Below are 57671 nucleotides of genomic sequence, written 5' to 3'. Positions count from 1 at the left end.
TGGCCGACAGATGCCGCCGGCTCGTGTAGACGACGTGGATCGGCAGCTCGCGCGGCGGCACTTCGTCGACGAGCAGCGGCACGAGCCGTCCTTCCGCGAGATCGCTGCCGATCACCTCGGTGCCCAACATCGCGATGCCCGCGCCGTGCAGCACGACCACGCGCTGCGCCTCGAGCTGGTTGACGATCAGGTTGCCCGACAGGCGCACGCGCGAGCTCGCGTCGCCGGTCGCGACTTCGAGCGCCGACACGCCCGCGTACTGCAGATAGTTGTGGCGCGCGAGATCGGGGACGCTCTTCGGCGTGCCATGCTTGCGCAGATAGGCGGGCGACGCGCACAGCACCAGATGCGCGGTCGCGATCTGCCGCGCGATCAGCGACGACGACTTGAGCCCGCCCGGCGACGCGCGGATCGCCACGTCGAAACCCTCGTCGATCAGCTCGACGACGCGGTCGGACAGTGTCATGTCGACGGTGACCTGCGGATACTGCTCGGCGTAGTCCGCGACCGCAGCCATCACGTGATTCAGGCCGAACGCCGACAGCGACGACACCCGCAGCCGCCCGTGCGGCACGACGCTCGCCGCGCCGACCGCCTGGCCGGCCTCGTCGAGCTCGGTGAGCGCCTGGCTCAGCCGCTCGTAGTACTCGCGACCCGCCTCGGTCGGCGCGACGCGGCGCGTGGTGCGGTTCAGGAGCCGCGCGCCGAGCTGTTGCTCCAGATGCATCACGTGCTTGCTCGCCATCGCCGCGGACATCTCCATCTTCTCTGCCGCGCCGACGAAGCTACCGGCTTCGACCACGTGGCGAAATACTTTCATGCTGACGAGGGTGTCCATCTGAGTCGCTCGCTTCAGGAATCAATCGACGCCATTTTGCCGGGTTTATCAAAGGAACGGCAGCAAACGCTCGTATTCGACTGCGCCGAAAACGACAAAGCCCGCGTTCCGGGCGGAACGCGGGCTTTTGCGGTGAGACCGGGAAATCGAGCTCAGAACTTCGCGCGCAACCCCGCGCCGTAGGTGTTGCCGCTCGACTGGCCGGTGATGTGGTCATACATGTACGCGGCGTAGACGTCGGTGCGCTTGGACAGCGGATAGTCGTAGCCGACCGCCGCCGTCTGGCGCGTCTGGTTCGAACCGCCGCCGTTACGCGAATACGCATACGATGCCATCACCGAGCCCGGCCCGAACGGCACCGTGACGCCACCTTGCCCCGTGTTCACATGCCAGCTCGTGACCTGCTGGTCGTTGTACGTGTACATGTACTGGCCGTACAGCTTGACGAACTTCAGGTCGTACGACACGCCCGCCTGCGCGACGCTCTGGCTGCGCAGACCCGGCACGCCCGAGGTTTCGAAGCTGCCGAGGTCGCCCGGCACATTGTTGAAGTTCACGTACTGATACACCGCGGTCGCCGCGAACGGGCCGTGGAAGTACAGCACCTGGCCGCTCCACTTCTTCGCGCCGTTCTGGGTCGTGTTGCCGAGCGCGTACATCGCCGTCGCCGACAGGCCGTTGAAATTCGGCGTCGCATACGACACTGCGTTGTTCCAGCCCGAGTCGCCGGTCACGCCCTGGTCGGTCGTGTAGGTCGGGAACGTGCCGAGGCCGAGGTACACGTGGGTGACCATCGGCGAGAACACGTACGAATCGACGAACGGGTTGAACAGGATCGTCGATACGAACAGCGGCGTCGTCAGCCGGCCGGCGGTCACCGTGCCCCACGGCGCTTCGATACCGACGTACGCGTTGCGCGAGAACGTCGTGTCGCCGGTGAAGCGGCCGTACTCACCGGTTTGCGCGCGGAAGAAGCCTTCGATCGTGAAGATCGCCTTGTAGCCGTTGCCCAGATCCTCGGTCCCCTTGAAGCCCCAGTAAGACGTCGACATGCCACCGCCCGACACGACTACCGCGGTCTTGCCACCCGGAAACTTCTGCGCACCGACCCATTCGTCGACCTGGCCGTAAAGCTGCACGCTCGATTGCGCAAATGCCGACGATGCGCTCGCCAGCGCGGCGACGCATGCGGTGGCCTTCAGAGTAGTCTTCAGCACGGTGCTGAGGCTTGTGTTCATGGGTTCTCCAATCTTTGTCAAAAAGGTGTGGCTGTGCGAAAGGGGCGCTCGCGCGAAACGTTGTTGTTATCCGTTCGATCGTCGAGTCAATCTGGGCGCGTCCATCTTTGCGGACCATTTTTATGAACAAAAATATCGCTGCTTATTGCGGGTATATCGGTCCGATTAGTTTGGTCGGTTATCGGCTTGATACGACACTTTTGAGCGGACGGTGGCGCGCGCGGCGAACGCAATGCGGCATGCGGCGAACGGCGCGCCACAGCGTGTTAGAACGCCTTAAAGGACGGGCCGATGACGCGACGCGGCAGAATGCCAAGATTTGACGCTGACCGATACTTCGATGCCGAGCGTTTTCAAAAAAGTGTGGCGTCGAAACGTCAGATTCGGCGCTCGGTCGCAGAGGAAGGCGCGCGAGGGATCGCGGGAAGGGATCTGGAAGAAGGCTTTTGCGACAGGGAGATGGGTCGCGTCCCGTGTAAAGCCGACAGCTCACCCGTTCAGGTAGCGGCGAACGTGGCCCACATGGCGCAGAACGATCAGGTAAACCGCGCTCAGCTAATTGCGATAGGGTGAACCGCCCGGCTGCCGCGGATCGTCGGCTGGGCGTTGCATCGGACGCGGGGCGCCGCGCTCTTCGTTATAGCGGGCGACGTCGGCGCGGATCGAGCCGTTGCGCATCGGCATATTCGACGGGGGATGCGGCACCGGACGCGACTCCGCGCTGACCGGTGTGATCGCGCCGGCATAGCTGGACGGATCGCCAACACGGCGCATGCCGGACTTGTAGCTGCCGAAGCCATAACCGAAATTGGCGTCCGCGATATTCGGATTGCCGCGCTGCGCGCGTGAGTCACGAGCAACCATCGGATCGCGCGAGCCGCGCGGACCATGCGCACCACCCGCGTCGGCGTAATGGCCGTCGCCGCGCATCTCCATGCGCGGCGGGTGCCCGCCAGCGTGATGCGAATCAGCACCGCCGCCATGCGGCCCACCCGGCCCCTTCGCATACGCGAACGAGCACAGCACGACGATGACCGCGCCCCACGCCCAGTGCCTCGTTCTCGACAACCCGTCCACCTTTGTGACTCTCACGCCCGAAGACTTGCCTGAAATCCACCGTTCGAGCTGCGATGGACCTGTTGCGGGAGGAGAAAAGCGCCGCGTGGCTGCCGCGGCGCAGGGCATCCCTGCGGCCTTTGACTGAGTAATTTATGGGCGTGGGGAGAGGGTGTCGAGCCAAAAAGTGTTAGGTCTCGTCGGTGGATGTAACACCCTGTTACTGCGGCGTTTTTCCGCGCTAGAGCCGTTGTGCGGGTGAGCCTTTACGGCTTGCCGGGGGGCGTTTTCGCTTATCCCGCACCAGCGCTGTTTGTTGCAAATAAACGCCGCCTGCCACGTCAATGGGTAAACGGTTTGTCGCGAGGAAGTACGTCGCCAATACTGAAGTTCGGCGTGTCGCGTTAGTCAATGCACAAACTTCATTAATCGATTCGGCAAATGAATTTGCGTTTTCAATCGAATTTCGACAACAATAGCCGCTTTCCATTGATACGGACCGCGCCCTCACAGGCCCGTCCCGTGCTGACACCGCATCATTGAGTTGAGATTGCGACATGGCCCGCCCGAAATTTCTGCCCGATAACTTCACCCTGTGCCTCGTCGGCACCGTGATCCTCGCCAGCTTTCTGCCCGTGCATGGGCAGGCCGCCGTGGGGTTCAACTGGGTGACGAACCTGGCGGTCGGCCTGCTGTTCTTCCTGCACGGCGCGAAGCTGTCACGCGAGGCGATCATTGCGGGCGCGACGCACTGGCGCCTTCACGTGGTGGTGCTGCTGAGCACGTTCGCGCTGTTTCCGCTGCTCGGCCTCGCGCTTAAACCGGTCCTTTCGCCGCTGGTCACGCCGTCGCTCTACGCCGGTGTCCTCTTCCTCTGCACGCTGCCATCGACGGTCCAGTCGTCGATCGCGTTCACGTCCATTGCCAAGGGCAACGTGCCGGCCGCGGTATGCAGCGCGTCCGCGTCGAGCCTGCTCGGCATCTTCGTCACCCCAGCACTCGTCAGCCTCATCGTGACGAATCAGGCTGCGAGCGGCGGCGCGTCGCCGTGGCATACGATCGGCAACATCGTGCTGCAACTGCTCGTGCCGTTCGTGGCCGGCCAACTGCTGCGCCCGCTGATCGGCAAGTGGATCGAGAAAAACCGCGGCGTGCTGAAGTTCGTCGACCAGGGCTCGATCCTGCTCGTCGTGTACGGCGCGTTCAGCGAGGCCGTCACCGAAGGCCTGTGGCACACGATTCCGCTTTCGGCGCTCGGCGGCCTCGTCGTGGTGAGCTGCGTGCTGCTTGCGCTCGCGCTGGGCATGACGATCTTCGCGAGCAAGCGGCTCGGCTTCAACCGCGCGGACCAGATCACGATCATCTTCTGTGGCTCGAAGAAGAGCCTCGCCGCGGGCGTACCGATGGCCAAGGTGATCTTCGCGTCGCACACGGTCGGCGCCGTGGTGCTGCCGCTGATGCTTTTCCACCAGATTCAGCTGATGGTCTGCGCCGCGCTCGCGCAGCGCTGGGGCGCCCGCGACCTCAGCGGCGAGGGCGAGGCCGCGGCTCGGCGACCCGCCGCCGCCGTCGCGCGCCGTTGAAAACACCTGCGATGCGAACAGGACATTCATAAGCGCCCTCCCTGAGCGTCGTTTCGATCGTATGAAGCAAGCCGCCCTCGGGCGGCTTTTTCTTTTGGCTCTTGATTGGCCGTTGTCGTTATTTCACGCGCAAACGCTCTCGCTGTCGCCTCGGCCGGATGGCATAGGACGATTCTGGATGTGCGTCGAAAACGGCGACTCGCCTATTGTTTAGTGTTTTTTACTAAACAGTTTAACTTCTGACAACTCCATAAAATACGGGTATTTACCGGTGTTGCGCGGGCGTTTTTAGGGCTGTTTTAGCAACGTTTTACTATACAATCGCCCGACCTGAACCCGTGCTGCCTCGCTTCGCGCGGCAGCTTCCTTCGATGGCCACCACCATCCGCGACGTCGCCCGCGCGGCCAGCGTTTCGATCGGCACCGTGTCGCGCGCGCTCAAAAATCAGCCGGGCCTTTCCGAGGCCACGCGCGAGCGCGTCGTCGAAGCGGCGCGCCAACTCGGCTACGATTCGGCGCAACTGCGTCCGCGCATCCGCCGCCTGACTTTCCTGCTGCATCGTCAGCACAACAACTTCGCCGCGAGCCCGTTCTTCTCGCACGTGCTGCACGGCGTCGAAGACGCGTGCCGCGAGCGCGGCATCGTGCCGTCGGTGCTGACCGCCGGGCCGACCGAGGACGTGATTCACCAGATGCGCCTGCACGCGCCCGACGCCGTCGCGATCGCCGGCTTCGTCGAGCCCGAAACGCTCGCCACGCTGGTCGCGATGCAACGCCCGCTGGTGCTGATCGATTTATGGTCGCCGGGACTGCGCTCGGTCAACCTCGACAACGCCGGCGGCGCCACCCTCGCGATGCGCCATCTGTTCGAGCAGCAGCGCAAGCGCGTCGCGTTCATCGGCGGCTCGCTCGCGCACTTCAGCATCGCCGAGCGCGCGCTCGGCTACCGGCGCGCGTTCTTCGAAGCGGGGCTGCTGTTCGACCCGTCGCTCGAAGTGACGATCGACGCCGGGCTCGATCCCGACACCGGCGCCGCGCGCGCGATGCAGCGCCTGCTCGACGCGCCGGGCCCGCGCCCCGACGCCGTATTCGCCTTCAACGATGCCGCCGCGCTCGCCGCGCTGCGCGTGTGCCTCGCGCGCGGCCTCAGCGTGCCCGACGACATCGCGATCATCGGTTTCGACGACATTCCCGCCGCCGCCCACGCGACCCCGCCGCTATCGACGATCGCCGTCGACAAGGAAGCGCTCGGCCGACGCGGCGTCGAACTGCTGCTCGAAGACTCGCCCGCCGAACTCGAAGTCCGCTTGCCCGTTCAACTCGTTGCCCGTGCCAGTACTTTGGTGAAAACGCCATGACGAAAACCGATCCGCACCACCCTCCCACCGACGTCGCGAAGGCGCCGCCGGTCGCCAGCTTCCGCAAGCGCGAGTTTCTGCTCGCGCACATCGAGGACACGCTGCGCTTCTATGCGCCGAACGTGCTCGATCCGAGCGGCGGCTTCTACCACTTCTTCCGCGACGACGGTTCGATCTACAACCGCACCACGCGCCACCTGGTCAGCAGTTGCCGCTACGTGTTCAACTACGCGATGGCATACCGTCAGTTCGGCGACCCGAAGCACCTCGAATACGCGCGCCACGGTCTGCGCTTTCTGCGCGATGCGCACTGGGATTCGCAGCACGAGGGCTACGACTGGGAGATCGAATGGCGCGACGGCAGAAAGCGCACGCTCGATGCGACGCGCCACTGCTACGGCCTCGCGTTCGTGCTGCTCGCGTACTCGCACGCGGCGATGGCCGGCATCGAGGAAGCGAAGCCGATGATCGGCGCGACCTTCGAGCTGATGGAGCACCGCTTCTGGGACGCCGCCGCCGGTCTCTATGCCGACGACGCGTCGGCCGACTGGCGCGTCAGCACGTATCGCGGGCAGAACGCGAACATGCATACCACCGAGGCGCTGCTTGCCGCGCACGAGGCGACCGGTCATCTGGTGTATCTCGATCGCGCCGAGCGGGTGGCGTCGAATATCACGCTGCGCCAGGCGAAGCTGTCGCAAGGGCTCGTGTGGGAGCACTTTCACGCGGACTGGTCGGTCGACTGGCATTACAACGAGGAAGACAGCTCGAACATCTTCCGTCCATGGGGCTTCCAGCCCGGTCATCAGACCGAATGGGCGAAGCTGCTGCTGATTCTCGAACGCTTCCGTCCGCTGCCGTGGCTGCTGCCGCGCGCGATCGAACTGTTCGACGCCGCGATGATGCACGCATGGGACGAAGACCACGGCGGCCTCTACTACGGCTTCGGCCCCGACGGCACCGTGTGCGATCACGACAAGTATTTCTGGGTGCAGGCCGAAACGTTCGCGGCCGCCGCGCTGCTCGGCAAGCGCACCGGCAACGAGCGCTTCTGGGACTGGTACGACGAGATCTGGCGCTATAGCTGGGCGCACTTCGTCGATCACAAGTACGGCGCGTGGTATCGCATCCTGACTTGCGACAACCGCAAGTACAGCGACGAAAAGAGCCCGGCCGGCAAGACCGACTATCACACGATGGGCGCGTGCTACGAAGTGCTCGCCCATGCGCTCGGCGAAGTCGCGTCGGCTGGATCGACCGCGCCCGCCGCAGCGGTTTCAGCGGAGAAAGCACAATGAGCGCGACGACCGAACTCCCCGTTTTCGTATCCGCCGGTGACATCCTCACCGATCTCGTGCGCACCGGCGCATCGCACTGGCTGTCGCGTCCGGGCGGCGCCGGCTGGAACGTCGCGCGCTGCGTCGCGCGGCTCGGCCTGCCGACCGCGTGCGCGGGCTCGCTGGGCGTCGATAACTTTTCCGACGAACTGTGGGACGCGAGTGTCACCGCCGGTCTCGACACGCGCTTCCTGCAGCGCGTCGAGCACCCGCCGCTGCTCGCGATCGTGCATCAGACCCATCCGCCCGCGTACTTCTTCATGGGCGAGAACAGCGCCGATCTGGCGTTCGATCCAGCCAGGCTACCGGCCGGCTGGATGAACGCGGTGAAGTGGGCGCACTTCGGCGGCATCAGCCTCGTGCGTCAGCCGCTCGGCGATACGCTCGCGGCGCTCGCCGCCCAGTTACGCTCGCACGGTGTGAAGATCAGCTTCGATCCGAACTATCGCAATCTGATGGAGCATGGCTACGCGCCGAGAATGCGCCAGATGGCCGCGCTCGCGGATCTGATCAAGGTATCGGACGAAGATCTGCGCATGTTCTTCAAGACCAACGACGAAGCCGCCGCGCTCGCGCAATTGCGTGCGATGAATCCGGCCGCCACCGTGCTCGTCACGCGCGGGCCCGACGCGGCGATGCTGCTCGACGGCGCCGCGGTGATCGAGGCGAAGCCGCCGCGCGTCGAAGTGGTCGACACGGTAGGCGCGGGCGATGCGTCGATCGGCGGTCTGCTGTTCAGCCTGATGAGCGCGCCGCAACGCGGGTGGCCCGAGCATCTGGCGTTCGCGCTCGCGGCCGGCGCGGCGGCTTGCGGCCACGCCGGAGCGCACGCGCCGACGCTCGACGAGGTGGTCGCGCTGCTGTAAACCGCGGCGCTGTAATTCTGCTGCCTTGGGGCGCGCGTAGCGTGACGGATGTGGAGCACGTGACGCGGCGTGAAGCCGCCCCGGACGGGAACCGATCCCGCCATGCCGTGCTAGGATGAAATATCGAAACCTTTGCGAAAAGGAGCGAGGCCATGGAGGACGTCACCTACACCAAAGGAATCTACACGGCCACTGCGTCGATAAGAGAAGTCGCGCAGGACGCCTTCCAAGGCATCGTCACCCTCGCGCGCGACGAAGGCGAACCCAGCGACGATCAGGAAACCACGCTCTACGAAGTCGACTCGACGTCGCCGACGCCGGGAGAAGCGCTCGAAGAAGCCAAAGCGCTCGCACATCGAATCCTCGGGGAAATCGAACTGTAGGCCGAACCAAGGCGCAGTGTGCTCGCGCATCGGCGCGCCGCTGCGGGGTCGACCGGCTGGAGGCGATCATGGCTGAACAGCTGTTCCAATACGGCGTGTATTCGATTCACGTTCGTCCGCTCGAACTGAGCGGCGCGCGCTGGGACGCGGAATACGAGATTCGTCATCGCGAGAAGGCCGTCAAGCCGTGGACCACGGTCGGCGGCGACGCGGGATTTGCCGAGCAAGCCGAAGCGGTGGAAAGCGCGCATCGGCAGGCCGTCGACGATATCGAGCATGGCGCGGGAATTCCGAAGCCGCGGGTGTTTCCGTAAGCGGTTGTCGACGCGCTTTTTGAGGCCGCGTCGAGATTCGCCGTGGCGACCTCGAGCGGCGCGTCGCCACACAAGGTAACGCGTGAACTGTCACCGATAGTCGAGCGTATCTACGACCTTAGTGATCTTCCAGGTGCCATTTTCCTGGCGCAAAAACACGATATTGGTCTGTTTGTCTTTCGAGCCGAACGTAACAGCCACGAGCACCACGCTGTCGAGCATGAAGACTGGATGCACCGCTATATGCCTGGCCCAGTCTTTCTCGTCGAAGTCTTGCACTTTCGTGAAGTACTCCGCATCTTCGGACAATTTGTTGGCCTGATATTGCTTTCGCAATAAATCGACGGTTGGTTTTGCAACGTGCCTGTATATCTCCCTGTCCATGATCGGATAGTCTCGGTCTGCGGCCAGGCGCGGAATGAACCATGCGTAGAAATCTCTTACGCGGGTCTCGGGAGTTGCTTGTTCGGTGTGGGTCGCGTTTCCTGCATATGAGGTGCCGCTAAAAATCAGCAACAGTGCGGCAATAAAAATCGCCAGATATTTTCTCATGGATGCAACCTCAATCGTGGCGATAGACCTTGTAATCCGGTCGCGCGGACCGGTAATCGGGACCGGGATAGAAGCCATGCCACTGCTTGAAATCGGAAATCCAGTATTGTCCATCGTACATTGCCATATGCCCGTGCGGATGCAAATTGATGCCGTCGATCACGATTACATCGCCTTTTTGTGGAGCGGTAGTCGATACCGCGCGAAACCCAGCGTGAGCCAGCGAAGGGCCGTAGTCTTTCGCGGACCGTGTGCGGGCCAACACAATGCCGCCTCGCTCAATTGCTTCTCTAACGTACCGGGCGCATTCTCCACGGCTCACCGGTCTTGCATTCAATTGCAGATAGTTAACAGCAGCGTTCTTATTCCATGACATATTATATTATATCGATAATATTTTTATGTCGAAATGGTACAGAAAATCAAATAAAATAGACCAAGATATTTGATTATCTCGAAAACAATTTAAATAGAGATAGCTTTTTCGAATAAAAATATGACCCTCGTCACTACCATGCTAGTGACGAGGTATATCAGCTGATCGGCACGCTCCAGTCAATTGCATGAGCCTTGTCATAAAACGTCGGAACGCTGAATTTCATTCGCAGATTCGCAAGGTAACAGCCCCGCTTCGCCTCTCTCTACCCCATCTCGCGCCATGCTACGCTGTGCCTGTCTTTATCCCCACGAGCGCGTGATGGCAAGCGAACCGTCAGACCGTTTTTCCACGCTCGGCGACTCCGACACCGACACGAGCGCGCCGAGGCGCCACGCGCGCGGCAGCCGCGAAATGCGTCTCGACGATCGGGTGGTGATCGCGCACGGCATGCCGACGCCGTTGTGGCAAGACCTGTATCACCGCGCGCTCGGCGTGCGTTGGCCGGTGTTCTTCGTGTCGCTCGCGCTGCTGTTCCTGCTGCTCAACACCGTGTTCGCCGTGCTCTATATGCTCGGCGACGCTCCGATCGCGAATCTGTTTCCGAAGGGCTTCGGCGGCGCGTTCTTCTTTAGCGTCGAAACGCTCGCGACGGTCGGCTATGGCGACATGCATCCGCAAACCGTCTACGCGCACTGGATCGCCACGCTCGAAATCTTCATCGGCATGTCCAGCATCGCGTTGGCGACCGGGCTGATCTTCGCTCGCTTTTCACGGCCGCACGCAAAGATCATGTTCGCGCGCTATGCGGTGATCCGGCCCATCGACGGCCGCATGACGTTGATGGTGCGCTCGGCCAACGCGCGTCAAAACGTGATCGCCGAAGCACGCGCGCGGCTGCGCATCATGCGTCTGGAGACGTCGATCGAAGGCTTTACGCTGCGCAAGCTCTACGACCTCGCGCTGGTGCGCGACCAGCACCCGGTGTTCAAGCTCGGCTGGACGCTGATGCACATCATCGACGAAGCGAGTCCGCTGTTCGGCGAAAACGCCGAATCGTTGAAGGGCCGCGACGTGTCGCTGCTGCTGACGCTCGAAGGCATCGACGAATCGACGTCGCAAACCATGCAGGCGCGCCACATGTGGACCTGCGACCAGATCGTCTGGCAGCACCGGTTCGTCGACATCATGAGCGAGCAAGACGGCGTGAGCCACATCGACTACGCGCACTTCGACGAAATCGTGCCGCTCGATGCGGCGCCGCTCCAACCGGACATCGCGGCGAACACCGCGCAGTAGCAATCGCCACAGTCCTATTCGACGCCCCACGATACCCAGGGCATACCCGAAGCGCGCCGCCGCCTGGCAAATCCGGCTCAAAAGCGGGCCGAAACGCGCGAGTCATCGCGCCCATTCGCGCACGCCCGATTAAAGAAGAAATAATTCACTCTCCCGAGCGCTAAAAAATAGAGTCTCTTTCGCTGCGCGGCATCGGTGACCCCACCACCCGCGCGCCGAGCCAGAACATTGGAGACTCCCCCATGACCGCTCGCCTGCCCATCGACGGCACGCCCGCTCTCGCCGACTACAAGCTTTCCGACAATCTCACCGCGACGCGCGGCCGGATCTTTCTGACCGGCACCCAGGCGCTGGTGCGCCTCCCTCTGATGCAGCGCGCGCTCGACAAAACTCGCGGCCTGAACACCGCCGGTTTCATCAGCGGCTATCGCGGCTCGCCGCTCGGCATGGTCGATCAGCAGTTGTGGAAGGCGAAAAAACTGCTCGCCGCGAGCGACGTCCGCTTTCTGCCCGCGATCAACGAAGAACTCGGCGGCACCGCCGTGCTCGGCACGCAGCGCGTCGAAGCCGATCCGGAGCGCACCGTCGATGGCGTATTCGCGATGTGGTACGGCAAAGGCCCGGGCGTCGACCGCGCCGGCGATGCGCTGAAGCACGGCAACGCCTACGGCTCGTCGCCGCACGGCGGCGTGCTGGTGGTCGCGGGCGACGATCACGGCTGCGTGTCGTCGTCGATGCCGCATCAGAGCGACTTCGCGATGATGGCGTGGCATATGCCGGTCGTGAATCCGTCGAACATCGCGGACATGCTCGAGTTCGGCCTGTACGGCTGGGCGTTGTCGCGCTTCTCGGGCGCGTGGGTTGGCTACAAGGCCATTTCGGAAACCGTCGAATCGGGCTCGACCGTCGATCTCGACGCGCTGCAAACCGAATGGACACCCCCTCAGGAATTCGCAGCACCAGCCGGCGGTCTGCACAACCGCTGGCCCGATCTGCCGAGCCTGACGATCGAAGCGCGGCTGCACGCGAAGCTCGACGCGGTGCGCCAGTTTGCGCGCATCAACAGCATCGACAAATGGATCGCGCCGAGCCCGCACGCGAACGTCGGCATCGTCACGTGCGGCAAGGCGCATCTCGATCTGATGGAAGCGCTGCGCCGGCTCGATCTGACGGTCGCCGATCTCGATGCGGCCGGCGTGCGCATCTACAAGGTCGGGCTGTCGTTTCCGCTGGAGATGACGCGCATCGACGCATTCGTGTCGGGCCTGTCCGAAGTGCTCGTGATCGAAGAGAAGGGCCCCGTCATCGAGCAGCAGATCAAGGACTATCTGTACAACCGCACGCAAGGCACGCGGCCGGTCGTGATCGGCAAGCACGCCGAAGATGGCACGATGCTGCTGTCGTCGCTCGGCGAATTGCGGCCGTCGCGCATTCTGCCGGTGTTCGCGAACTGGCTCGCGAAGCACAAGCCGGCGCTCGATCGCCGCGAACGCGTCGTCGATCTGGTCGCGCCGCAGATCCTGTCGAACGCGGCGGACAGCGTGAAGCGCACGCCGTATTTCTGCTCCGGCTGTCCGCACAACACGTCGACGAAAGTGCCGGATGGCTCCATCGCGCAGGCCGGCATCGGCTGCCATTTCATGGCGTCGTGGATGGAGCGCGATACGACCGGGCTCATTCAGATGGGCGGCGAAGGCGTCGACTGGGCCGCGCATTCGATGTTCACGAAGACCCGCCACGTATTCCAGAATCTCGGCGACGGCACCTACTTTCACTCGGGCATTCTCGCGATCCGCCAGGCAGTCGCGGCGAAAGCGACGATCACCTACAAGATCCTCTATAACGACGCGGTCGCGATGACGGGCGGTCAGCCCGTCGACGGCAGCATCTCGGTGCCGCAGATCGCGCGACAGGTCGAAGCCGAGGGCGTATCGCGCTTCGTCGTGGTCAGCGACGAGCCCGAGAAATACGACGGCCATCACGGCCAGTTTCCGCAGGGCACGACGTTTCATCACCGCAGCGAGATGGACGCGGTGCAGCGCGAGTTGCGCGATACCGACGGCGTGACCGTGCTGATCTACGACCAGACCTGCGCGGCCGAAAAACGCCGCCGTCGCAAGAAAGGCGAATTCCCCGATCCGAACAAACGGCTCTTCATCAACGAGGAAGTCTGCGAAGGCTGCGGCGATTGCGGCGTGCAGTCGAACTGTTTGTCGGTGGAACCGGTGGAAACCGCGCTCGGCCGCAAGCGGCGCATCGATCAGTCGTCGTGCAACAAGGACTACTCGTGCGTCAACGGCTTTTGCCCGAGCTTCGTCACCGTCGAAGGCGGCACGCTGAAAAAAGCCGCGGGCGTCGCATTCGATCCGCAGGCGCTCACTGCTCACGTCAACGCGCTGCCGATCCCCGCGACGCCACTCGATGCCGCGCCGTACGACATCCTCGTGACCGGAGTCGGCGGCACTGGCGTCGTGACGGTCGGCGCATTGATCAGCATGGCCGCGCACCTCGAAGGCAAGAGCGCGTCGGTGCTCGACTTCATGGGCTTCGCGCAGAAGGGCGGCTCGGTGCTGTCGTTCGTGCGCTTTGCCGCGCGCGACGAATGGCTGAACCAGGTGCGCATCGACACGCAGCAGGCCGATGTGCTGCTCGCCTGCGACATGGTGGTCGGCGCGAGTGCCGATGCGCTGCAAACGGTGCGGCATGGCCGCACGCGCATCGTCGTCAACACCCATGCGATTCCGAACGCGAGCTTCGTGCAGAACCCGGACGCGACACTGCATGCCGACGCGCTGATCGACAAGATGCGTCACGCGGCCGGCGCCGAGCGTATGTCCACCTGCGACGCGCAAGCGCTCGCGACGCGTTTTCTCGGCGATACGATCGGCGCGAACATTCTGATGCTCGGCTTCGCGTGGCAGCTCGGTCTGGTGCCGGTGTCGTTCGCCGCGATGATGCGTGCGATCGAACTGAACAACGTCGCTGTGCAGATGAATCAACTCGCGTTCTCGATCGGGCGCATGGCCGCGGCCGATCCCGCCGCGCTCGAATCGCTGTGGCAGTCGCACCATGCGCCGAAACCGAGCGTGCGCGTCGATACGCTCGACGAGCTGATCGCGCATCGCGAGGCACGTCTGCTCGCGTATGGCGGCGCGGCCTATGTGACGCGCTATCGCGCGCTAGTCGACGCGGCACGGCGCGCGGAAACCGCCGTCGATGCGGCGAGCGAGCGCGTGACGCGCGCGGTCGCGACGACGTTCTATCGGCTGCTCGCGGTGAAGGATGAGTACGAAGTCGCGCGTCTGCATGCGGATGCCGCGTTCCGCGATGCGCTCGAAGCGCAGTTCGAGGGCGTCGCCGGCAAGGACTTCACGATCCGCTTCAACCTCGCGCCGCCGACGCTTACGCGCGCGCAGCCCGGGGCGGTGCCCAAGAAGAAAACCTATGGTCAGTGGATGTGGGCCGTGCTCGGCCTGCTCGCGAAATGGCGCGGTCTGCGCGGCACGGCGCTCGATCCGTTCGGCCGCACGCTCGAGCGCAAGATGGAGCGCGAGCTCGCGAGCGATTACGAAACCACGCTGCAACGTGCGCTAGCGAAACTCGACGAGAGCCATCTCGACGACGTCGCGAAACTCGCTGAACTGCATGCGCGCGTGCGCGGTTATGGGCACGTGAAGCTGGCGAATCTGGCGGGCGTCAAGCGTGGTGAGCGTGACCTCGTCGCGCGCCTCGGCATCGAGGCGGCGACGGGTATCGCGGTGAAGAAGTCGCTCGAGGAAATGAAGGGCGCCGGGCAGTTGCGCGGCATTCCGGTAGTGGTCGCGAAGTAACGTGTTCGTTGCGCTGCCCGGCTTCAAGTCGCGTCGAGCAGCGCCCTCACCTGCATCACCTTCGCCGGATCGACGGGCGCGAGTCCGTTGCCGTTCACGCGCACGCCGGAGCCGAAATGCACGGCCTCGACGTGCGTTTTGCTGACGAAGTCCGCGACCGCATCGACGGTCAAGCCGGCACCAGCGAGCACCGTGCAATGCGAGGCCGTGGCTTGCCGCACCAGTTCGCTAACCACGGCTTGCGCCTGCAGCACCGACGGCTTTCCGCCCGACGTCAGCACATTGGTCACCGCCTGGAAACCGAGCAATACGTCGAGCGCTTCGCGCAGATCGCGCGCCTCGTCGAACGCGCGATGAAACGTGATCGCGAGTCCATCCGCAGCTTCGCACGCGCGCGCGAGACCTTCACGGTCGATCGCCCGCTCGGCATCGAGCATGCCGATCACGATGCCGTTCGCGCCGGCCGCCTTCACCGCACGGATGTCGCGCAGGATCACCGCGTAGTCGTCGGCGTCGTAGACGAACGACCGGCTATGCGGCCGCACGATCACGTTCACGGGTATGCCGACCGCGGCTACCACCGCCTCGATCAAGCCCACACTCGGCGTCAGACCGCCCTCGCCCATCGCGGTCACGAGTTCGACACGGTCGGCACCGGCGTGCGCGGCAGCGCGCGCATCGGCGACGGTCGTGGCAATCACTTCGAGCAGCACGGACATGAGCGCAACCTGATGTCATTGAAAACGACATCATGTCAGAAGCGCGCGTCGCGTTCGTCTTCGACCCAGTCGATATCGCCGCACAGCACGCAGGTCTCGCCGCCGACGCGCGTCGCCACCGACAGCGTCACGCACGGCAACGCCTCGTTGATCGATAGATACGGCCGCGTCACGTGCACGCGCTCCGGCGCATTGATCGCAACGCTGAAGTACGGACGACGCAGCCAGTTCGCGCCCTGCGCGTCGGCGAGCGGCAGGAAGCGCGTTTCCTGCGCCGCGCGGTCGGCGCGCAGCACGACGTTGCGGCCCGCCTGGCGGCCCTTCGCATCGAGCAGAAAACAGCGCGCCGCGTGATCGAGCGCGAGGAAATTCCAGCACACCTCGTCGAGCGGCTCACCGGCGGCCAGACGCTCCGCGGCGCGCTCGAACGCGCGCAGATACGGCGCGAGCCGGCGCGCGCTGCGCCGCTCGCGTGCCTCGGCCTGCTCGCGATAACGCTCGGTGACTTCACCGATGCAAATCGCCGTGTGGATCGCATCGGCAATACCCGGACTCGGCCGGCCGAAGAAAAACCCCTGCACGAAGTCCGCATTGCAGGCGAGCGCCATTTGCGCTTCGTGCTCGGTTTCGACGCCCTCGATCAGCACGAGCTTGCCCGCTTCATGCAGCAGCGACACGAGCCCCGGCAGGATGGTCGCCATGTCGGCGCGATGCGCGGCGTGCGACAGCATGATGCGGTCGAGCTTCACGATGTCGGGATTCAGTTGCCAGATCCGCTCGATGTTCGAATGACCCGCGCCGAAATCATCGAGCGCGATCAGGAAGCCGCGCTCGCGGAACTCGCGCACCGCGTCGGCGAGTCGATCGAGATCTTCGGCGCGCTGCTCGAGCACTTCGAGCACGACGCGCCGCGGCGACAGATCGAGCCGCCGCAGATTCGCGAGCAAAGCGGCCGCGAGATACGGGTCCGTCAGTACGCCCGGATGCACGTTCAGGAACAACCATTCGCGCTCGGCGCCGAGCACCTTGAAGTTCTCAAGATGCAGCGTCTGCGCGAGCCGGTCGATCTGCAGCGCGTCGCCCAGGCGCGCGGCGTCGCCGAACACGTCGAGCGGCGACACCGCGCGATCGAGCGCGTCGTGCGCGCGCAGCAAGCCCTCATAGCCGACCGCGCGCAGGTGCGACAGACTGAAAATCGGCTGGAACACGCTAGTCAGCGTCAGTTCGCCGTGCTGCACCGAATAGCGTCGAAGGCCCGAGGTCACCTCGACCTCGAAGCCGTGCGGCACGCTCGCCGCCCTGTCCTGTTGCGCAATCGTCATGCAATCCTCTCACGCGAGAACCCGCCGGTCAGAACGCGAACTGCAACGAGACCGACACTGTCTCTCAAAATGTGCGTCATCGTTACCGGTTAAGCAAGGTCCATGCGCACGCTGGCGCACACTGTGCTGTAATTCGCTCGAAAGATTGCACCGGCGACAGCGTTCGTGCGCCGCCCGTGGGCGTGACGCGCACCGTTGCGGTGCGCAGATTGCCCCTTCATCAGCCCGGAATACACGATGGAAATAGTCTTCACCGTTCTGATCCTGCTACTCGCCGTCGCCGCGTCCGGCGTGCTGGCCCGCGCGCTGCCGTTCAAGCTGCCGTTGCCGCTCGTGCAGATCGCGATCGGCGCGATGCTCGCGTGGCCGCGCCTCGATTTGCACGTCGCGTTCGATCCGGAAATCTTCATGCTGCTGTTCATTCCGCCGCTGCTGTTCGCGGATGGCTGGCGCATTCCGAAGCGCGAGTTCTTCATGGCGCGCCGAGCGATCCTGATGCTCGCGCTCGGTCTCGTGTTCATGACGGTGCTGGTCGTCGGTCACTTCGTGCACGTGCTGGTGCCGCAGATCTCGCTGCCGGTCGCGTTCGCGCTCGCCGCGGTGCTATCGCCGACCGACGCTGTCGCGCTGTCCGGCATCGCCGGCAAGGGCAGGATTCCCGGGCAGCTGATGCATATCCTCGAAGGCGAGGCGCTGATGAACGACGCGTCCGGCCTCGTCGCGCTGAAGTTCGCGATCGCCGCCGCGCTGACCGGAGCGTTCTCGCTGCGTGCGGCGTCGGTGAGCTTCGTGATCATCGCGGTGGGCGGCCTCGCGGTCGGCGCGGCGGTGAGCGCGGTGTTCAGCTTCGTGTCCGCGCGCTTTCTCAATCTCACCGAGGAAGGCGATCCCGCGCCGGGCGTCGTGATGACGCTGCTGATTCCGTTCGCCGCCTATCTGACCGCCGAGCGCTTCGAGCTGTCGGGCATTCTCGCCGCGGTATCGGCCGGCATGATGATGAATTACGCGAGCATCATGGAAAAGTGGCAGGTCGCCTCGCGCGTGCGGGCCACGAGCACGTGGACGATGATCGAGTTCGTGTTCAACGGCATGGTGTTCATCATGCTCGGCCTGCAGTTTCCGCACATCCTCGGCCGCGCGCTGCTCGACGCGCACGAAACCAACGACGCGCAGGTCGCGCTGCTGATCGGCTACATCGTCGCGGTGGCGTTCGCGCTGTACGCAATGCGCTTCGCGTGGGTATGGCTGCTGCGCTGGTTCTCTAGCCGCGGCGCGACGAAACATGGTGTCGCGAACGCGGTGCCGGGATTGCGCATGGTGTCGGTGACGACGGTGGCCGGCGTGCGCGGCGCGGTAACGCTCGCGGGCGTGCTGTCGCTGCCGGAGGTGCTGCCCAACGGCACGCCGCTGCCGGGACGCGATCTGGCGATCTTCATCGCGTCGGGGGTGATCCTGCTGTCGTTGCTGGTGGCGGTGGCCGCGTTGCCGCTGCTGCTGCGCGGCTGGCGGCGCGGCAAGGACCCGCACGCGGCCGAGGAAGCGCTCGCGCGCACGCTCGCCGCGCAATCGGCGATTCGCGCGATCGATCATCTGCACGACACCGAGTGCGCGGACCTCGATGAATCGGCTCAGGCCTATGCGACCGATGTGACCGCGCGCGTGATGGACCTGTACCGCCGCCGCCTCGCATCACTCGACGACGAACAGGCGCCACGCGAACTCGCGCGCCGTGCCGATGCGCTCGAATTCCGCATGAAGCTCGCGGCGATGCGTGCCGAGCGCAAGACGCTGCTCGATTTGCGCGACACCGAGCGCATCAACGACGAGACGATGAACAAGCTGATGCGTGAGGTGGATCTATCGGAGACGGCGCTAACCGCGCGCAAAAGGTAGGAGTTCTCTGCTGGATCAACGTCGGCACCGGCGCTTGAAATGCCGGTGCCGAATAACGACGCTCAGGCCACCGGCCCTTGGGTCGGCTTCCTTCTCAACAGCGCGTACAGGATGATCGCGCCGAAGGTCGCGGTGCCGATGCCGCCGAGCCCGAAGCTGCCGAGCTTCAGCGAGAAGTCGCCGGCGCCGAGCACGAGCGTGACGGCCGCGACGATCAGATTGCGGTTATCGGAGAAGTCGACCTTGTTGACGACCCAGATGCGTGCGCCCGTCACCGCGATGAGCCCGAACACGACGATCGACACGCCGCCAAGCACCGGTCCCGGAATCGTCTGGATCACCGCGCCGAACTTCGGCGAGAAGCCGAGCACGAGCGCGATCAACGCGGCGATCACGAACACCAGCGTCGAATAGATCTTCGTGACCGCCATCACGCCGATGTTCTCCGCGTACGTGGTCACACCGGTACCGCCCGCGAAACCCGACACGATCGTCGCGAGCGCGTCGCCGAGAAACGCGCGGCCGATGTAGCGGTCGAGGTTCTGGCCCGTCATCGCGCTGACGGCCTTGATGTGGCCGAGGTTTTCGGCGACGAGGATCACCGCGATCGGCGCGAGCAGCGTCATCGCGTGCGGGTCGAACACCGGCGACATGAAGTGCGGCATGCCGAACCACGCGGCGTTCGCGACGATCGAGAAATCGATCGGCTTGCCCATGCCGAGGCCGTTCGTGACGATCGCGTAGATGACGTAGGCGAGCAGCAGGCCGACCAGGATCAAGAGACGCTGCAGCATGCCGCGCGTGAATACCGCGACCGCGCCGACGCACAGCACCGTGACGAGCGCCATCCACGACTCGAAATTGCTGCCGCTCACGCCATGCACGGCGATCGGCGCGAGGTTCAGACCGATCACGCAGACGATCGCGCCGGTCACGACCGGCGGCATCAGCGTTTCGATCCAGCCGGTGCCGACCGCCGCCACGATCAGGCCGATCACACCGTAGGCGACGCCGCACGCGATGATGCCGCCCAACGCGACCGGAATGTTCGGGTTCGCGCCGTGTCCGCCGTAGCCGGTCACCGCGATCACGAGGCCGATGAACGCGAAGCTCGAACCGAGATAGCTAGGCACGCGCCCGCCGACGAGCACAAAGAACAGCAGCGTGCCGATGCCCGACATGAAGATGGCCAGGTTCGGATCGAAGCCCATCAGCAACGGTGCGAGCACGGTCGAGCCGAACATCGCGACGACGTGCTGGATGCCCATCGCGAACATCTGCGGCCAGCCGAGCCGTTCGTCGATGCCGACGATGCCGCCCTCGGCGGCGGCAGGCTGGCGGCGCCAGCGGGGGAAATAGGATGCGGCCATCGCGGGGATTCTCCTCTGGGTCGGCGCGGTGTGTGCAGATCACGCGCTGTGGCGTGGGTCCGGCGAAGTTACGCGCGAGTTTACGGAGAGCAATAAGGGCTGGCAAGCAGACCATGGAGCGGCCCATGAAGCGGGCAGAAAAGCTTGGCCCGGGAGCGCGTCAATTCGCGCCGCGTGCGTCGGTGTCTGGCGTCACCGCGGCGCCGTCCCGCGAGGAGTTGTCGGTCGGCGCGTCGAACATCATCACCCGATTACGGCCTCCATCCTTCGCGCGATACAGCGCTTGATCGGCGGCGTCGACGAGCGCGCGGCTGGTCGCGAAGGCGGTGTCCTGCGCCGTTGCAGCTCCCGCGCTCACCGTCAGCACGTGATGCGTGCTGGCCACATGGCGGCATTGCAGCGCCTGCACCGCCGCGCGGATCTGCTCGGCGATCCGCTGCGCGCCCGTCGCATCCGTGTCCGGCAGCAGCACCGCGAACTCCTCGCCACCGAAGCGCGCGGCCGTGTCGCCCGGACGCCGCACGTTCTGCGCGATGCAGCGCGCGACGCCGATCAGCGCTTCGTCGCCGGCCGAATGACCGTACAGGTCGTTGAAGCCCTTGAAGTTGTCGACATCGATCAGCAGCAGCGACAACGGCCTGCCGTTGCGCTGCGCGCGTCGCCACTCGTCGTTCACGTGTTCCTCGAACGTGCGACGGTTGTTCAGGCCGGTCAGCCCGTCCGTGCGCGCCAGTTCACGCAACTCTTCCTCGGCCGCGCGGCGCAGACGCAACTGGCGTGAGAACAGGATCGCGAGCGCGATGATCGTCACGTCGAGCGCGACGATCAGCGTGCCGATGATCCATGCGCGCCGCCGCCATTGCACGTAGATGTCGCGCGTGGACAGCGCGACGTCGAGGATCAGCGGAAAGCCGTCGATATGGCGGAACGCATACCAGCGCTCGACGCGGTCGATCGCCGCGGTGCCGAAGAAGTCGCCGCTCGGCTGCTTGACGAAGCGCGAGAAGTTGGCCGTGCCGGTCAGGTTGATGCCGATCGTTTTCGGATCGTACGGACGACGCATCAACATCGTGCCGTCGCTGAGCATCAATGCCATCGAGCCGCTCGGCCCGAGCTTCATGCCGTCGAACAGCCGATGAAAATACGTGAGGCGCAGCGTGCCGACCACCACGCCGCCGAAGCTGCCGTCCGGCCTCGAGATGCGCCGGCTCAGCGCGATGCGCAGGTCCTCGTCGGTGCCGCTCCGGCTGAACGGATGACTGATGTACAGGCCGACGTCGGGCGAAGCGCGCTGTACCTTGAAGTAATCGCGGTCGGCATGGCTGTGTGCGCGCGGCGGCCACGCCCGTGAATCGAAACGCACGTTGCCGTTCTCGTCGAGCACGAATACCGAGCCCATGTCCTGAGCGCTGATCGAGCCGTCGAACAGCACCATCTGGCGGATCGCCGGCGGCAGATCGAGCACGCCCGGCTGCCTGAGTCCGTCGATCACCGCGCGCAGCGACAGGTCGTAGATCTCGAGATTGCGCGACACGTCGCGCTGGACCAGCAGAGATATGTTGGCGATGGAGTCCTGCGCGCGCCGCAACGCATCTTCGCGCATCTGTGCGAGCAGCGACACGGCGATCGCGAGGATCGCGCCGGCCAGCAAGACACTGATCGCAATCACGTTGTTCGGTCCGCGCGTCACCATGCGTTTTTGATTTTGACTTGCGCTGAAGGTCGCGCGTGAAGAAGCGGCCCGCGTGCCGGCAATAACCGTCAATTACGCGGCCTACGAAAACGTAAGCGTAGCAGACATCGCGCATCGGCAAACGTTTGCATAGCCGGATTCTTGCCCATATGCAACAGAACGGCGCGCCGGAAGCCCCGCCGGGTGGGGGTTTGCGCCCCATCGCCAGATGATCCAGGAGTCGTCCAATTATTCGGATAGTGAATGCATATTGGCTGGATAGTTGGCCTCTCCACTTGGGTATTCAATCGAGCCTGTCACGTTCAAACGATTGGACCCAAGGAGAGAGACACATCATGAGCGAGAAGCGCAGCGCCGGCGAATGGCGCGAATTCGTTAGCGGCTGTCTGGACTTCCGACCGGCGGAAGGCGTCTACAGGATTGCCCGCGAAATGTTCACCGAGCCCGAACTGTTCTCGCTCGAGATGGAGCACATCTTCGAGAAGACGTGGATCTATGCGTGTCACGAAAGCGAGATCTCCAACAACAACGATTTCCTGACGATGCGCGCGGGCCGCCAGCCGCTGATCATCTCGCGCGACGGCGCCGGCAACCTGAACGCGATGATCAACGCGTGCCAGCACCGCGGCGCGACGCTCACGCGGATGAGCAAGGGCAACCAGTCCACGTTCACGTGCCCGTTCCACGCATGGTGCTACAAGAACGACGGCCGCCTCGTGAAGGTGAAGGCGCCGGGCGAATACTGCGACGACTTCGACAAGTCGGTGCGCGGCCTGAAGAAAGCGCGCATCGCGAGCTACAAGGGCTTCGTATTCGTGAGCCTCGACGTCGACGGCACCGACACCCTCGAAGACTATCTCGGCGACGCGCGCATCTTCTTCGACATGATGGTCGCGCAGTCGCCGACCGGTGAACTCGAAGTGTTGCCCGGCAAGTCGACCTATACGTTCGACGGCAACTGGAAGCTGCAAAACGAAAACGGTCTCGATGGCTATCACGTGAGCACCGTGCACTACAACTACGTGGCGACCGTGCAGCATCGCATCGAGTCGAACGCAAAGAAGGGCGATAGCCCGAGCGGCACGCTCGACTACAGCAAGCTCGGCGCCGGCGACAGCGAAACCGACGACGGCTGGTTCGCGTTCAGGAACGGCCACAGCGTGCTGTTCAGCGATATGCCGAATCCGCAAGTGCGCCCCGGCTACGAAAGTGTGATGCCGCGGCTCGTCGAAGCCTATGGTCAGGACAAGGCCGAATGGATGATGCACCGGCTGCGCAACCTGAATGTGTACCCCAGCCTGTTCTTCATGGACCAGATCAGCTCGCAGCTGCGCATCGTGCGGCCGGTCGCGTGGAACAAGACCGAGATCATCAGCCAGTGCATCGGCGTGAAGGGAGAGTCGGCGCAGGATCGCGAGAACCGCATCCGTCAGTTCGAAGATTTCTTCAACGTGTCCGGCATGGGCACGCCCGACGACCTCGTCGAATTCCGCGAGCAGCAGCGCGGCTTCCAGGCGCGCCTCGAACGCTGGAGCGACATCTCGCGCGGACATCACAAGTGGGCGAGTGGCGCAACGGCGAACACCACGCTGCTCGGCATCACACCGAATCTGACCGGCACCGAGCTGACCCACGAAGGGCTTTACGTGAATCAGCACAGCACCTGGCGCGACACGATCCTCAAGGGTCTGGACAAATCCATCGAATCGCAGGGAGAGCAGGCATGAGCCAACTCCAACACTCCGTCGAGCAGTTTCTGTATCTGAAGGCCGATCTGTGCGACAAGCAGCAATGGGACGAATACCTCGAACTGTTCGATCCGCAGAGCGTGTTTCATGTGCCGCAGTGGGATTCAGAGCACGTCTACACGACCGATCCGAAGCAAGGCATGTCGCTCATTTACTACTCGGATCGCGCCGGCCTCGAAGACCGCGTGTTCCGTCTGCGCACCGGCAAGTCGGCCGCATCGACGCCGCTGCCGCGCACGATGCATCAGATCAGCAACGTGCGGCTGACCCAGCGCGAGGATTCGAGCGTCGAAGCGAACGTGAACTGGTCGACGCTGTACACGCGGCACAGCGCGACCGATTACTTCTATGGCCGCGCGGTGTATGAGCTGCAAGCGTCGGGCGATAGCTGGAAGATCAAGCGCAAGCACGTGCTGCTGCTGAACGACCACATCAACGCGGTGCTGGATTTCTACCATCTGTAAGCGGGGGGCACGACGATGAAACATAAAGTCGCGTTGAGCTTTGCCGATGGCAAAACCGCGTTCTTCGATGTGAGCCCGAACGAGCTGCTGCTCGACGCGGCGCTGAAGAACGGCGTGAACATTCCACTCGACTGCCGCGAAGGCGTGTGCGGCACCTGCCAGGGGCGCTGCGAATCGGGCGACTACACGCTTGATTACGTCGACGACGAAACACTCAGCGCAGAAGACCTCGCGCAGCGCAAGATCCTGTCGTGCCAGACGCGCGTGAAGTCGGATGCGTCGTTCTATTTCGACTTCGACTCGACGCTGTGTGAAGGCGCCGGCACGAGCACCGTGTCCGCGAGCGTCGCAGGCGTCGAGCTGGTGTCGGCGACGACCGCGATCCTGCGTGTGGATGCGCGCGCGCATGCCCGTCAGCTCGATTTTCTGCCGGGCCAGTACGCACGCGTGAAGGTGCCGGGCACGGAAGATTGGCGGTCGTACTCGTTCGCGAATCATCCGAACGAGCGCAACGAGCTGCAATTCCTGATCCGGCTGCTGCCTGACGGCGTGATGAGCAACTATCTGCGCGAACGATGCAAGGTCGGCGATACGGTCGAGTTCGAGGCGCCGCTTGGGGCGTTCTATCTGCGCCAGGTCGAGCGTCCGCTCGTGATGGTTGCGGGCGGCACCGGACTCTCCGCGTTCCTCGGCATGCTCGACGAGATCTCGGCGAAACGCAAAGTCGCGCATCCGGTGCATCTGTACTACGGTGTCACCAATGCGGCCGATTTGTGCGAGACCGAGCGCATCGACGGCTACAAGGCGAGCATCGAAGGATTCGCGGTCGAGACGGTCGTGATGAATCCGGCGCCGGAGTGGGCCGGCAAAACGGGGCTGATTCCCGAGCATTTCGACCGGTCGTTCCTCGAATCGAACGGCTTCGACATGTACGTGTGCGGACCGCCGCCGATGGTCGAAGCGATCAAGACCTGGCTCACCGAGCAGGGTATTCGGGACTATCGGCTGTTTTTCGAGAAGTTCGGCGAGAGCAACGCGCGATAGAACCTGGTTCTAACGCCGCGCCGCGCGCTTCAGCGTCTCGGACGGCGATTCGCCGAACAACGCCTTGTACTCGGTCGCGAAACGGCCGAGATGCGACATCCCCCAGCCCAGCGCCACCGACGAAATATTGCGCACCGAACGGTCTTCGAGAATGTCGCGCCGCGCCGATTCGAGTCGATAGCGTTTCAGATAGGCGATCGGCGCACAGCCAAAATGTTGGCGGAAGCCGTCGAACAGCTTGAAGCGCGATACACCCGACGCGCGCTCGATGTCTTCGAGCGTGATCGGCTGGCGCGCGTTGTCGTGGATGAACTGGCGCGCGCGGGTCAGGTAATGCGGTGGCGTTGGTGTCGACGCGTCGGCTAGCTGTTCCGAATAGTTGTGCGGCTGCGACAGCAGCAGTCCTTTGAGCAACGTCAGTTCGAATTCGCTGGACATGTAAAGCTGGCTCAGCGACGGTCCCGAGCGGTCCATCTCGCCAGCCAGGAATTTGATCATGCGCCACCACGACGCCTGGTCGCCGGCGGCCGCGTCCATGTCGGGCTGGAATACGAGCGGGGCCTCGATGGGGCGTTGCAGCATTGTCTGCAACACCTGTTGGAGCGCGGAGCGAGGGATCGCTACGTGTAGCTTGCGGCAGTTGCCGGTGATTGTTAGGTCCTGCGATTCTTGGGGGCTCACGATCAGACCGCAGTCCTGATCCGATAACCACCGCTTTCCGTGTGCGGCGAGCTCCTGCTGGCCCACCATCGGGAGGCTCACGCTGTAGCAGTTCAGCGGGCTGCTCTCGCTTACAGCGACCGTTACGTCAGTGCCGTATTCGACGTAGCCGATTGTTGTTGCCATCGCGCGGAGGACCGTGCCGGACTGGTGGAAGCGGAGGCGCTCCGGGTGAGTGACCTGCAGGCCGTGGGGGCCGCAGATGGATGCCATCCAGTTGCGGGCGCCGTCGAGGTCGCTTAAGGCGGCGCGGAGGTCGCGGTTGGTGGGGGCCGGGGGTGGCATACGCGGAAGCGAGCTATTGAGGATGCGCGTTCTTGAGGATGGTCGTCAGGGCGCGGAATTGGGGGGACATGAGGGGTTTGGTAAGCGTACCTCAACCGTGGCTGCTCGGGGTGGGTGAAAAACGCATTGTCTGCCGGTGGAGTACGGGCGCGTCCCGAGGTGGGGATTTCGCTGCCAAATGGAATCGAGCTGAAATTTAAACGGAAGGCAAAGGCATTTTCACTCGCACTCTAATTCTCTGGGAAGCGAGTGCTTTCGCTCCCAAACTAGATCAAGAGACGCCTTCGCGATCGGCCTCAGGGAAGGCCGGAGTCATATTTTTCCGTTTCACCGACGTACTCACTCTCGAGTCCGGAAATGCAGATATGCAGGAACGGGCGCTTGAGCGTACCGGCTAGTGTTTCGGCCGCATGGGTCTTGCTTTTAGTCGAAAGCAGGCGGTTGTTTAAAAACCGCCTGTAGTCCACTTCCAATAAAAAACATAAAGGCCACCAATCATTGCGGCGAAAAGAATGATGCGACCGCCCGTCGACTTTCCAAGAAAGAAAATCAGAATCAGGAAAATAAATATTGCAATCGGCATATTTTTAAAATAATTAATGCTTCAATCCCGACGAGTCGAGCGGCGCGAGACAGAAGCGGCGATGTACTGCGGGTGTGTGGAGATGAATTCCTCGCCCGGTGCCAGCGTCCGGCTGGACTTGCATGATGTCTCGATCTAGATCCAGCATGTCGGAAAATGGAATTCGGGAACTTTCAACTTGTCGCAATCGCAGTTAACGACAGATTTTTCAGTTTCCTGAGTGTTTTCATGCCTGGATCCTAGTGATTTCTTGCTGAGATGGCAGTTCAGCATCTTCAATAGCGCTTCGCGCTTCGGAATGTCGTAGTAGTGGTCAATGATGACTGTGCCATCGCCATGACCGAGTTGTTCGTCACGACGCTCGTATCATTCGAAGCGTTAAACCAGTCGATGAGCGTGCTGGCAAAGGCGGCCCGGCCTTCTCAGCCAAACTGATATGCGGACGCAGACAACGACGTCGGTCCTTTCACTTTCAGACGGTATCGACATTGGTCCGCAGCAATTGGACTATGCGCTGGTATGGGCCATACGGTAATCGGTGTCTGGCACTTGCGCGAAAGGACTTGGAGGCGGAACTCGAAAGCGGCGTCAGCCATTTCTTTATGAGGGTTGGGGAGAGCGTGCGGATGTGTGTGCGAGGAGGAGGATCGAACTCCCGACCTTCGCATTGCGAATACGAACAAGTCGAGGTTCATTGAGATAGATCGATGTTGACTTAACATCATAACCCACTGTAATTAAACGATTTTTAAGAATCGCCCTCTCCGTTGATGTTGATCGATATACCTTCATTGCCGCATAATTTGGTTACATGGCGGTTACATGGGATCGCCGGCACACGAGGAGGCCTGGTGGCAAAGGTAAACTTCACTGCGGCACGGGTAGAGACACATCGCTGCGAACATGGTAAGTCGCAGTCCTTTCTCTGGGACAGCAAAACTCCCGGACTCGGCTTGAGGGCCACACCTAGCGGAGCCAAGGCTTATATCTTTCAGGGGAAGATCCATGGCTCGACCGTGCGAATGACGATCGGCGATCCGAAAAGCTGGACGATCACTCAAGCTCAGGAGCGCGCGCGAAGCCTCCAGACGCTTATTGACGGCGGCGTTGATCCGCGCGAGAAAGAGGCCGAGCAAAAGGTCGCCCATGAAGCCCGGCAGGCGGCGAAGCGCCGTCAGGACGTAACTGTCGGCGAAGCGTGGGAGCATTACCTGGAACATCTACGGACAAAGATCTCGCCCAAAACCAAAAAGCCGCGGTCGGAGCGCTACATCTTGGACCATATCAACCTCTCGTCGCCGGGCGGCGGTATTGCAAAACGCGGCGGCAAAGAAAAAGTGCGTGGGCCATTGGCTCCGCTCATGCCGCAACGGTTGACCGAGATAACGGCAACTTCCATGTCTCAGTGGCTCGAGGCCGAAATACCTCGGGGGCCAACGAACGCCGGTCATGCATTCGGCCTTTTCAAGGCATTCATTCGGTGGTGCGACACTCATGAGACGTATGCAGGCATCGTCCCCCACGAGGCCTACGCCTCACCAAAGGTCAAGGGCATTCTCCCCCGTAGCGCTGCGAAGGATGATTGCCTTCAGCGCGAGCAACTGTCCGTTTGGTTTAGCGCGGTAGGTGGCATCGCCAATCCGGTAATTAGCGCATACCTTCAAGGGCTCTTGATTACAGGCGCCCGTCGAGAAGAGCTGGCCGCGCTGCGTTGGGAAGACGTGGACTTCCGCTGGCGCAGCTTGACTATGAACGACAAAGTTGAAGGTACCGGCGGCCGGACTATTCCGCTCACGCCTTATCTAGCCAGCCAATTGCGGAACCTTCAGCGCCTAAATGAGATGCCGCCGAATAAACGTCAAGCCGCTCGCCTCGCTGAAAGAGGCGAACAGTGGGAACCATCGGAGTGGGTGTTCGCCAGTAAAACAGCATCGGACGGAAAGATTGCCGAACCTCGTCATGCCCACAATCGAGCATTGGAACCAACGGGCTTGCCGCATATATCACTGCATGGGCTTCGCCGCTCATTCGGCACACTGTCAGAGTGGGTGGAGGTGCCAGTCGGCGTCGTCGCCCAAATCCAAGGACACAAACCGTCGGCAATCGCCGAAAAACACTATCGGCGACGGCCCCTCGATCTGCTACGCATGTGGCACGACAAGATCGAGGCTTGGATGCTTGAGCAGGCGAATATTAAGTTTGAGTTGAAGTGACGACACAAACGGGCTGCTCACCTACGGTCGACTGCGACAGCAAAGCGATCGCGACGACAGATGGGATAGAGGTCGTCGCGATCGCCATCACCCATTCGCTCCAAGCTATGTGCCTCCTAGATTGAACGCCGCCACCCACGTCGCCGCTTCCGGGATCAAGCAGATGGAATGCCGCACCCAACCAGGGGGCTCCAGCGGTTTTACCGCCACTGCTCAGTCAAAATGCGGAGGATCGAACTCCTGACCGCGAAACGGTCACTGTCTGCTCGAATCGGGCAGCGGAGATGCCCCCAAAACTGCCCCCAACTTTGCTTCGCTACCCAAACTTATCTCGACCGTGTCAAACGCAATCTCAAGTTGATACAGTTTCGGACGCAAACGCAATCGTAATTTGATACACCCACTCCTGCGGTTATTGGGTTGGTGCCGACCTCCTTCGAATTGTGTTTGCGTTTAACGTCGTTCTCGTCGCTTAGGTATGGCGACGGGACACGGTTGATCATGCCGGCCTGACGTTTCTCCTTCAGTCTGTACGAGTCGCCAGAGATGGGTACGACGTGTGCGTGATGAAGCAGCCGATCGAGGAGTGCCGCCGTGAGCGTGGCGTCGTCGGCGAAGGTCTGGTCCCACTGGCCGAACGGTAAATTGCTCGTCAGGATCAGGCTGTCGTCACTCACGTTGACAAGAATGCGCGAGGTCGGAATGCCGTGCCTGATAAGCGCGCGCTCAACCGCCGGTTTCAGCTCGTTGGTCAGCTCGTCGATGGTAGCGGCGCTGATCGACCAGTTGCGGCCTGTCGCCATGCCATGCGCCGAGTGTAAAGCGCCTCTGACTAACGCCCGGGCAGCACTTCGACCGGCCAGCGATAGGAGCTATACAGATATTGACCGCCACCGTCCCGGTCAGTCAGCTTGGCGCGGATCTTGAACCTTGGCGGCAGGCCGGATATGAATTGCACCATGGAGGCCGGTTGTTTCGACCGGCACGAAACTCTCAACGACGACGTATTCATAGTGGGTATCGAGCGCCATGATGCCTCTCAGGGTTTCATTATGCGTGGGCAAATTTGGATATCAGCCCTGTGAGGGTCGCGCTACCCATAATCTGGTCATCACCCAACAGGACGTATGACCAGGGCTTTGCACCGCACTCCGCCGCGTGCCGTGTCGCCGCCTGGCACCATTTGGTCGCAGCTTTCGCCTTAGCCTGGACGACAGGGTCCGACAGCTCATCCTTGCTCTTCACTTCGCAGATCACCATACGGGTGTCCGTCTCGATCACAAAATCGGGCTCGTAGTTGTCGCCCGAGCGATATTCGATCTGGAACTGGGCACGGCCTGGCTTCAACCACTTTTCGACCGTCGGGTCGGCATCGATCAGAACAGCAAATCTGCGCTCCGGATCGGAGTCGAATTTCTGCAGCGAGTAGCAGCAATTTTTGAAGCCGCCGAAGACCTGGCGCTTGGTATCAGATAAAGGGGAGACGACTTGCCGGAAGTCCCTGACTTTCTGTCCCGGAACGATGTTGAAGGGCTGCGGCTGAAGCAGCGTGAAACCTCGCGTGACGCGGACCTCGTAGTCATCCTCGCCAAGCGGGGTTTCATGGTAGTTCTGCATCATCTGCGCGAACACGAACTCCGCCAGTTGCCTGCCATTGCGCAGCAGGACATTCTCGATATCCGCCGGATTTTCGAGATAAGAGCTGATGCGGGTGACGACCTGACCCGCGAGCTTGTATAGAAGGTCAGCGTGAGCGTCGTAGTCGATCTCGTTTCGCTCGATGAGAAACCGCACCAGATAGTCTTCCAGGCGGTCTTCCCGCGGATCGTCGACAGTCTTCGCCAAGTATGTTCGCGCTTCGGTCCGCAGGGTCTGGATGACAAGTCCGTCGTCGATCGGACGGACATTGATCGTCGTGAGATCCTTGAGATCAAAGTCGGCGAACTGAAACGTCGCCTGGCGTTTGGGCAAGACCAGGATCTGGGGTATCGACAGCGTGCGTTCGGCGACCGTCTGCGTGACGGCCGAAACGATTTCCTCGACCCGGAGGGCCGGGACGATCCCCTCCAATGTGCTTTGGACGGGACGAACAATCTCCTGAACCGCTTCGACGATCTGGCGCTGGACATCGCTCGATCGCAGCTCATCCGCGCTGCCAAGCTTGCGCTCGAACCGCCGGATGACCTCGAGCGTCACTTCGGCGGTCCGTGTTTCTTCAGGAGTCTCGAGCGTCAGCACGGGCTTGGTGGCAGAAGCATCAAGCCCAGGCAGCGATGGTCCCGTGCCGGTGATCATGATCTCTGCGATCGAGGGAGCCGTGACGAGCGTTGCACCGCCCGACGACACATCGCAGCCATCGCCGATCTCAATCTGCTTCATGACGATCGAGCCCGGCTCGCGCGCCTTCTGGATGATCTCGTCGAAGCGGTCATGCGCAATGACGGTCAGGCGGTCGACGGCGGCAAAATCCTCATCGTCGTGCTGTGTGACCCGCTCGCCATAAGGCAGACGCAGGCCGCGGCCAAGGGTCTGCTCCGTGAGGATGTCCGAGGCCGATGCCCGGAGCGGCACGATCGTATAGAGGTTAGTCACGTCCCAGCCCTCTTTGAGCTTGTTGACGTGAATGACCATCTCTGTGCGGCCGTCCTGCTCGAGCGCCACGAGACGCTGGGTTGCCTCTTCGCTTTCCTCGCCGCGCAAGGCCGAATGCACCTCGGCGACCTTGTCCTTGAAACGACCGCGGAAAAAATCTTCGGATTCGACGTAGGCGCGGAGGCGCCGCGCGTGATCCGTATCCTGCGCGACGACAAGGATAAACGGGTGCACCTTGGCCCGGCCGGTGACCCGGTGGTAGCGGTCGAGCTCGACGGCGACGTGGTCGTGGTTGTGGACCGCATCCTCAAGCTTGATCTGCTCGAGGCGATCCTCGGAAACGGATTTGGAATCGAAGTCTTTGCGGGTCGCGACGGCGGGCTCTTTGACAAAGCCATCCGCCATCGCCTCTCCGAGGCCATAGCTATAGATGACGTTGCGGAAAGACGTCGATTTTGTACCGACCGTTTTCGGTGTTGCCGTCAGCTCGAGCCCAAGGATCGGCTTAAGGCCGTCGATGGCCTTGGCCCCGGCACTTGCGCGGTAGCGATGGGCCTCATCCATAACGACAACGAGATCGTCGAGCCCGGAGAGATAGTCGTAGTAGCTTTCGCCGATGGTCTCCTGCAGCTTCTTCATGCGCGGCGTACCGCGAGGCCCCTCCTCCTTGTTGATCTTGTCGATATTGAAGATGTTGATGTGAACGTCGCTTCCGAACAGATCGGAAGCACTCCCGTCGGCGAGCCGGACACCACGGCCGCTTTCATAGTTGTCGCCCGTGATGATGAGCGGCGGATTGGTCGCAAACTCGGCGATCCCCTTAAAGACATACTTCGGATGTCCCGGTGTGAAATCGTTGATGAGCTTGTTGTAGATCGTCGTGTTGGGAGCCAGCACGAAAAAGTGACGGCTCTGTCCCGTGAGGTAAAGGTAGGCGACGAACGCACCCATCAGGCGTGTTTTGCCGACACCGGTTGCAAGGGCGAAACACAACGAGGGAAAGTCGCGCTCGAAGTCCTCGAAAGATGGCCATTTCTCGCGGATGGCTGCGAGAGCCTGACCGTCGGCGATCTCTTTCTTGAGCGGAATGCGTTCAAGCACTTCGGCAAGGATTTCAAGGGAATCCGCCTGCGGCTTGCGAAGGGACAATCGTTGGGTGATGCTGTGCAGTTCGCGATTCATTATCGTAATTATTCCTTTTCCGCAAACAGGTCTGCTTGCGCCTTTGATACCCGGCGCTTTGTCGCGGGCGTTATAGGTGCTTCGCTCGACTCCGCCTTTGCTTCCGGCAGATTCTCGACCGTCAGGCTGTAATCGTCCCTACCCCATTCACATTTGCGGAGCACCGCGAGCGGGATTTTCTTGATGGTCAGATTCAAGAAAGCGTCAGGTTTGGCGTTGAACGCCTTGCAACAAACCAGCAGGCTCCGTTCGTCGCCGACTTCCTCGGAAATGGCTCGCAGTTGGTCGCGCGTGAGGCTCTGCGTGGTCACGTAGATAAAGTCGCGCTCGGAGGAGTGTCCGTGCATCCAGTAGCACTGCTCGCTGGGCTCGTAGCTAAAGCCCATGAGCTTGCAGACAGCCTCGGTGAGCATCGCGGGATTGTAGTCGGACTGGATGACCCAATTGCCCCATTTGTCTTTTTCGAGGAGTGACGGGGCGAGCTTGTAATACCGAAACCCACCACCTCCTTTCCATTCAACTGAATTCGTTACCCCACCTGCATCATCGCCATCAATAACTTTGGTTAGCCGCGGGATGATATGTGTATGGCAATGCTCGCCTAACTCGACCATGATCCAACGGCGGCCCATCTTGTGTGCCACCGCCCCTGTGGTTCCCGAGCCCGCGAAGGAGTCGAGGACGAGGTCGCCGGGAACTGTTGCAAGCTCAAGGACGCGCTTTAAAAGCTTTTCAGGTTTAGGCGTAGCAAAGGGATCATCGGGGTTTATGGCTTTAACCTCTTCTCGGGCTTCATGATTGTTGCCCGCATCGGTATGCAACCAGATTGTTGGCGCTGGGGTGCCCGACACCTTCAATTCGCTCAAAAAAGTTTTTCTCGAAGGCGAAGCGGAACCATCGCTGCCAAACCAAATTTCGTCCCCTTCGTCCATTTGCCGCAAGGCCTCAGCGGGAAAACGAGGCGACGAACCCCGAGGCGGCGCCCAGACCACGCCGTTCTTGAACGTAAAGGAGAACGCTTGCTCCTTTTCTGAACCGGTCCTCTTTGCGTATAGTGGTGTCGCCTTCCACGGCCCTTTGGGATGGTTATCAGGATTGCGATAACGGCCGTCCATTTCTTCGCTACGTGGCAACCGGTATGGTCGCCATGTCTCTTTGTTAAGCGCATAGACAAGCACATGGTCGTGATTTTCAGCTAACCACTTCGCATCGTTTGCGATGGTATATTTCTTTTGCCAAACGGCATTGCTTACAAAGTTTGCCCGCCCAAAAATCTCGTCACATAAGACTTTGAGGTAGTGAACTTCGTTGTCGTCAATCGTGATCCATAGGGACCCGTCGTTTGACAATAATCGGTGGATGATTTCGAGCCGATCGCGCATGAGCGACAACCAGATTGAATGCTCCACCCCGTCGTCGTAGTGCGTGAAGGCGCTGCCGGTATTGTAGGGAGGATCGATGAAGACGCATTTCACCTTGCCCGTGAACTCAGATTCGAGTGCTTTGAGCGCGAGGAGGTTGTCACCGAAAATCAGGCGATTGTCGAATAGATCACCGTCCGTGAAACGATGCTTTGCGTGATACGATTTTGAGGGATCCTCGATTAATATGCGTGGCTCAAGATGCTGCCGGTTATCCTTGCCGATCCAATTTAGCTCCAGCCGCTGTTTCTTATTCATGCAACCTCCCAGCGCACCGTGAACAACGGTGTCAGTTCAGGGGAGAGTTTCAGGGTTTCCTGAATTTTATCGAGCATCGATTCCACTTCAGCGCGGATCTCTGCCTTTCGATCAAAAAATTCTGCTTTCATCTTGTCCCGTTTTGCTTCCTGCGCGCTGATACGGCGCTTTTCCGCGAGTTTTTCGCTCATCGCCAAATTTGAGCCCCGGAGGGCCTTCTTGGCGGCTTTGATTTCGATATCGATGGCCTTGATCTCTGCCTCGAACGCCCTTTCGAGGTCATCGGCATAGGCGTCCAGCTTTTCACTTTCCTCTTCGAGCCATGCGTCATTTTCCGCTTCAGCCAAGGCGAGAAGATCTGCCCTGCGAGCGGTTTCGATGGTGTCGAGATCGCTAATGGGCGCGGCGGTCGCCGGGCCGGCGTCATGCGCGGGAACCGACAGCAGACGCTCCATCGTTTCCGGATGTGGTGCTTCTCCCTCATCCGCCGTGGTTGAGAGAACGAGATAGTCGCGCACCAGGGCGGCGGTATTCACGCGCAGCTTGGCCACACGCAGCCAGCCTTTCGATCCCCGCAGCGGCTCGACATCGGCGAGCCGGCCTGGGTAGGCTGATAGGTCGAACCGGAGGTGGTTCGCGCCGTCGAACTGGCGGCTCTTGGCGTCAGCAATCACCTTCTGGGCCAGCGTGCCCTCCGTCAGCCGGAAGAACTGCCAGCCCCGTTCGTCGGCGAGCGGCCATTCGGTCGTGTAGGTGTGGTCTAGGTAATCAAAGCGGCGCTCATCATCCGCATGGAATTCCGCCTCCGGCAATTCAGCCCGGGCAATGCGAAGAAGGTCTCGATCGAAGTCGGAGAGATGCTTGCGGATCTCGTCGTCCCGGGATTTCAGTTGCCGAATGACCTTTTCGTCAACGTTCTCCAGCAGGCGCTTGCGCGCGTCAAGGACCTGCTCGCTGATCTGCGCCTGTAAGTCGGTTTGCAGCTGGTCGAATGCGGTGTTGATCTCGTCTTCATTGCGGGCGGCCTGAACGATCTCAAGAATGCGTTTCTCGATATCGACGCCACGCTCGATCGCGCCCAAGACCTCGTCGCTGGCTCCGAACACCCCGTCGAACAACCTGAATTTTTGGTCGAGCAGTTCGAAGACGCGCTGTTCAGCCCTGTTCTTCAGGTTGAGGAAGTTGACCACAGTCACATCGATCTTCTGGCCATAACGGTGGCAGCGACCGATGCGCTGCTCGACACGCTGCGGGTTCCAGGGCAGGTCGAAGTTGAAGAGCAGAGAGCAAAATTGCAGGTTGATGCCTTCCGCGCCAGATTCCGTCGCGATCAGGATAGATTTGTGGTCACGAAATGCCTCAACGATCGCGGCCTTCATGTCGGCGCTCTTCGACCCCGAGATAGCGTCCGAGTCTTTATGACGGGCCAACCAGTCGCGGTAAAGCGCCCCGCTGGACGGATCGTTGTTCTGGCCGTTGAGAAGAACGATCTCCTCGCCATAGCCGTTGGCGGTGAGCAGATCAGCCAGATAGCGCTGCGTCCGGACAGATTCGGTGAAAATCACCGCTTTCCGCTGGCCGCCCTTCGACTCGATCGTATCGAATGCACCGGGCAGGGCACCGACAAGCTTGCCGCCCTTCGCGTTCTCCCCGATGGCCAGGGCCAGGGCACGGTATCCCTCGAGTTCGGCGATCTCGGCCGCGAGCTTGACAGGGTCGATATCGTCTTCCTCAACTCCGTCGTCCTCGAATTCTTCCGCCGTTTCGTCGATCGTGTCGTAATCTACAAAGTTCTCAATCGTTGGCCGCTGCTTGTCACGAAGTCGATCGATGATCTTGGCCAAGGTTTCGGAAACCGCAAACGTCGAAGATCCAAGGATCTTGCGTACGACTAGGGTGACAAGCGCATTCGGCCTGTCGCCGAAACCGATGGTACCAGGGCGTTGCAGATAAGCCGATACGCCAGCATACAGCTCTGCTTCATCGTCAGACGGCTCGAAAGACAGGGTCAGCGGACTGCGTGCCGTGTATTTGATTAGACCGGCCTGCTGCACCTGCCGGCGCAGCGTCCGTTTGCAGACGGCCTCGAGACGCTTCCTCAGGAACAGGAATGAATTCCTCGTAGACGAAGCGCCGACATACGCGGCACGGAAGCTTTTTTCATCGCCGAAGAAATGCTCATCGATCACGGAGACGAGGCCGTAGAGCTCCATCAAGGAGTTCTGCAGCGGCGTGGCTGTAAGTAGGATCTTGAAACAATCGGCGGTCGCGTCACGCAGTCGCTTGGCGCGCAAGCCAGTTCCCTGCTTGTAGACGTTCCGAAGCCGGTGCGCTTCGTCATAGACGACGAGGTCCCACGATTCCCGCTGGACATCTTCCGCTTTCGTGGCAGCAAACTCATAGGAGGTGACGAGGATGCTGTCGGCGACACTGAAAGGGCGGGGGTTCCCGTTCTTTTTAGCCAAGTTGTAGCTCCTGCTCTCGATGATCGTCGAAGGCAGCGAGAATTTCTCAATTAGCTCCTGACTCCATTGCTTCCGCAACGATGCAGGGACAACTAGAAGTATTTTGCGTTTGCGCTCGGCCCATCTTTGCGCAATAACAAGACTCGCCTCGATGGTTTTCCCGAGACCGACTTCGTCGGCCAGGACGACCCCTTTGGACAATGGAGATGCGAGCGCGAACAGGGCGGCATCGACCTGATGCGGATTCATGTCGACGCGTGCAGTTGAGAGGGATTGCGCGAGCGCGTCGTCCCCTATACCTTCGAGCGTAATACGGTGCGCAAAAAAGCTGCTTTGATGCTTCGTGAATTTGTGGGATGTGGTCATTGTCCGCCAAAGCCTTCCTGAAACACCAGCATTCTCCCTTTTTCCAATGCTGCAAAATTGCAGCCAACCCTTATAACGGTTCGATCTCGCTAAAACCGGGACATCACTGGGGGAGACCTAGCCTCTCTGGTCGCCTGATTTGCTTCGGCTCCGGAAACTTTAGACGTTACTTCATGCCGGCTAGCATATTCTAAGGGAAATGCTGGCGAATCCCTTTCGCCGCTCCCAGTCCTGTCCGCTTGCTCTCCAGGCCTATCTAAGCCGCTCGGGCTGGAACAGCCCCCGTTTCACGAGACGCGACGCAGGCACTGGCCGTCGATGCCCGGCGCCCGAAGAAGAAGCGGCGTACGGGGCGAATGTTGTTCCAGGAGATCCAGGCGGCCTGGTTATGACAGTTGCTATTCCCGGGTGGACGACTTCATCCGCGCGCGTGGCGGCAGCATGCAGACAAGACGGCGCCGAACACAGTGTTTACGCCGTTGCACGTCGACATGCGCGAGGCATGCCAGTTCCACGGGGGCGAGGAAGGGCTGGTGATCGGCGGCAGCTACGCCCACACACCGCGGTTTAAGCTCATTGAGATCCTTTTCGCTGTTTCTGCCTGTGTAAGTTATAAGCCGGCCCCCCACCATGTCGCCAGCACCTTGCCCCTTTTGCCTGCACGCCGCTTCGATTCCAGATTTTTGAAATTACATATCACCTCATTGAGCATCCGCCCGGAATGCCTAGGCAACGCCGTTTTCCCTGATCCTACATGAGGCTGATATATGAACCATTCTGTTTGTTGCCCCCGTTGTAACTCTCTTCGCATCACAACTCGCGATACCGCGCGCAAGGCCGGTGCTGCTGTCGGCACAGTCGCTGGTGCCGGTGGCGCTGCCGCTGCGGCATTGGGAGGCGCCGAAGCCGGGGCCGCCATTGGCCTTGTCGCCGGACCGATCGGTTCCCTGTTTGGCGGAATCTGCGGCGCATTGCTCGGCGGTCTGGTAGGCGGCGCTGCAGGCTGTGCCGCAGGTTCCGCTGTCGGTGAACAGATCGACGAGCAGGTACTCGACAATTTTTGTTGCCTGGAGTGCGATCACGTTTTCAGCAAGTCCCATTCGTCGTAACACCCGCGTACTTTTTCGCTTTCCCCTTTCCGCTCAATGCCTACAGCCCTCTGAGGGCTGTAGGCATTTTTGCTTTCTATTTCCCGTTATCTATCAGGAGAATCTACATGCATTTGGTACAAACCATGGCCTACGCGAACGAAACCCCGTGGCACGGTCTCGGCAACCAACTGGCGGCCAACCAGCCACTCGAAATCTGGGCGAAACAGGCAGGTATGGACTGGCGCATTGAGGAAGCCGAAGTCCGTTTCGTCTCCGGCATGGCGGGTACCACGCTCGGCTCCATCCACGCGTTTCCCGAACAGAAAGTGCTCTACCGAGCGGACACGAAGGCTCCGCTTTCAGTGGTATCCAAACGCTTCAATGTCGTGCAGCCGGCTGAGATCATTGAATTTTATCGGGACCTTTCCGAGGCGGGTGGCTATGAACTGGAGACCGCTGGTGTCTTGAAGGACGGCAAGAAACTTTGGGCGCTGGCCCGCACCGGCCAGAACGCTACGCTCAAGGGCCGCGACCGTGTGATCGGCTATCTGCTGCTAGCCACGGCGTGTGATGGGTCCTTGGCGACCACTGCTCAATTCACCTCGGTTAGGGTCGTATGCAACAACACGCTCGCGATTGCGCTCGGCGACAGTACGGGGGCCGTCAAGGTGCCGCACCGCAGCCAGTTCGATGCACAGGCCGTGAAACGCCAGCTCGGCATTGCGATTTCGAGCTGGGACGGGTTTATGGCCCGCATGAAAGCCCTGTCTGAATGCAAGGTCAACGATAGCGCAGCCGAAACCTTCTTCCGCCGCGTGCTGACCTATCCGACCACCAGCGCCAGTTCGCCGGTCGCAGCAACCAACGACAGTGCGATCAAAACCGTTCAGGAACTGTTCACCGGTCGTGGCAAGGGCTCGGATATGGCATCGGCGGCCGGTACGGCATGGGGCCTGCTGAATTCGGTCACGGAATTCGTCGATCACCAGCGCCGTGCGCGCAGCGACGATCATCGCCGCGATGCCGCGTGGTTTGGTACGGGCGCAGCCCTCAAGCAGAAGGCTTTCGACGAGGCCATGCGACTTGTCGCCTGAACCCATGCTTCCTTTCCATCCATGCCCGGCCGGGGTCTCCCCCGCCGGGCATTTTCATTTGTGGAGGTCAAAATGGCTTTGCCTGAACCCGCCGGACGTCATCGCAGCCGCCCGGCATTGCGGCTCGTGGAAACGAAAGACATGCCACGCGAAGACTGGCTTGAGGTGCGGAAATCCGGGATCGGTGGCAGTGATGCCGCCGCTGCTGTGGGTCTCTCTCCTTATCAGTCGATGCTGGAACTCTGGCTTACGAAAACAGGCAGGGACGGCAACCTGCCGAAGCCCGATCCGGACGATACGACCGAGCCCGTCTACTGGGGGACGATTCTGGAACCCATCGTCGCGGCGTCTTACACGAAGCAGACGGGCAACCGTGTTCGACGCGTCAACGCGATCCTCCAGCACCCCACGATCCCATTCATGCTCGCGAACGTGGATCGTGAAGTTGTCGGCAACCGCGAGGTCCAGTTGCTCGAATGCAAGACGGCGGGCGAGTTCGGTGCGCGACTCTGGCGTGAAGGGGTACCGGAATATGTGCAGATCCAGGTACAGCATCAGCTCGCCGTGACGGGCAGGCAGGCGGCCGATGTCGCCGTGTTGCTGTGCGGCCAGAAGCTCGACGTGCATCGCATTGAGCGCGACGACGCACTTATTGCCCGGCTCATCGAACTGGAAGGGGTGTTCTGGCGGTATGTGGAAACCGATACGCCGCCTCCCGCCGATGGATCGGAGTCGGCGGATCGCGCGCTGCGCTGTCTGTATCCAGGCACCGGAGGCACGGTCGATTTCACCGGTGATCGTCGCCTGTCTTCGACATTCGCGGATCTGGTCGCGGTAAGAGCCGAGATCAAGACCCGCCAGACGCTTGAAGCCCAGCTCAAGCAGACCATCGCGCAAAGCATGGGCGAAGCGGACCGCGCCCAGTTCGAGACGGGTTCTGTGTCGTTCAAACGCAGCAAGGATGGCTCCGGCGTCGATCTCAAACGGCTGCTCGCCGATCACCCTCAGTTCGCCACGCAGTACGCCATCAGCAAACCGGGTTCGCGCCGGTTTCTCGTATCGACCTGACCTACCGTTCCATTACTTCTACTACATCTACAGGAGCATTGTCATGCTGAAGGGCCTTGCTATCACCCCACCAGTTGTCGGAAGAATCTCCATCGGCCGTGTTGTCGAGAAGAACGGCAAGCGTCTGCCGGAGAAGGACGATCAGTTCACGCTCACGACGCAGGTGCAGCAGCGCGGGGAGTGGCTGCTGCATCCGTTCAACGAAGCACTGCGCAAGGCGACATCGGGCAAGTTGCGCGCGATCCCAGTGCGCTTCCTGTTCAACGATCCCGATCTGAACCTGCGTGCTGAGTATTCGTGTTTCGACCGCGACACCGGACGGCCAGTGTGCGTCGGCAACGGCGAAACCTGCCGCCGTGCTGGTGGTTCGGGAATCGAGGAACTGCCGTGTCCGTCTCCAGACGCATGTGCATTCGGTCAGGGCGGAGCCTGCAAGCCATATGGTCGCTTGAACGTGCTGATTGGCGACGAAGACGAACTTGGGTCGTTCGTGTTCAGGACCACGAGCTTTAACTCGATCAGAACCCTGGCCGCGCGTCTTCACTACTTCGCGGCTGTCTCGGGCAACCTGCTCGCCTGCCTGCCGCTCGAACTCAAACTGCGCGGCAAGTCCACCACGCAGAGCTACCGTTCCGCAATCTACTACGTCGATCTCTGCGTGCGGGCGAACAGCACGCTCGAAGCGGCGATCATCGAGGCGCGCGAACTGGATGCCCGTCGCAAGACGGCCGGCTTTGACCAGCAGGCGCTCGATACTGCCGCCCACGCCGGTTTCAGTAACGGGGCGTTCGAAGAGAGTATCGAGGAAAGCGCTGCTGTCGCCGAAGAGTTCTATCCACCGGAATCCGGGGACGACCGCGGTCATGGTAATGGTCACGATACTGGTCACGTCGAAACTCCGGCGACTATCAGACCCAGCCTGCAGAACCGGCTGGACCAGCGTGCCGCGCTACTCGGCGGGAAGGCCGCATGACCCATCGCCCCGCTCTCGCCCTGGCCGTCGCCGCGACCGGCACGGCGGCCTGCATGTCGGTGCTGGCCGGCTGGCAGCGCGGCGGGTGGCTAGCGGAACGGCTCGCGTGGGTAGCGACCGGACTGGTGCTCGTCACAAGCGCACATCTGTTACCCGCCCTGCTACGGGGTACGCCCGCCCTCGTCCGTGTCATGGGTAGTGTCCTATGGGCCACGTGCCTGGTAACTGCGTGTATCGGCCATGCGGTTTTCTTCGTGTCGGCCCAGCAGCATGCAGGTGAACTGCGCGCGTCGGCGCTCTCTGCCGCGCCGCCCCCCACCGCGGCCCGCAGTCTTACGACCGTCATGACGGAGCGCGCGGCCGTGACGGCGCAACTTGCCGCCGCGGATGCACGCCACTGTCCGGGCAACTGCCCAACGCTCGAAGCCCGACGCACGACGCTCGCGGCCAAGGTCGATGCTCTGAATGCCGAAGCGGACGACATCCGGCGTCAGCAAATCGCGGAAGAGCGGGTCACGACCCGACGCGACGCGTTACGAGCCGATCCAGTTGCATCGCGACTCGCCGCGCTACTCGGCGTGCCAGTCGCCCGCATCGACCTGCTGTTTGGGTCACTCTTCGCCGCCGTCCTCGAAGGGGTCGCGTGCCTGCTGTGGTTGGTCGCGCTTCAGTCGTCGTCGCTACCAGTCTTAAAGGAGCCAACACCACCCGTGATCGCGACAGTCGCGACTACTGCCGACGCGATCGCGCCCATGACCGAGGTAGCCGCGAACGTGACGAATGTGACTCCTCCAGCCATCGCGCCGTTCCCGGTGGCTCACGCAGATGGATCCATTAGTCGCGAAACCTCGACAACCCGTCGCAGCGACACGGTGCGCAGTGACATTCAACGAAACGATGGGCAATCAGCATCGTTCGCATCCGATCCCATAAACGACGACCTCATCCAACTCGCAAGCTATGTCGCCGGGGGATTGCTGCGTCCGACCGTTGCCGACATCCGCCGCCATCTGGGTTGCTCCCAGGCGAAGGCTGTCAGCCTCCGTCGCGCACTCGTCGATCGCATAGCCTGACCGGCGTTTTCCGCGCCGGCATTTCCTCTCATTCCAGCGAACACGCATCCGGTTCATCCGGAGGCCCGTGCGCGCCCGTTTTCTGGAGAATTACCCATGAACCAAACAACGCGGATCAAACCGCTTTTCCGTCCAGGGCGGTTGCTCATCACGCCGGTCGCGCTCACCGCACTGCGCGCGAATGGCATTCCCGTCATCAGCGTAGTGCTCAGGCACATCACGGGCGACTGGGGGATCCTGTCCGACGAAGACCGGCAGCAGAACGATCTGTCAATCACGGCTGGCCTGCGCCTGATTTCACTTTATCGCCTGCCGGACCGGACCCGCATTCTGGTGCTCACAGAGTGGGACCGCTCGAATACGACCATCGAACGCCTTGAGGATGTTGCCTCCGATAGCGGCGGACGGGCGGAACGGCCTGCGAATCGTCGCTATCCGATGTGGCCTTCCGAGAGCTACGTGCAGGAGGGCCACGCATGAGCAACTATGCAAAACGCCCGCGTTTTCCGATGGGACGCACCGTCATCACGCCGGGCGCAGAGGCAATACTCGAAGAGGTCGGCATATCGGGAGTCACACTGCTCGCCCGCCATATTCATGGCGACTGGGGAGATCTACCGGTCGAAGATCAGACAGCGAACGAACTGGCGCTGCTCACGGGCCGACGCTTGTTGTCGAGCTATGACCTGCCCGGCAACGGGAAGGTTTGGATCATCACCGAAGCGGATCGCTCCGCCACGACGATCCTGCTGCCCGACGACTACTGACTTGCATCAACGCTTCGCGAGTCGTCCAGCCAGCCGCTCAACGATCTCAACCACCATCGTCCGGTCGTTCCCGCCGAGCTTCGCCAGAAGCTGTGCGACGTACTTCGCCTGATCGCTAGTGCGGCTGCTGACTTCCGTTAGTAGGTCGGCCGCGTTGCATTCGAAGAGTTCCGCCAGTTCCACCAGCCTTGCCACGGTCGGCATCACCAGACCGCGTTCCATGCGGGAGACGGCCTCGTTGCCGATCCCCAGCGCCTCGGCGACCTGCTCCTGCGTGTACCCGCTTGCCGCGCGATGTTTCGCGATCGCCCGGCCGATCACCGTGGCGAGCCTGTCCAGATCGATTTGCGCCATGCATCCCTCCATTCAACCTGAATGGTTGGGCTACGCCTTTTAAAACTTAAGGACTTATTGGGTTGAAAGTACGCCCAAAAAGTTGGTTAACGTTATATTTCCGGGCGAATGCCCTTCATCCACACCTGAAAAGGAACCATGCAGTGAAGAAAAATCAACGCCATACGGGGATCACCGCAGTCGCGCTTGCTACCTCCCTATGCGCAGCCGTGGCCGCATGCGGCGGCGGCGGAAACGGCGGCGGCCCCGCATCGGTCAGCACGACCGGCACCGCAGCGGTTGGCTCGCCCATCGTCGGCGGCAATGTGACGCTGACCTGTGCATCGGGAGCAACGGCGGCGGCCTCGACCGGTCTGGACGGCACATATTCCGTTACCTTGAAGCCGGCAGACTACCCGTGTGTCGCACAGGTCGCGGGCGGTACAGTTAACGGCGTCGCTCTGGCGTCACCGCTCCATTCCGTCGCAGCCGCGCCCGGCACGGCGAACATCACGCCGCTCACGGATCTGATCGTCGGCGTGCTCGGCGACGGGAATGCTTCTGTGCTCGACAGCGCGAAGCCGGGTGACCTGGGCTCGATCATCACGTCGGATGCCCTTGCCAACGCCAACGGCAAACTCACCACGGCGCTCGCCACGCTGCCGGGCAAGCCCATGCTACCGGACGACTTCAATCCGCTCACGACCGGCTTCAAGGCGCAAAAGGGCGATGCTGGCGACGCCCTGCTCGAAGGCTACGCGGTGGCACTGACTGCGGCGGGCCTGACGCAGGCCGATGCGGTCTCGCACACGGCCTCCGGTACGCCAATGACGCAGCAGGCTTACGCGCAGACAGCCTTCACGACTCCGGGCCTCACGACCGTCCAGATGGGGTCTTCCGTCAACCTCGACAACACGTTCGCGATCGCCATCGCCGATCCGAATCGTGGCCAGTATGTTGCAAAGGCAATCATCGATGCGGATGGCAACGTCACGTCGTTCACGAATCCCGGTCCATTTACGGCGATCCTGAGCGTCCTCGGCAACCGCGTGGGCGAGCTGTGCACGGCCAATGGCGTCGGTGGCGTCGTCGCCACGCAGCCGGGCCAGTACGTTTATGTGTCGAGCGAGATGACCGAAGTGACGGATCCGGGCGAACTGAACGGCAAGACCTTCGACGAATACGAGGATTGCGCCAGGTCGGGCACGACGACGTTCGCCAACGGTGTTGCGACGTTCACGGACAACGAGGGCCACCAGGATACGCCTGTGAGCAACATTGCGCAGGCTTTCACGGCCGAAGGCATGCCTGATCCGGAAAACCATTCGGTCGAGCACGCGAAGGTCTACAAATACGTTACCGACGGCGTCACGAAATACGCCTACCTCACCGTGAACAGCACGATGACTCCCAGCGCAAACGACGATCCGCTCACGTTCGACGCCGATAGCAAGTATTTGACGATCGGACTATCGCGATAACCCTTCGTTGCCAATGCCGCGCCCTTCAGGCGTGCAGCGGCGTATTCCACTCCGCGCAGCGGCTGCTCATTCCGGCCTGCTGCGCCTTTGTCCATCCAGCGAAAGCGAATTACTCCGCTGGCTGCGCACCGATCTTAACCAAACACTCTTCGCTCTGAACATGAAATCCATCACCCTTGCTTCAGCGGCCGTTCTGAGCCTGACGCTTGCGGGCTGCGGCCATTCCGAAATTGATACGGTCAAGGCGGCAACCGTCCCGCAGGATTCGACGCATACCTACGGAACGACACTCTCGAACCGGGCCTCGTGCGTGACGGATAGCTGGCGCACGTTCAAGGACGACACGAACCGGACGGTCGTGGAATATCGTTGCGAACTGAAGAACGGTGCGGCGCTTCTCGCAGCGTTGCGCCAGCAGAAGATCATCGATACGCAGCACGATTTCCAGGGCTATTTCAACGGCCTCGATCAGACCACAGAGCGGGCCAGCCACGAACCCGAGGCTGCTGAAAAGGAATTGGCCGACGCCCGGGACACGCTCGCGCAGTTGCAGTCTCAGGCCGATGCGGCGAAGTCGAATGCGGCCGCTTCAGGCGATCCGCGTGCATTACGTCAAGCCATGGTCAATCAGGACGACGTGGCGGCGGCTCAACGCGCCGTCGAACAGGCGCAGCAGCATCTGGACGATGCCAAACGCACGCTCGCGAGCTTGCCGCAGGATCGTGCCCGTCTTGAGCAGCAGGAGAAGGTTGCGCTCGCGCAGATCGACAACACATACGGCGGCATCACCCAGGCGCGCGAGGTGTTCCAGTGGTTTGTCCGGGATACCGAAGTCGTACCGGCCTGGGCCGGTGTCGAACTGACCAGGCAGGACGGCAATACCGCGCGCCAGGACAGGAATTGGCGGCAGACAATGTGGGATCTGCTCAACCGTCGGGGCGACGATCACGTTCGCGCCGTGCTCAACGTACCGGACAATATCGCCTCCGGCCAGTAGCCCCCGGCATCGTAATCGGCAGCAGCAACCGACTCAGACCCACCAATGCCGGTCGTGCATCCAGCAACCAGGGCCAGGCCTTCTGCTACGCAAGGCTGAAAGATTGCGCAACGGCGGGCAAGACGCCCCCTTCAGCAACGACCTGGTGCCGAGTAACGTAGCGAATGCAGACCACCGTCAGCCTGAGCCAGTTATCTGGCCGGGCGGAGCATGGTGCCGCGCCAGTACGAGGCGGCATTTTTCTTTGTTTAGAAGCTACTGTGGCTCGCCCCGGCGCGTTCTCAGTGTTGTTCCGGCACTCGTGTGCAGGCATCGCAGCAGGCGTTCCCGCCTTGGGTCGTTGGTACCCGGCCCTCAGTCGAGCCAAGGCAGCGGCTGCGGCGACGCCACGAAAGTGGTCAGTTTGTCGTCAGGCTGCGTCCAAATCAGGCCGAACTGCATCGTGTCCGAATTCGGCACGACGAAGACACGGGGCTCGTCGTGAAACTCGCCCGACCAGCCAGCCGCCCGGGCCTGCTCTTTCGCAGCCCCACATTCGAGATCAATCACCTCACGGGTGAACGAGTCCCCGCTCGCATCCAGCTCCGCGCGCAATTCGGCCAACGTTCGCATCCACTGGAATTGCCCGTCGGGTTTGGACATTGAATATACATGCCACGACATTTTTTATTTCCTCATTCGCCTTGGGGGTGTCGCCTGACAGATCGCCGTCGGCAGATCAGACACACTTCGTAGCTGTCGGCGGAAAACGCGGATTCTTTAGCCCAGGTGAGGCAAATCTCGAATTATCCTGCTTATCTCAAAATAATTAGACGCTACGGATGCTCTCAACCGTACTCCACGCCGGGGCCGAAAACTGCGGCCACCCCGATCGCTGGTAATCGCGTGATCAAGCGCCCCGGCTGTAATGCACTCGCGGTACGGCGTAAGCAGGTGCGCCGCGGGCGCACCTGCCGTCCCCACCGAACATTTTTTTGGCGAGTTTTCCTGCAATCCACCCAATCTCGGCCTAAACGAGGATTTTCTGGATCGCACAGAACCACCGCATCTGCGCCTTCATGAGATGCTTGAAGTATCCTTGAGAAGGACCACCCGAAGTCGTTTTACGCCCAGACCCTGCAGCCCATTGCCTCCCGCAATCGAACGATATACAGATGAGAATCACCAACGCAGACTACTCACCTTTGGATGTTCTTTCGGAGCTTCTTTCGTACACCCGATGCTCCAATGTAGATACTGAGGACTTTTTCCAGGACGAACACGCTTCGCACGATTGGCTAACTGCTCGCTGGGCGGACAAACTCGATGTTGTCCTGAACTCGTTTCGACGCCTCGGCACAGACGTTTACGAGCAACAGCATATTCGTGACTACGGAGTCGACGTCCGGCTAACGTTCGACCATAAGAGCGAGCACCACAAGGTAGGGTTTCAGCTGAAATCAAACAACGAGGCGGTCGCAGACAGCAGGCCAAATCGTACTGGTGAATCGATGGTCGCCGTGCTTAAGCGGCAGGCGTTTGAAGCGGCTCAGCGGTCTGGTGTCACCGACTGGTGGATTGTTCTTGCATTTGATCGCGTGAAGCACGCAAAGAAAGTTCAGGCCATCAACGCAGAACTGCTTAGTGGTACGACGCTTCCGATTCGTATAACTGTCGTTGATCCACGAAAGGCAATGGCGTTCCTGTCCATGTCCGACCAGAAGATCGACGCGATTTGCACCCTTCTGCTCTGCGCCGACGACGAAGTGCTCAAAAGCGCGCAAAGTGAGGTGCGAAATATGGGATCGTTTGCGAGGAAGTTTGTTTTGTCGCATATTGGCGATGCCTTGAACGGCGAGCGACAGATTTCTCAGGACGATATCTGGTCGTGGAATACCGTGGGAGACTTCGATGACGAAAAAGCGATAGAGGAAATACGCGACCTGGAGAGCGATGGTTTCCTGATTGTGGACGACGCTAACGCGGGTTACACCGTAGAACCAGGCGCGTACCCCGGTCTGTGCGCTCTGTATTTTGAAGGGCGCGTCCGCCACGAACTGAACCCTAAGGCCGCGGCTGAGTTCATGGAAAGACTTGTTGACGATTGACCTGGTAATGCAAACTGCGCCAGGCGCGAGCGCCTGGCGCACTTGCTCCCGGCGTCAAGCCGCTTGCGTTCGATCGCGATTACAAGAGTCGTACGTACGGAATCCCGCTGCCCGTAATGGGCTACCTTCCGGGGAGCGACGATTCCGGCCTGCACTCTTCTTTGCGGTGTTCGCGCTAACGCAACGGCCTCCGCACTTGCGCTCCAACCATGGAGCGGTGGCCCTATCCATGGCCAGACGGGCGAGCCGTCGATGGAGTTCGCGCATCTGCTTCGGAGCCGTTCAAGATCCCGGCCGGGTCCGCATCGGTAACGAAGCTAATAAAAGCTATCGGCCGCTTTACCCAGGTCTGCCAGGACGAGTTGCAGATCGCGCCGGTAAGCCGGCAAATTCCACCGCTCAACCAGTTCGACATCGTGTTCTCGGGCGAGCCAATAAACGAGCACGCTTATTGGCCTGGCAAAAAGGCCGGCTCGGGCCGACCGCTCGCGCAGGCGTTGCGCATAGCCACCTTGCAGAAAATCGTCGAGTTCCGCCCGATTGCATGACGCAAACAGGTCGCGATAGGTTTCAAGGAATTCCATCGCTTCCAGATTGCCGGTGTCATCTGCGACCTTGCCGCAGATCCGGGCATGCAGCGTGTTCGCGAACTGTTCAAGGTCGGAAATTGTCGCAGACACCTGATCGAGTTCGTACAAGGCCTGGCAGAACATGTCGTCCGTTGTTTCCATCAAGGCCATGCTTCTTGCCACGAGTCGCCGGGCCGACGACGGTACCTGAACGGTCGGCTTGTAGATATTGTCGTGCACAAGTTCTGCGTAGGCATGCTGGAGCAACGTCCGGATCTGGACCTCGCACGGCAGGCCATCGGGAATACGCAGACCGTTCACTTCGGTTTCCCCGGTTGCGCGGACCAGATAGTGGACCGACTGGTAGTCAAAGAGCGAAGGATGATCAATGACTTCGTCACGGAAATGACGATCCCGACTGGTCGACCATCCGCTATAGGCCAGCAATGCCCGCTCGACGATCTCAATGTCAGTCCGAACCAGCACGACGAAGCGCGCACCGACGAGGTCGGTCATGCCGACGCGCGGGTCCGGATAGTTTTTCTTGGCCTGTTTCTTCAGCGCCGAAGCGACGTCTTTCGCGCGATAGGACGGCTCGATCTTGAAGAACGATTTGTACCGCTCCTTACCGACGTCGAGTTCGACAAACTCCTTGATCCTGGCAACAACAAAAGCACCCCAAGCCTTCAGGGCGGGGGTGCTTTCGTTCAGCCAGTTTTCAAAGCCGGGATCGCTCACTCTTCGCTTGCTATTGAACCCTTGATTTTGACGATGGTTGAACCATCGACCGAATTCTCGACCTTTACCCAGTCCGTCCCTTCCGCGGGGCTTGTCAGCATGACGCCCGACGTAAACACCATTTTGCGCCGCCGCTTCAGCCTGCTTGCAATATAGTCGGTGTCCTTCGTGATCTCATTTACGGGAAAACCCGACTTCTCCATGTATTTGAGGTACGCAGCCTGTTCGGTCTTGTTGAGATGCTTCTCCCCGAACGACGCGACGCCGATCGTGTTGAGGTTGCTGCGCAACTCCGAGCGCAGGGACTCTCCAAGATCGATCCTTCGCGACCGTGCAATGTCCAGCGTATCGAGAAAGCGGTTGGTCTTCTCGAAAAAGTCCCTGGTCAACCGCTTGTCCGTCGCGGAGACATCCGCACCGAGGAAGTCCCCGTAGAAATAGTACGCGGCTTTGCGGCTTTCCGTGCCGGTCATGATGTGATCGAACAGGTGCACGGCGTAGTACTGCGGATCGTGCAAGCCGCCCGCCACAGGCGCCTTGGCCGCCGTCTGCTGGACAAATCCGATCTTGAACAGCCGCTGGCTCTCAGTCAGGAAAATGTGCTCCAGATAGTCGATGACGGTTTTACCGTTCTCCGTCTTTTCTCCCAGGGCGTCCTGCATGTCGGCCTTCACCACTGCGGCAAATGGCCGCTGAAGCTGGGTCACGGTTCCGGCAAGCACGATCATCTTGCTGGGAGCATAGTCCCGGTTCAGTTGCGCCCGCGCCAGCCTATCCGCTGCCGCCATCGAAAAATCAATGAACTGCTGATCGTCGCCATGCATCAGACCCGCTGCATCCTGGAAAAAGCTGCCAGCGGCGGTTTCCCGAAAGTCGGCCCGCACACCCCGCGACTTGTGCCCAAGTGCCTGCGCCAACCGGCGGTTGAACATGTCCATGCCCGAGACCGGCAAATTGACGAGATGCGGGCGATGCGTCGGTTTAACGTACGACTGATCGTGGCCACGCGGATGCACGTCGTGAACGGCCAGACGGTCGATCTTGAGCAAGCTCAGATCCAGCATGCAGTCTTCCTTACCATGTAATTTTTACGTGGGCGCAAGTGTGACACGTTGAACACAACAGCGAAACCCCACAGAACAACATATGCCGCACGCATACAACAGGGGCGACCGAGACGGGTTGCGCTACAGATCATTCCGTCCCGGCGAGTAGCGGAGTGCGGATTAATATCCGGACGCCTGTCGTGTCGAGTGCGCCGTGACCTCCGGAAATGGTCTATGCGGGAACGTCCGCATTAGCCGCCGAACGCCGACCGATGGAGCCTCAAGCCGGCCTTCGCGATCTGGGATGACGACAGCCTCAATCGCGCCCGAAGGAAGTTGTCGCGAACACTGGTCAGGAAGTCCCTTCTCGAATCGCTCGTTGCACGGTCTATCTGCCGGGTCAGTTGCACGTCTGCGGTGTACACATCAAGCAGGTTGTTTGTACGGAAACGGTCCGGCGTCTTTTCGCTGCGGTCGATCGCGATGATGCGCGCCACGCTGTCCGGGGCAAGCTCGCGAGTCTGCCGGTACTGCCGGTAGATATCTTCAAGCGGCGCGTAGCGCACACCCCCATCAATCCCCGGAATGTTTGCGACCTTGTCCATGCGCAGCAGCAGATAGCGTTTCGCGATCGCAAGGTCTCTTGCCGCCGCATCGGCACTGGCATCGCCGCCGTGGCCCGGACCGCCGCCATGATGCCCAGCGCCCGACGCGAGTTCGCCATCGCGCGCCGTAAAGTCCGGAATACCGCGTAGATCAACGGGATAGCCCAGCTGGTGAACGCAGCTCGGTCCAAACGGATATTCGTTCCCCGCTTCGTCCACGAGGATGTAGGCGGTATCGGTTGGAAATCCATGGCGGCGGCCATTGCCGTCGGGCCGTGCGCAGCAGATACCCGGCGCCACGAAATCCCTGCGATCTGCAACGAGCGGCATATTTATCCTGAAAGCGAGATCCAATGCGCGCCATCGTACCCCGACGTATACGCACATCACTCCGCGCTACCGACGCGGCGCAATTATCTTGGAGAACGGCGTGACATCAAGCTCGCTCTTACGCCACGCCCTGCGCCCGACTGCGACGCAACCAGTAACGAACCGCAGTCCACGGTCCGGAAAACAGCGGGTAGTCCGGGCGCGTCTGAACGGTGACCGCGAAGATTTGCGGCTCTGCCGTGTTCTGCGTGATGCAGCAAGTCGTGTCACCAATCGTCACAGTCTTGGGGAGACTGGCCCACACTTCGGCGGCCACCTTCCGGATCCTTCCTGCATCAACCCCATCCCCTGTGACCATGAGTACTGCGTCGTCGTATTCGCGATCATCATCCGCGCCGGAGCCCGCAACGATGAGGATATGGCGATCAGTTGCGACGGTGCCCCGCAGTGCATCAATTAGCTTCTTGGCATAGTCCGCATGACCAACGCCGTACAAAGCCAGCGTTCGTTGATCGAGGCTGATGGTAATCGTGTCTAGGTCCATAGTCGAAACGCCTGCGGTTTCTCAGGTTCGTAAAATGCCGCTATCGGGCCAGCACTGTCACGTGCGTTCAGTCCCACAGTTCATAGCGGGTCCGACAGCCGGTCTAGACGGTGAGGAACTTCTGATATTTCTCGGCGAGCAATGCGAACTCGCCCCATCCCAAACCTGAGACTGCCAATCCAACGCCATTCGATGTGACTCTTCCCCAGAAGAGCACGATCCGGTCTGCTGATTCGTCGTTGATGCCCTTATCTTCCTGCTCACCCGCTGCTACCTTGATAGTGAAATCCGCGACATCGGGATGAGCCCGCAACCTTGTCATGCGGATGTTGGTCGGCTTCGGGTGAATCCCGGCATTCCAAGAACGCAGGATGGTTCCGTAATAAAGGCGAGGAATATCGCATTCTTCCGTAACTGTCGCGATATCGATCAGGATGTCGGTTAGTTTCCGAGCAACATCGGTACCGGGAAGCACAAAGTACTTGTAGAGGTTGAGATCGAAGCGTCGGCACAGCCCCGCGATGGTCGTGATCCTGCTCGGAAGTGCGAACGTTTCGCCCCGATGCCTTCCGATGGGAACTTCCGCAACTGGCCCATCTTCATCTTCGACAGCACTTTGCCCATACGGCTCGGCGTCCCCATCCGGTTTATGCGGTCGGTCTTTCATAAAGGAATTGACAATCGCGAGCTGGTCACTCGCGATAGCCTGCTTGGCATCCTCTTCCGTCAGATATCTTTTCCCGTCCGCGAGCGGCGTGCGAAGTGAGCAAGGAATCGCGCGGTAAGTCAAGCGGTGCATGAAACAGCACGCGCGACCATTCGAAAAGTGATCCTTGTCTTTCGGCGAACGGGAGATCGGTGTAAAACATTCAGGGCAATAGAGTCTATCCTCCATGTCCGCTGTATATTCCGAGGGAAGCACCATGTCGGGACTCGTAGGCCGCACGCGGTTAGCTGCGTCATAGCTCCAATTGGGAGCGTGCAAGGCGTGATTGATTCTGTTGCTCGAAGCCACTCCCTCTCCCATCGATCTGTGCGTTGATTCAGTTGAATTTATCGTAGATCTACAACGACTAGCGCATTCGTAGCGAAATTCAAATCACATGCTCAGGAAACGCGTGTGAGCTTTGGTGCGTTGACGACACCCGAAGACGTGCGCGTCTTGATGAGATAGTCGCGCAGTTGCTGTTTGTCGGCGTCAGTGAGGTGATCTTCGAATGACTCTTTTGCGACTTCCGCCGATTTGAGCAGATCCAGAAGCGCTTGAGGCGTCATATCCAGATCGATAGCAAAGTTCTCTACAGTTCGGTTCGTCATGCGAATGTCCATTTTTAATTCGTTGTTTCGGATATAGCAGCCTGCCCGCAAGTTCAAGAGCATCGCTTGTATCCGTTTGATTCTATCAGCCAAAGCCCCGACCGCCATTTCCTAGCCGACGCGACTTATGCAATGCACATATTTTCTCAGCTCGTCGCGTTTTGTTAGCAGTCTATGACTGGAAAGTGCCCGGCTTGAACGCTGCCAATCCTCACTGGCTGGCTAATCGGCGTTCAAGCCGGCACATGGTTGCGATCACAAATATGAAGACCGCTTCACCACCACCTTCCACCTCACCTCCGTGCGACGCCACTGGCACGACCACCGAGAGCGCTCAATCCAGCCGCGACGTACCAAACGTGCGTCCATGCCAAGGACGATCATCCATCTCCTGCCCTGACCGCGCCAGATATCGAATGATCGTTCTGATCGCTTCTCGTCCCCTCGTATCGTTACGGTCAATCCGACCTACGCCGATATCCAGTCCACGCTCAGCCAGGCGATCCTTCTCACCGTTGCTCGACCAGTAAGCACCCAACCCACGGGTCACGACCCTCTCCCAGTATTCCCCGATACGCTGCGCGATGTGAATGTCCGCTCGATGATTGCCTGAGTAAAAAATGAGCAAGTGGATGTGCAGACCAGACGTTGGACCCTCTTCCATTTTCCAGATATAAGCGTTGATACCTGATAGCAACTCGTTGCATTCGATATTTTTAAAGAGTCTGTTGCGATGACGACGTAAGTCGTCAATCGTTATATCCTCGCGGTACTCGGGCTTGTAGTTAAGAGTCAGGAAGAGAATCAGGTATCGGGATCGTCTCTCGTACGCTCGCCTCTCCAGTTCAATACCTCGATCTTCAAGTCGATTTGTCTTGTGTTCTCCATTCATGCTGAATCTCCGGTTGTAGTTCAGCTTATAGGCCATGCCGATATGAATTTATCGATAGAGCGTAGGCATTGTGCCTACGCCATCTTCATCTCTGGTTTTCTGTGGAATGTTCTTTGGTCATTACCCCATCGACCAGGCATTGAGGGTTTCACTTACCTTGAAATATCGATCTCTTACTGAATATTGTTATTTAAACCATCTCATTTAAATTAATCTTTCTTATCTAATTCCATAAGAAGCAACGATGACGGCGACGAATAAGAAAGCCTTTCTCCGACAGTCTTGCAGCGAATACCCTGCAATTGCCTGATTTTTGTGTTGCTTTCGTATGGGTATTTATTTTTCTGACGCGGCATAAATTGAATCGGAAAGGGGTGCCCCTTTCCGATCGTGGCTTGGGCTGCCACCCAATTACGCGCCATCGCACGCTTCGATGCGCTCGATGATCCAATCCCGAATTTCCTGCTCGACCTAGGCTACGCGGTCATCACCCAGTAGAACAACCTTCGGGAAAGTGCCTCCGGCAATGTACTTGTAGATGGTGAATCGGCGCTGGCCCGCAGCGGGCTGTTGTGAGTCAGGCTGGCATCGCTCCTGCCAAGTCAACTCAGACCATCCGGGGGAACGATGATTTTTTACTGGACGCTGGCATTCCTCGTGCACGACGGTGTATCTTCCGACGGCTTCAACCAGAGCTGCATCGGTGCCAACTTCCCGTGCGGACGCCACAAAAACCGCCAGTAGCATAGGTGATGCACGAAGCTTCGTCTATGTATTTCCAGTATATTTCCGGGATATTTCTCATATAGGATCTGATGTATTCGAGCTACATTTACGATATATTCAGCAATGTATTTCTTGTCGAAAGCACGAGCCGATCCATTGATTTTATAAACTAAAATTTAATGACGATAACAATTTTCAATGACTCGAGGCGCACGCCACTTGGGCGCGAGCTTCCCGACTGGACGCTTGACGACAGAACGGTGGCGTGGCTATGGATGGTCCTAAGGGATATCGACCGTGAACAGCGGTTAGGACTGACGGGACTTGATGACGACAAATTCGGCATGCAAGCCATGTATCAAGACATGGCCGCTATCGTACGTCGCTGTGGGCTCGCGAATACTCTGAGCGACCAGAAAACAACCCAGCTCTTGAGTGCAGACGACCTCCAATGGATCGAGAAACGCGGTAGACAGGTTAATTGGCTAATACATGAGATCGATAAGAAATACGAAACGCCTCGCTCCGAATGTCCACCGGGACTGAACCAAAGGGAAGCGATTGTCGCACTTATTGATTCATGGGATATTCCAATCACGGACAAGCAACGGAGACTGGCGCGGTTAAAATCGGACTGGAATCATCACCTTGAACTAGACAGGCATTACATTTGGTTCAAGAATGGAAAAGAAAAGCAAAAATGCGAGGCTGCATGGGACTGGTATCAGAAAGAGCATGGCCGCTCCCTGCAAGCAAGTGCAAGGTTTTCCAAACTTGACGATATTTTATTTTTTCTCGACACCAAGGAATTCAGCCTTGAAGAAAGGCAATTCCATATCGAAAAAATCAAGCAGGAATTAAAACGGCAACAGGCAAGAGCCAACCTCAAGGATAAGAAGCAAAGCAATTTTGCCTTATCTGAAGAGGTCCGCGACCAACTGGAGGGTTTGGTTGCGCAGTATGGCATGACAAGACGGCAGATAATCGAGCGATTAATCCGGAATGCCGCCATCAATGGACTGGATGGGGAGCACGCGCCGGACGCACCAATCTAAACGAGACTATCGGACCACGACGAGCGTCTCACTCCCTGCCGACGATACCGCCATTGCGCAACTGCCTCACCGCATCAACCGGCCAGAGCACCCGGCGGTTCGCCAGTTTGACCGGCCGAACGCCGTGGTAACTTCCCTCACTGGAATACCGCTTGCGAATGGATTGGGGATCAACGGCCATCACTGCCGCAAACTCGTCGGTAGAGAGGAGGTCCCGATTCTCGGGAATCGGCATCGGGACGCGCGCTGCCGACTTCCGGGGACTGGCCGGAACTTCGGGTACAAGTGCAGGCAATGTATTCGCAGGGACACCACCTAGCACCGCACGCATCGAATCAATCATCGCCATCGACTGCGCGGCGTATTCGACAACTTGCGATGGGATGAAGTCGACCTGTCCAGAAGCCGGCTTGCCGACGATGACATCGATGAACAACGTCAACCACTCCGTCTCGATCTCTTCGCGCTCAAACCAATCGATGAACTGGTGCGGCGTCATCTTCGTTGGAGTAGTCCCTCCGTTTCCCTCCTGCTCGCTGGCCCACTCGTGCCATTCGCGCATGATTCGGCGTGCGCCGTGGAAGCGCCTATGCCCACCGTTAGGGAGCGGTTCGCCATCAAGCCCCACCCCGCCGTCCGGCATCTCTTCACACCCCTCGGGCGCAAGAACGCCTGACATCATGAGCGCGCCTTCGACCGGCGTCCACGTCGCCCGGCCAAGACACTCTTTCAATGTGACGTGAAGCCGCATTGCAGCAGCAATGCGCTCGCGTGGTGAGTAAAGATCGCTCATAGCCCCGTTGCGTAGAGATCCTGTAAACGCTCCGAACTGTAACCTAGGGCCGTCCCGATGTATCGCAAGCCACGCCCATTCGCCGCGCACCCATTCCAGCGGTTAATCGAACCTGTTGATTTACATGGAACGAGTACGACGAAATCCGGTTACACCGCGGTTACACAGACCCAAGAAAGAGAAAAGGGTTACAGGCAAAACACCTGTAACCCTTTGATTTTATTGGTGGAGGAGAGGAGGATCGAACTCCCGACCTTCGCATTGCGAACGCGACGCTCTCCCAGCTGAGCTACCCCCCCAACGAAAATAATTCTAGCACAGCCATTTTCCCTTTTGCCAAGCCTCCAGCCTCGGGAAAACCTCATCTGGACGGCGCGCCCGCGAGCACCCAATCGACCACCGTGCGGATATCTGCATCGCTCATCGATTGATGGGCTGGCATCGGAATCATGCCCCATACACCGGAGCCACCGTCCCTCACCTTGCGCGCGAGTTTGGCCGGCGCCTGCGCGTCGCCTTTGTACTTCGCGGCGATTTGCTGAAACGACGGACCAACCAGCTTGCGATCCACCGCGTGACACCCCATGCAGGCATTCGCGGCGGCGACCTGCTGCCCGTGCAGCCCCCCGGCCGCGCGAGCACCCGACGTCATCGTGCCCGCCAGCGCGCCGACCACCAATGCGAACACGACAACCCTAAACGTCCCACCGCGCATCAAGGCACC

At 60.7% G+C, this 57671-nt stretch carries 51 protein-coding genes, 1 tRNA gene and 1 pseudogene (2 of these 53 only partly in view); 24 read left to right on the top strand and 29 right to left on the bottom strand.

Annotated elements, in window-relative coordinates; all coding sequences use genetic code 11:
- Both GCT19_RS09715 and GCT19_RS09710 read right to left on the bottom strand, forming a co-directional pair.
- Nucleotides 1-838, bottom strand: partial view of a LysR family transcriptional regulator gene (locus tag GCT19_RS09715; RefSeq protein ID WP_152851747.1) — the 5' portion only. 95 nt of this gene lie to the left of the window's left edge; 838 of the gene's 933 nt are visible here — the first part of the coding sequence; it begins with the start codon at nt 836-838; the stop codon falls past the left edge of the window.
- A 152-nt stretch (nt 839-990) separates the two neighbouring features.
- Nucleotides 991-2076, bottom strand: a complete 1086-nt coding sequence (locus tag GCT19_RS09710; RefSeq protein ID WP_013088183.1) for a porin — start codon at nt 2074-2076, stop codon at nt 991-993.
- A gap of 122 nt (nt 2077-2198) precedes the next feature.
- Here GCT19_RS09710 and GCT19_RS09705 point away from each other — a divergent pair, with 122 nt between their 5' ends.
- On the top strand, nt 2199-2399 hold the full coding sequence (locus GCT19_RS09705; RefSeq protein WP_152851746.1) for a hypothetical protein: 201 nt from the start codon (nt 2199-2201) through the stop codon (nt 2397-2399).
- Nucleotides 2400-2631: 232 nt separating this feature from the next.
- Here GCT19_RS09705 and GCT19_RS09700 read toward each other — a convergent pair whose 3' ends face one another.
- The gene (locus GCT19_RS09700) at nt 2632-3153 is read right to left on the bottom strand and encodes a hypothetical protein (RefSeq protein ID WP_035491777.1); all 522 of its coding nucleotides are present in this window, start codon (nt 3151-3153) and stop codon (nt 2632-2634) included.
- A 536-nt stretch (nt 3154-3689) separates the two neighbouring features.
- Here GCT19_RS09700 and GCT19_RS09695 point away from each other — a divergent pair.
- The 6 genes from GCT19_RS09695 to GCT19_RS09670 all read left to right on the top strand — a co-directional run bounded on the left by GCT19_RS09695 (nt 3690) and on the right by GCT19_RS09670 (nt 8973).
- Nucleotides 3690-4715, top strand: coding sequence for a bile acid:sodium symporter family protein (locus tag GCT19_RS09695; RefSeq protein ID WP_152851745.1), 1026 nt, complete (start codon nt 3690-3692; stop codon nt 4713-4715).
- Nucleotides 4716-5086: 371 nt separating this feature from the next.
- Nucleotides 5087-6073: a LacI family DNA-binding transcriptional regulator gene (locus GCT19_RS09690; RefSeq protein WP_013088180.1), complete on the top strand. Its 987-nt coding sequence runs from the start codon at nt 5087-5089 to the stop codon at nt 6071-6073.
- Nucleotides 6070-7371: an AGE family epimerase/isomerase gene (locus GCT19_RS09685; RefSeq protein ID WP_152851744.1), complete on the top strand. Its 1302-nt coding sequence runs from the start codon at nt 6070-6072 to the stop codon at nt 7369-7371. The genes GCT19_RS09690 and GCT19_RS09685 overlap by 4 nt, the downstream gene beginning before the upstream one ends.
- A complete protein-coding gene (locus GCT19_RS09680) occupies nt 7368-8276 on the top strand; it encodes a carbohydrate kinase family protein (protein WP_152851743.1) in 909 nt (302 codons plus the stop codon). The genes GCT19_RS09685 and GCT19_RS09680 overlap by 4 nt, the downstream gene beginning before the upstream one ends.
- Nucleotides 8277-8428: 152 nt before the next feature.
- Nucleotides 8429-8659 (top strand): hypothetical protein, encoded by a 231-nt coding sequence (locus tag GCT19_RS09675; RefSeq protein ID WP_013088177.1) that lies wholly within the window; start codon nt 8429-8431, stop codon nt 8657-8659.
- Nucleotides 8660-8727: 68 nt separating this feature from the next.
- Entirely contained in the window at nt 8728-8973 is a 246-nt protein-coding gene (locus GCT19_RS09670; RefSeq protein WP_013088176.1) for a hypothetical protein, read from the top strand.
- A gap of 90 nt (nt 8974-9063) precedes the next feature.
- Here GCT19_RS09670 and GCT19_RS09665 read toward each other — a convergent pair whose 3' ends face one another.
- Nucleotides 9064-9525 (bottom strand): DUF3828 domain-containing protein, encoded by a 462-nt coding sequence (locus GCT19_RS09665; RefSeq protein WP_018436839.1) that lies wholly within the window; start codon nt 9523-9525, stop codon nt 9064-9066.
- A gap of 10 nt (nt 9526-9535) precedes the next feature.
- On the bottom strand, nt 9536-9901 hold the full coding sequence (locus GCT19_RS09660) for an NlpC/P60 family protein (RefSeq protein ID WP_152851742.1): 366 nt from the start codon (nt 9899-9901) through the stop codon (nt 9536-9538).
- Nucleotides 9902-10222: 321 nt separating this feature from the next.
- On the opposite strand from GCT19_RS09660, the gene GCT19_RS09655 reads away from it, so the two are divergent.
- Both GCT19_RS09655 and GCT19_RS09650 read left to right on the top strand, forming a co-directional pair.
- Nucleotides 10223-11200, top strand: a complete 978-nt coding sequence (locus GCT19_RS09655) for an ion channel (RefSeq protein ID WP_018436841.1) — start codon at nt 10223-10225, stop codon at nt 11198-11200.
- A gap of 242 nt (nt 11201-11442) precedes the next feature.
- Entirely contained in the window at nt 11443-15030 is a 3588-nt protein-coding gene (locus GCT19_RS09650) for an indolepyruvate ferredoxin oxidoreductase family protein (protein WP_152851741.1), read from the top strand.
- Between the two features lie 23 nt (nt 15031-15053).
- Here GCT19_RS09650 and GCT19_RS09645 read toward each other — a convergent pair whose 3' ends face one another.
- Nucleotides 15054-15749, bottom strand: coding sequence for a copper homeostasis protein CutC (locus GCT19_RS09645; RefSeq protein WP_152851740.1), 696 nt, complete (start codon nt 15747-15749; stop codon nt 15054-15056).
- Between the two features lie 35 nt (nt 15750-15784).
- Complete coding sequence (locus GCT19_RS09640; protein WP_018436844.1) at nt 15785-17071, bottom strand: EAL domain-containing protein; 1287 nt, start codon at nt 17069-17071, stop codon at nt 15785-15787.
- Between the two features lie 237 nt (nt 17072-17308).
- On the opposite strand from GCT19_RS09640, the gene GCT19_RS09635 reads away from it, so the two are divergent.
- Entirely contained in the window at nt 17309-18964 is a 1656-nt protein-coding gene (locus GCT19_RS09635) for a Na+/H+ antiporter (protein ID WP_013088170.1), read from the top strand.
- Between the two features lie 62 nt (nt 18965-19026).
- Here the strand turns inward: GCT19_RS09635 and GCT19_RS09630 are convergent, their stop codons facing one another.
- Both GCT19_RS09630 and GCT19_RS09625 read right to left on the bottom strand, forming a co-directional pair.
- On the bottom strand, nt 19027-20334 hold the full coding sequence (locus GCT19_RS09630) for a solute carrier family 23 protein (RefSeq protein WP_152851739.1): 1308 nt from the start codon (nt 20332-20334) through the stop codon (nt 19027-19029).
- A gap of 160 nt (nt 20335-20494) precedes the next feature.
- Entirely contained in the window at nt 20495-22027 is a 1533-nt protein-coding gene (locus GCT19_RS09625) for a sensor domain-containing diguanylate cyclase (RefSeq protein ID WP_018436846.1), read from the bottom strand.
- A gap of 335 nt (nt 22028-22362) precedes the next feature.
- Between GCT19_RS09625 and antA the strand changes: the two genes are divergently transcribed.
- Genes antA through antC form a run of 3 tightly spaced genes read left to right on the top strand, consistent with a single transcriptional unit; the run spans nt 22363 to nt 25283 of the window.
- Nucleotides 22363-23754, top strand: a complete 1392-nt coding sequence (gene antA / locus GCT19_RS09620; protein WP_152851738.1) for an anthranilate 1,2-dioxygenase large subunit — start codon at nt 22363-22365, stop codon at nt 23752-23754.
- Complete coding sequence (gene antB / locus GCT19_RS09615) at nt 23751-24239, top strand: anthranilate 1,2-dioxygenase small subunit (RefSeq protein ID WP_152851737.1); 489 nt, start codon at nt 23751-23753, stop codon at nt 24237-24239. Before antA ends, antB begins: the two co-directional genes overlap by 4 nt.
- 15 nt (nt 24240-24254) lie before the next feature.
- Nucleotides 24255-25283 carry an anthranilate 1,2-dioxygenase electron transfer component AntC gene (antC, locus tag GCT19_RS09610; RefSeq protein ID WP_018436849.1) on the top strand — a complete coding sequence of 343 codons (1029 nt, stop codon included), beginning with the start codon at nt 24255-24257 and terminating at the stop codon, nt 25281-25283.
- A gap of 9 nt (nt 25284-25292) precedes the next feature.
- Here the strand turns inward: antC and GCT19_RS09605 are convergent, their stop codons facing one another.
- Nucleotides 25293-26216 (bottom strand): AraC family transcriptional regulator, encoded by a 924-nt coding sequence (locus tag GCT19_RS09605; protein WP_227749225.1) that lies wholly within the window; start codon nt 26214-26216, stop codon nt 25293-25295.
- Nucleotides 26217-27722: 1506 nt separating this feature from the next.
- Between GCT19_RS09605 and GCT19_RS09595 the strand changes: the two genes are divergently transcribed.
- Nucleotides 27723-29084 (top strand): tyrosine-type recombinase/integrase, encoded by a 1362-nt coding sequence (locus tag GCT19_RS09595; RefSeq protein WP_321576781.1) that lies wholly within the window; start codon nt 27723-27725, stop codon nt 29082-29084.
- A 497-nt stretch (nt 29085-29581) separates the two neighbouring features.
- On the opposite strand, the pseudogene GCT19_RS09590 reads toward GCT19_RS09595, so the two are convergent.
- The 6 genes and pseudogenes from GCT19_RS09590 to GCT19_RS42670 all read right to left on the bottom strand — a co-directional run.
- Nucleotides 29582-29749, bottom strand: a pseudogene (locus GCT19_RS09590) (ATP-binding protein); the annotation flags it as partial.
- A 237-nt stretch (nt 29750-29986) separates the two neighbouring features.
- The gene (locus GCT19_RS44370; RefSeq protein ID WP_265334612.1) at nt 29987-30115 is read right to left on the bottom strand and encodes a hypothetical protein; all 129 of its coding nucleotides are present in this window, start codon (nt 30113-30115) and stop codon (nt 29987-29989) included.
- Nucleotides 30116-30134: 19 nt separating this feature from the next.
- Entirely contained in the window at nt 30135-32858 is a 2724-nt protein-coding gene (locus GCT19_RS09580; protein WP_152851735.1) for a DEAD/DEAH box helicase family protein, read from the bottom strand.
- An 8-nt stretch (nt 32859-32866) separates the two neighbouring features.
- Complete coding sequence (locus GCT19_RS09575; protein ID WP_152851734.1) at nt 32867-34537, bottom strand: site-specific DNA-methyltransferase; 1671 nt, start codon at nt 34535-34537, stop codon at nt 32867-32869.
- Nucleotides 34534-37368: an SNF2-related protein gene (locus tag GCT19_RS09570; RefSeq protein ID WP_152851733.1), complete on the bottom strand. Its 2835-nt coding sequence runs from the start codon at nt 37366-37368 to the stop codon at nt 34534-34536. Before GCT19_RS09570 ends, GCT19_RS09575 begins: the two co-directional genes overlap by 4 nt.
- Nucleotides 37369-38093: 725 nt before the next feature.
- Nucleotides 38094-38468: a hypothetical protein gene (locus tag GCT19_RS42670; RefSeq protein ID WP_193727388.1), complete on the bottom strand. Its 375-nt coding sequence runs from the start codon at nt 38466-38468 to the stop codon at nt 38094-38096.
- 116 nt (nt 38469-38584) lie between these two features.
- Between GCT19_RS42670 and GCT19_RS09560 the strand changes: the two genes are divergently transcribed.
- From GCT19_RS09560 to GCT19_RS09535, 6 genes are all read left to right on the top strand, one after another.
- Nucleotides 38585-39553, top strand: a complete 969-nt coding sequence (locus GCT19_RS09560; RefSeq protein WP_152851731.1) for a DUF932 domain-containing protein — start codon at nt 38585-38587, stop codon at nt 39551-39553.
- 72 nt (nt 39554-39625) lie between these two features.
- On the top strand, nt 39626-40621 hold the full coding sequence (locus GCT19_RS09555; RefSeq protein WP_152851730.1) for a YqaJ viral recombinase family nuclease: 996 nt from the start codon (nt 39626-39628) through the stop codon (nt 40619-40621).
- 43 nt (nt 40622-40664) lie between these two features.
- Nucleotides 40665-41594: a recombination directionality factor gene (locus tag GCT19_RS09550; RefSeq protein WP_152851729.1), complete on the top strand. Its 930-nt coding sequence runs from the start codon at nt 40665-40667 to the stop codon at nt 41592-41594.
- The gene (locus GCT19_RS09545; protein ID WP_152851728.1) at nt 41591-42667 is read left to right on the top strand and encodes a hypothetical protein; all 1077 of its coding nucleotides are present in this window, start codon (nt 41591-41593) and stop codon (nt 42665-42667) included. The genes GCT19_RS09550 and GCT19_RS09545 overlap by 4 nt, the downstream gene beginning before the upstream one ends.
- Before the next feature lie 96 nt (nt 42668-42763).
- Complete coding sequence (locus tag GCT19_RS09540; RefSeq protein WP_152851727.1) at nt 42764-43147, top strand: hypothetical protein; 384 nt, start codon at nt 42764-42766, stop codon at nt 43145-43147.
- The gene (locus GCT19_RS09535) at nt 43144-43434 is read left to right on the top strand and encodes a hypothetical protein (RefSeq protein WP_152851726.1); all 291 of its coding nucleotides are present in this window, start codon (nt 43144-43146) and stop codon (nt 43432-43434) included. The genes GCT19_RS09540 and GCT19_RS09535 overlap by 4 nt, the downstream gene beginning before the upstream one ends.
- 6 nt (nt 43435-43440) lie before the next feature.
- On the opposite strand, the gene GCT19_RS09530 is transcribed toward GCT19_RS09535, so the two are convergent.
- Nucleotides 43441-43788: a helix-turn-helix domain-containing protein gene (locus GCT19_RS09530; protein WP_152851725.1), complete on the bottom strand. Its 348-nt coding sequence runs from the start codon at nt 43786-43788 to the stop codon at nt 43441-43443.
- 143 nt (nt 43789-43931) lie between these two features.
- On the opposite strand from GCT19_RS09530, the gene GCT19_RS09525 reads away from it, so the two are divergent.
- Nucleotides 43932-45248, top strand: coding sequence for a hypothetical protein (locus GCT19_RS09525; RefSeq protein WP_227749224.1), 1317 nt, complete (start codon nt 43932-43934; stop codon nt 45246-45248).
- 160 nt (nt 45249-45408) lie between these two features.
- On the top strand, nt 45409-46245 hold the full coding sequence (locus tag GCT19_RS09520) for a hypothetical protein (RefSeq protein WP_152851724.1): 837 nt from the start codon (nt 45409-45411) through the stop codon (nt 46243-46245).
- A gap of 354 nt (nt 46246-46599) precedes the next feature.
- On the opposite strand, the gene GCT19_RS09515 is transcribed toward GCT19_RS09520, so the two are convergent.
- A complete protein-coding gene (locus GCT19_RS09515) occupies nt 46600-46887 on the bottom strand; it encodes a hypothetical protein (protein ID WP_152851723.1) in 288 nt (95 codons plus the stop codon).
- A gap of 512 nt (nt 46888-47399) precedes the next feature.
- On the opposite strand from GCT19_RS09515, the gene xopAX reads away from it, so the two are divergent.
- Nucleotides 47400-48332, top strand: coding sequence for a XopAX family type III secretion system effector (gene xopAX / locus GCT19_RS09510; protein ID WP_152851722.1), 933 nt, complete (start codon nt 47400-47402; stop codon nt 48330-48332).
- A 317-nt stretch (nt 48333-48649) separates the two neighbouring features.
- Here the strand turns inward: xopAX and GCT19_RS09505 are convergent, their stop codons facing one another.
- The 7 genes from GCT19_RS09505 to GCT19_RS09475 all read right to left on the bottom strand — a co-directional run bounded on the left by GCT19_RS09505 (nt 48650) and on the right by GCT19_RS09475 (nt 54373).
- A complete protein-coding gene (locus tag GCT19_RS09505; protein ID WP_193727387.1) occupies nt 48650-49639 on the bottom strand; it encodes a GTP pyrophosphokinase in 990 nt (329 codons plus the stop codon).
- On the bottom strand, nt 49636-50703 hold the full coding sequence (locus tag GCT19_RS09500; protein ID WP_152851720.1) for a nucleoid-associated protein: 1068 nt from the start codon (nt 50701-50703) through the stop codon (nt 49636-49638). The genes GCT19_RS09505 and GCT19_RS09500 overlap by 4 nt, the downstream gene beginning before the upstream one ends.
- Before the next feature lie 233 nt (nt 50704-50936).
- The gene (locus GCT19_RS09495; RefSeq protein WP_152851719.1) at nt 50937-51644 is read right to left on the bottom strand and encodes a hypothetical protein; all 708 of its coding nucleotides are present in this window, start codon (nt 51642-51644) and stop codon (nt 50937-50939) included.
- Nucleotides 51645-51738: 94 nt separating this feature from the next.
- The gene (locus GCT19_RS09490) at nt 51739-52164 is read right to left on the bottom strand and encodes a hypothetical protein (RefSeq protein ID WP_152851718.1); all 426 of its coding nucleotides are present in this window, start codon (nt 52162-52164) and stop codon (nt 51739-51741) included.
- A 103-nt stretch (nt 52165-52267) separates the two neighbouring features.
- Nucleotides 52268-53089 (bottom strand): hypothetical protein, encoded by an 822-nt coding sequence (locus GCT19_RS09485; RefSeq protein WP_227749223.1) that lies wholly within the window; start codon nt 53087-53089, stop codon nt 52268-52270.
- A 182-nt stretch (nt 53090-53271) separates the two neighbouring features.
- Complete coding sequence (locus tag GCT19_RS09480) at nt 53272-53481, bottom strand: hypothetical protein (RefSeq protein WP_152851717.1); 210 nt, start codon at nt 53479-53481, stop codon at nt 53272-53274.
- 334 nt (nt 53482-53815) lie between these two features.
- Nucleotides 53816-54373, bottom strand: coding sequence for a rolling circle replication-associated protein (locus tag GCT19_RS09475; protein WP_193727386.1), 558 nt, complete (start codon nt 54371-54373; stop codon nt 53816-53818).
- Nucleotides 54374-55278: 905 nt separating this feature from the next.
- Here GCT19_RS09475 and GCT19_RS09470 point away from each other — a divergent pair.
- Nucleotides 55279-56154, top strand: a complete 876-nt coding sequence (locus GCT19_RS09470; RefSeq protein WP_152851715.1) for a hypothetical protein — start codon at nt 55279-55281, stop codon at nt 56152-56154.
- Nucleotides 56155-56182: 28 nt separating this feature from the next.
- Here the strand turns inward: GCT19_RS09470 and GCT19_RS09465 are convergent, their stop codons facing one another.
- From GCT19_RS09465 to GCT19_RS09450, 4 genes are all read right to left on the bottom strand, one after another.
- A complete protein-coding gene (locus tag GCT19_RS09465) occupies nt 56183-56947 on the bottom strand; it encodes a hypothetical protein (protein WP_227749222.1) in 765 nt (254 codons plus the stop codon).
- A gap of 223 nt (nt 56948-57170) precedes the next feature.
- Nucleotides 57171-57246: transfer RNA gene (locus GCT19_RS09460), tRNA-Ala, on the bottom strand.
- A 62-nt stretch (nt 57247-57308) separates the two neighbouring features.
- Nucleotides 57309-57662 (bottom strand): c-type cytochrome, encoded by a 354-nt coding sequence (locus tag GCT19_RS09455; RefSeq protein ID WP_152851714.1) that lies wholly within the window; start codon nt 57660-57662, stop codon nt 57309-57311.
- Nucleotides 57662-57671, bottom strand: the end of a protein-coding gene (locus tag GCT19_RS09450; RefSeq protein WP_018436882.1) for a BON domain-containing protein. Its footprint extends 782 nt past the window's final position; only the last 10 of its 792 coding nucleotides appear in the window; its start codon lies off the right edge, out of view; it ends in the stop codon at nt 57662-57664. The genes GCT19_RS09455 and GCT19_RS09450 overlap by 1 nt, the downstream gene beginning before the upstream one ends.

This window comes from Paraburkholderia atlantica (assembly GCF_009362785.1).
Lineage (GTDB): Bacteria > Pseudomonadota > Gammaproteobacteria > Burkholderiales > Burkholderiaceae > Paraburkholderia > Paraburkholderia atlantica.
The sequence above is the reverse complement of the archived record's forward strand: the minus strand, read 5'-3'. Positions and strand labels throughout refer to the sequence as shown.

Bases quoted from the DNA above. Each gene is read 5' to 3' on its own strand.
- GCT19_RS09710 (WP_013088183.1), bottom strand. From the start codon at position 2,076: ATGAACACAAGCCTCAGCACCGTGCTGAAGACTACTCTGAAGGCCACC.
- GCT19_RS09705 (WP_152851746.1), top strand. From the start codon at position 2,199: ATGAACAAAAATATCGCTGCTTATTGCGGGTATATCGGTCCGATTAGT.
- GCT19_RS09695 (WP_152851745.1), top strand. From the start codon at position 3,690: ATGGCCCGCCCGAAATTTCTGCCCGATAACTTCACCCTGTGCCTCGTC.
- GCT19_RS09690 (WP_013088180.1), top strand. From the start codon at position 5,087: ATGGCCACCACCATCCGCGACGTCGCCCGCGCGGCCAGCGTTTCGATC.
- GCT19_RS09685 (WP_152851744.1), top strand. From the start codon at position 6,070: ATGACGAAAACCGATCCGCACCACCCTCCCACCGACGTCGCGAAGGCG.
- GCT19_RS09680 (WP_152851743.1), top strand. From the start codon at position 7,368: ATGAGCGCGACGACCGAACTCCCCGTTTTCGTATCCGCCGGTGACATC.
- GCT19_RS09675 (WP_013088177.1), top strand. From the start codon at position 8,429: ATGGAGGACGTCACCTACACCAAAGGAATCTACACGGCCACTGCGTCG.
- GCT19_RS09670 (WP_013088176.1), top strand. From the start codon at position 8,728: ATGGCTGAACAGCTGTTCCAATACGGCGTGTATTCGATTCACGTTCGT.
- GCT19_RS09665 (WP_018436839.1), bottom strand. From the start codon at position 9,525: ATGAGAAAATATCTGGCGATTTTTATTGCCGCACTGTTGCTGATTTTT.
- GCT19_RS09660 (WP_152851742.1), bottom strand. From the start codon at position 9,901: ATGTCATGGAATAAGAACGCTGCTGTTAACTATCTGCAATTGAATGCA.
- GCT19_RS09655 (WP_018436841.1), top strand. From the start codon at position 10,223: ATGGCAAGCGAACCGTCAGACCGTTTTTCCACGCTCGGCGACTCCGAC.
- GCT19_RS09650 (WP_152851741.1), top strand. From the start codon at position 11,443: ATGACCGCTCGCCTGCCCATCGACGGCACGCCCGCTCTCGCCGACTAC.
- GCT19_RS09645 (WP_152851740.1), bottom strand. From the start codon at position 15,749: ATGTCCGTGCTGCTCGAAGTGATTGCCACGACCGTCGCCGATGCGCGC.
- GCT19_RS09640 (WP_018436844.1), bottom strand. From the start codon at position 17,071: ATGACGATTGCGCAACAGGACAGGGCGGCGAGCGTGCCGCACGGCTTC.
- GCT19_RS09635 (WP_013088170.1), top strand. From the start codon at position 17,309: ATGGAAATAGTCTTCACCGTTCTGATCCTGCTACTCGCCGTCGCCGCG.
- GCT19_RS09630 (WP_152851739.1), bottom strand. From the start codon at position 20,334: ATGGCCGCATCCTATTTCCCCCGCTGGCGCCGCCAGCCTGCCGCCGCC.
- GCT19_RS09625 (WP_018436846.1), bottom strand. From the start codon at position 22,027: ATGGTGACGCGCGGACCGAACAACGTGATTGCGATCAGTGTCTTGCTG.
- antA (WP_152851738.1), top strand. From the start codon at position 22,363: ATGAGCGAGAAGCGCAGCGCCGGCGAATGGCGCGAATTCGTTAGCGGC.
- antB (WP_152851737.1), top strand. From the start codon at position 23,751: ATGAGCCAACTCCAACACTCCGTCGAGCAGTTTCTGTATCTGAAGGCC.
- antC (WP_018436849.1), top strand. From the start codon at position 24,255: ATGAAACATAAAGTCGCGTTGAGCTTTGCCGATGGCAAAACCGCGTTC.
- GCT19_RS09605 (WP_227749225.1), bottom strand. From the start codon at position 26,216: ATGGCATCCATCTGCGGCCCCCACGGCCTGCAGGTCACTCACCCGGAG.
- GCT19_RS44370 (WP_265334612.1), bottom strand. From the start codon at position 30,115: ATGGCGCTCGATACCCACTATGAATACGTCGTCGTTGAGAGTTTCGTG.
- GCT19_RS09580 (WP_152851735.1), bottom strand. From the start codon at position 32,858: ATGAATCGCGAACTGCACAGCATCACCCAACGATTGTCCCTTCGCAAG.
- GCT19_RS09575 (WP_152851734.1), bottom strand. From the start codon at position 34,537: ATGAATAAGAAACAGCGGCTGGAGCTAAATTGGATCGGCAAGGATAAC.
- GCT19_RS09570 (WP_152851733.1), bottom strand. From the start codon at position 37,368: ATGACCACATCCCACAAATTCACGAAGCATCAAAGCAGCTTTTTTGCG.
- GCT19_RS42670 (WP_193727388.1), bottom strand. From the start codon at position 38,468: ATGGGACTTGCTGAAAACGTGATCGCACTCCAGGCAACAAAAATTGTC.
- GCT19_RS09560 (WP_152851731.1), top strand. From the start codon at position 38,585: ATGCATTTGGTACAAACCATGGCCTACGCGAACGAAACCCCGTGGCAC.
- GCT19_RS09555 (WP_152851730.1), top strand. From the start codon at position 39,626: ATGGCTTTGCCTGAACCCGCCGGACGTCATCGCAGCCGCCCGGCATTG.
- GCT19_RS09550 (WP_152851729.1), top strand. From the start codon at position 40,665: ATGCTGAAGGGCCTTGCTATCACCCCACCAGTTGTCGGAAGAATCTCC.
- GCT19_RS09545 (WP_152851728.1), top strand. From the start codon at position 41,591: ATGACCCATCGCCCCGCTCTCGCCCTGGCCGTCGCCGCGACCGGCACG.
- GCT19_RS09540 (WP_152851727.1), top strand. From the start codon at position 42,764: ATGAACCAAACAACGCGGATCAAACCGCTTTTCCGTCCAGGGCGGTTG.
- GCT19_RS09535 (WP_152851726.1), top strand. From the start codon at position 43,144: ATGAGCAACTATGCAAAACGCCCGCGTTTTCCGATGGGACGCACCGTC.
- GCT19_RS09530 (WP_152851725.1), bottom strand. From the start codon at position 43,788: ATGGCGCAAATCGATCTGGACAGGCTCGCCACGGTGATCGGCCGGGCG.
- GCT19_RS09520 (WP_152851724.1), top strand. From the start codon at position 45,409: ATGAAATCCATCACCCTTGCTTCAGCGGCCGTTCTGAGCCTGACGCTT.
- GCT19_RS09515 (WP_152851723.1), bottom strand. From the start codon at position 46,887: ATGTCCAAACCCGACGGGCAATTCCAGTGGATGCGAACGTTGGCCGAA.
- xopAX (WP_152851722.1), top strand. From the start codon at position 47,400: ATGAGAATCACCAACGCAGACTACTCACCTTTGGATGTTCTTTCGGAG.
- GCT19_RS09500 (WP_152851720.1), bottom strand. From the start codon at position 50,703: ATGCTGGATCTGAGCTTGCTCAAGATCGACCGTCTGGCCGTTCACGAC.
- GCT19_RS09490 (WP_152851718.1), bottom strand. From the start codon at position 52,164: ATGGACCTAGACACGATTACCATCAGCCTCGATCAACGAACGCTGGCT.
- GCT19_RS09485 (WP_227749223.1), bottom strand. From the start codon at position 53,089: ATGGTGCTTCCCTCGGAATATACAGCGGACATGGAGGATAGACTCTAT.
- GCT19_RS09480 (WP_152851717.1), bottom strand. From the start codon at position 53,481: ATGACGAACCGAACTGTAGAGAACTTTGCTATCGATCTGGATATGACG.
- GCT19_RS09475 (WP_193727386.1), bottom strand. From the start codon at position 54,373: ATGAATGGAGAACACAAGACAAATCGACTTGAAGATCGAGGTATTGAA.
- GCT19_RS09470 (WP_152851715.1), top strand. From the start codon at position 55,279: ATGACGATAACAATTTTCAATGACTCGAGGCGCACGCCACTTGGGCGC.
- GCT19_RS09465 (WP_227749222.1), bottom strand. From the start codon at position 56,947: ATGAGCGATCTTTACTCACCACGCGAGCGCATTGCTGCTGCAATGCGG.
- GCT19_RS09455 (WP_152851714.1), bottom strand. From the start codon at position 57,662: ATGCGCGGTGGGACGTTTAGGGTTGTCGTGTTCGCATTGGTGGTCGGC.